This is a genomic window from Micromonospora sp. NPDC003944 (genome assembly GCF_053605225.1).
The window spans coordinates 1-53,055 of sequence record NZ_JBSGIV010000050.1 but is presented as its reverse complement, the minus strand read 5'-3'; the positions used below and the strand labels follow the sequence as shown (position 1 = coordinate 53,055).

The following is a 53,055-nucleotide window of genomic DNA, read 5'->3' as shown; positions in this document are numbered from 1 at the left end:
GGGTGGGGCGGGGTGGGGTGGGGCGGGGCGGGGCGGGGCGGGGCGGGGCGCCGCCGGGCGGCGGGGTGGCGCGGGTTAGGCGACGTTGATGGGGCGGAACTGGACGCTTACCCGGGGGCCTATCGGGCGGGTGGTCTTGGGGATGGCGTGTTCCCAGGTGCGTTGGCAGGAGCCGCCCATGACGATCAGGTCGCCGTGGCCCACCGGGAAGCGCAGGCTCTCGCCGCCGCCGCGGGGGCGGAGCAGCAGCGGGCGGGGTGCTCCGAAGGAGACGATCGCGACGACCGTGTCGGTGTGTGCCGATCGGCCGATGGTGTCGCCGTGCCAGGCGACGCTGTCGCGCCCGGAGCGGTAGAGGCACATGCCGGCGGTCACGAAGGGCTCGCCCAGCTCGGGTGCGTAGTGCCCGGTCAGCGCGGCCCGCGCCTCGGTGAGCACCGGGTGCGGGAGCCGAGCCTCGCCGTCGTACCAGCAGAGCAGGCGGGGCACGTCGACCTCGTTGTCGAACATGGTGCGGCGTTCGGCGCGCCAGGGCACCTCGGTGAGCAGGGTGTCGAGGATCGCGTCGGAGCCGCGCACCCAACCGGGGAGGTGGTCGACCCAGGCGCCCCGGCTGAGCTGGTGTCGGCGGATCTGGCCGGGCAACGGGCCCAGGGTCGGCCCGGCGTCGGCCAGGTCGAGCATCGACGGCTGGTAGGCGGCCTGCGTCATACGGCCACCCTAGCAGCACTTTCGTACACCCGTGCTAGTGGCGGCTGGCGTTAACCCCGGCCACGATCGTGCTCGACCCCTGATGTAGTGGCCTCGTGAGTGCGACCGTGACCGTCGGCGGCGGTCAGCCGGTGATCGGAAGGGTCACGGCCTCGAAGACCGCGTCCACCACCCGGGCGCGGCCCTTGCCGTCGACGCTGGACCAGGCACGCGCGGCGAGCGCCGCGCGTCGCGGCGGCGAGCTGAGCAGCCCGTGCAGGGTCCGCGCCGCCGTGGCGCGGGCGGCTCGTCCGGCGACACCACCGGCGGTCAATTCCGGCAGGTCGCCGAGGCCGGCGACCAGGCCGTGCCGCACCACCCGGGTGTACGACTCACGTTGGTTGTCGACGACGCAGACGAGTGCGCTGGGCGCGCCGAGGCAGCAGAGTTCCCAGGTGGAGGTGCCGGCGGCGCTGACCACCAGGTCGGCTCCGGTGATCAGGTCCGGTAGCGAGGTGGTGGGTGGGACCGGTCGGATGATCTGCCCCCGGCCGGGGGCGACGTCCTCGACCTCGGCCTCGATCTCGGGTCGCCCGACGATGACGGTGAGGTCCATCGGGTGGCCGGTGGCCACCAGCACCCGGGTCAGGACCGGGGCGGCGCCGACCGCATCGGTGCCGCCGAAGAAGGCCAACACCCGGGGCCGACCGGCCACCGTGGCGGGCGGGGCGACCGGCGGCCGGGCGCTGGTCACGGTGTCGCGCAGCAGGGCGTACCCGCTCCCGGCGAGCAGCCGACCGGGCAGCCCCGCCCGAAGACCCGACCCCGACCCCGCCCCCGGCATCTCCGCTCCGAAGTTCTGGTCGAGGTAGAGGTCCGCGACCTGCCCCCGGCTGTCGCCGTCGATGATGGCGAGGGTGTACACGCCGGCGTCGCGCAGGGCGCCGGCGCCGGCCGGGTCCAGGTCGTAGGAGTCGAGGACGAATACGTCCAGCTCGTGTCGGCGGGCCGCCTCGACCAGGTCGGCCGGCGAGTCCGGGCCGGGGAGCAGGGAGATGCCCCGCGCGGTCAGCTCCGCGGTGGCCCAGTCGAGCCGTTCCACGGTGCCGAACACGGCGACGTGGGCGCCCCGGGCGAGGAACTCCTCGGCGAGCGCCAGGCAGCGGACGAGGTGCCCGACGCCGCGCTGGGGTCCGGCGTCGCAGCGCAACCCGACCCTGAGGGTGCTCAGGACTCCTCCAGCTGCTTCTGGCGGACGTCGGCGTTGAGCGTACGCAGCCGGGGCTGGCCGTCGAGCCAGTCGGCGAGCTTGGCCAGCGGCACGCTGACGTCACCGAAGTGGTCGATGATGGCGCTGACGAGCGCCCAGTCCTGCTCGGTGTCGAGGGTGAGCCGCAGTGCGGAGCGGTCCGGGGTGAGCGTCACCCCGAGCACCCGGAACAGCTCCGGGTGGGTGTACGCGTACGAGGTGACGTGCACCCGGTGGTGGTCGGTGGCGAGCCGGCCCAGGGTACGGAGTGTCTCCGCTCGGATGATCTCGACGTCCAGCCCTCGGGGCAGGGTCCGGGCGATCGACGTGCTCGCGTAGTCCAGCCCGGGGACCGCCCGGTACACCGACGCGACCAGGGCGATGATCTCCGGGTCGAGCAGCGGGCAGTCGGCGGTGAACCGCATGACGGCGTCGCCCGGGTGCGCGTCGAGGGCGCCCACGAACCGGTCCAGCACGTCGTCGACGGGCCCGCGGTGGCACGGCACGTCCAGTCGGGCGCACTCGACGGCGACGGCGTCGTCGACCGTGTCGGTGCTGGTGGCGACCACGAGGTCCGCCAGGACGCCGCTGTCCCGGGCGGCCCGGACGACCCGGCCCAGCACGGAGCGTCCGGCGAGCGGGCGGAGCACCTTGCCGGGCAGCCGGGACGACCCCATGCGGGCCTGCACGATGCCGACGATCCGTGGCGTCGCGTCGCCGGTCACTGCTGCTCCTCCTGCTGCTTGGGGGCGAGCACCGCGGTGGCCCGGCGTTTGGCGGCGCGGGCGCCCCGCTTGGCCAGCCGGGCCGGGGTGATGGCGAGTCGGCCCACGCGGTAGCTGATCGACCCGCTGAGCAGGCTGATCGTCGTCTCGGCCCGGCGCAGCGCCCGTTCCCGGGAGGTGAGCAGCTCCTCGGTCCACGCGGTCAGCGCGGCCAGCCGGGTGAGTTCCTCGCGCTGGCGCAGCCACGCCTCGCGCAGCTGCTGGTAGCTGTGCCCGCCGACAGGCGGGTCGGTCGGCGCGACCGCGTGCAACTCGCTGGCGAGGTCGACGGTGCCGTCGGCGTCCAGCCCGTGCAGCGCGGCGGCGATGGCCGCCTCGGCCTCGACCGCCTCGCTGACGGTCGCGCGGTCGAGGTCGTGGCCGGCGAGGCCGCCGAGCACCACGGTCAGGCCCGCGACGTCGAGAGTGGACGACCACGGGTGGGCGTACCCGCCGGTGAGCAGGCCCGCCGCGAAGCGCCACAACGCGCGGGCGAGCACCACGTCGGCGGGCAGCGCGGCGGTGACCCGCCAGCTCGGGTCGAGCACCGCGTACCGTTCGCCGTCGACCACCACGTTGTCGGTGCCGGCAAGCGCCGCCGCGCCGGCGATCCGGCCGTCGGCGTCGGCCTGGCCGGTGAGCCAGCCCGCGTACCCGTGCAACAGCGCACGCAGGGTGGCCAGGTCGCGGCGCAGGGCCGCGTCGAGCAACAGAGTACGCAGCAGCCGGCCGGACGGCACCGGCCCGGACAGCGCGTCCGCGTCCCGGTACGCGGCCGCACGGCTGGCGAACGGCGCGGCGGCCGGCCTCTTCTCGTCGGTCGCCGGGATGAGGCCCCAGCGCCAGCCGGACGGGCCGTGCAGCACCTCGAGCACCCCGATCCCGGGGCGGCCGGTCTGCACGAGAGCCACCGGCAGGTGCCGGTCGACGGTCGGCGCGGTGGGGTCGGTGGGCCGGCGGGCGAGCGTCAGCCAGGCCGGTGCGAGGTCGGCGGCGCGCCCGGCGTGCAGCGCGTCCACCGCCAGCCGTGCCGGGTCCTGGAGCACCGTGGCGCTTGTGAAACCGCCGGCGCAGGCACCGTGCAGCACCGCGTCGAACAGGCCGGAGCCCGCGTCCCGGTCGAGGTGGTCGGCGTCCAGCAGCGCCGTCGGGGCGGTGACATCGGGGTACGCGGCCCAGCACGCGACCGGCCGCAGCCCTGCCGCGCCGAGTCGCTCGCGTAGCTGGTCCCGGTTGGCCGGGTGGGCGCGGTCCAGCACCCCGCCGATCGTCCAGGCGGAGTCGTCCCGGCGGGCGTACCAGGGGGTGGTGTCGACGAGCCGGTGCAGGCCCAGCGGGTTGTCCAGGCGCACCAGCAACGCGCCACCCGGTCGTACCGCGGCGACGAGTCGTGCCAGCACGCCGTCCCAGCCGAGCCGGGTGCCCTCCACCGACTCCACCGGGTCCAGCCCGGCGGCCGCGATCACCACGTCGTACGTCTCGTCGTCGGGCAGCCCGGCCGGACCGCCCACCACCACGCGGGTGGCCCGGTGCGCCAGCGCCACCGCGTCGGGGTGGCTGCGCAGCAGGCAGGTCACCTCGGCGTGGGTGAGCTGGTCGAGCAGCGCCGGGTCGTGTGGACCGGCGACCAGGACCCGGGCGCCGGGCGGCACCAGCCGGGCGGCGAGCGCGGCGAGGGGACCACCGTTGGCCAGCCGTTCCTGCGGCAGGTCCGACCAGGCCAGCATCTCGCCGCCCGGCAGGGTGATCCGGTCGGCGGGTGCCGTCTCAGTCGTCACGGTCTTCCTCTTCCTCCTGGAGGTTCGCCCAGCCGAGCAGCTCGCGGAGCTCGGCCGGCGTGCAGCGGTGGTCGGTGCCCAGTTCGGCGCGGGCGATCTCGACAGCGGTGGGCAGGTCGACAGTGGCGCCGTGCAGCTGTGGCCACTGCCGTCGGATCCGGGCGGTGCCGCCGAAGGTCGGGTCCTCGTTGGACAGGATCATCGGGTCGCCGTAGACCGCGGGCTCGCACCCCGCCGCGATTCCGTAGAAGATCGCGCTGGTCAGCCGGTTGGAGGCTACCCGGCGGTGCCGGCGCAGCTCGGTGAGCTGCCGGTCGAGGAACTCCGGGTCGGTGTCCTTCCACCAGTGCCCCCGGTAGCCGTGGCAGATCACCCGGAACCCGGCACGCTCGTAGAGCCGGCGGACGTTGCGCATCCGGTACTCGTGCCAGTAGAGGCAGACCGTGACCGGACCGGGCTCGGTGTCCTGGATGAGGGCGATCAGTTTGCGGTGGTCGCCCTTGACGTGCTGACCCTCCCAGCCGTGGAACGGGTACCAGATGGTGCCCTCCCGTTCCTCCGCCGGTGGCTCCTCGGGTCGCAGGGCCAGCAGGTAGCTGAACGGCGCGCCGATGACGACCACGTTGCGTCGCCCCACCGACCAGGCCCGGCGGCGGGTCTGCTCGGACCAGAGCAGGCTGGGGGTGTACTCGGCGTACGGGTGCCCGGGGGCGAGCCCGTCGCCGATGTTCCAGCCGTGTTGCACGTACCCGTTGATCCGTGGTGGGTGCCGGTCGCCGAGGCCGGCGTAGCGGGCCAGCACGTGCGCGTGGCCGTAGAAGTGGTTGGCGTGGTGCATCAGGTTCCCATCAGGCGGCGGAACGCACCGAGTTGCCCCGCACCGCGGCGGTCAGCGCGTCGATGACGCGGTCCTGGTCGGCGTCGCTGAGGCCCGGGTAGAGCGGCAGCGACAGCTGCTGGGAGTAGAACGACTCGGCCACCGGGCAGGATCCGCGTCGGTACCCCAGGTCGGCGAAGGCCGGGTGCCAGTGCACCGGGATGTAGTTGACCTGGACACCGATGCCGGCGGCCCGCATCCGGTCGTACACCTCGCGGCGACGCCCGTCGAGCACGCGGATCGGGTAGAGGTGCCAGGCCGGGTCGGCCCACGACCTGCGGGCCGGTGTGCGCACGCCGTCCAGGTCGGCCAGCGCCTCGTCGTAGCGGGCGACCAGGGCGGTCCGACGGGCCGTGAACTCGCCGAGCCGACGCAGTTGGCTGCGCCCCAGGGCACAGAGCACGTCCGGCAGCCGGTAGTTCAGCCCGAACTCGTGCACCTCCTGGTGCCAGCCACCCTCGTCCGGGAAGCGCAGGTCGTCGCGGTCGCGGACCACGCCGACGCCACGGAACCGACGGGCTCGCTTGAGGACCTCCGGGTCCAGCGCCGCGACGGCACCGCCCTCGGCGGTGGTCAGGTTCTTCGTCGGGAAGAACGAGAACGTGGTCAGGTCGGCGAGCGAACCGACCGGCCGACCGTGGTACGTCCCGCCGATCGAGTGCGCCGCGTCGGCGAGCAGCAGCGCGTCGCTGCCCTCGACCGACGTCCGCAGCGCGTCGTAGTCGGCCGGGTGGCCGGCGTAGTCGACAGCGGCGACGACCTTCGTCCGGGAGGTGACCGCAGCGGCCGCCGCCGCCGGGTCGAGGCAGAACGTCTCGTCGTCGACGTCGGCGAACACGATCGTCGCGCCGAGGGCCACCGCGCTGCTCGCGGTCGCCACGAACGTCATCGGGGGTACGACCACCTCGTCGCCCGGACCGACCCCGGCCGCCGCGTACGCCACGTGCAGCGCCGCGGTGCCGTTGGAGACGGCGGCGACACCGACGCCGCCGGTCCAGCGCGCGAGGTCGGCCTCGAAGGCGTCGACCTGCGGGCCGGTGGTGAGCCAGTCGCCGCGCAGCACGTCGGCGACTGCCGCGACGTCGTCCTCGCTGATCGACTGCCGGCCGTACGGGAGCATCCCCGTCACCCGTTGATACCGAGCATGTCGCGCAACTGCTCGACGGTGAGCCACTCGTCGTTGGTGTCCGACTGGTAGGCGAAGCCGTCCGGCACCGGGTCGCAGTCAGCCGGCGGCTGGTAGCCCCAGGTGGCGATGGTCGGTTGCACGATGAACCGGCCGTCGGCGCGCAGCGTCCGCCGGCTGTCGTCCGGCGCGATCATCTCCTCGTGCAGCTTCTCGCCCGGCCGGATCCCCACCTCGTGCGTGGTGGCGTCCGGGGCCACGGCCTCGACCAGATCGAGGATGCGCATGCTCGGGATACGCGGCACGAACAGCTCGCCGCCCTGCATCTGGTCGAACGAGTCCATGACGAACTGCACGGCCTGGTCGAGGGTGATCCAGAAGCGGGTCATCCGCTTGTCGGTGATCGGCAGGCTCTTGCCCTCGGCGGCCAGCCGGCGGAACAGCGGGACGACGGAGCCACGGCTGCCCACCACGTTGCCGTAGCGCACCACGGCGAACCGGGTGGGGTGCTGGGCGGCATAGTGGTTTGCCGACACGAACAGCTTGTCGCCGACGAGCTTCGTCGCGCCGTACAGGTTGATCGGGCTGGACGCCTTGTCGGTGGAGAGCGCGATGACCTTCTTGACACCGGCCTCGATCGCCGCGTCGACGACGTGCTGGGAGCCGGTGATGTTTGTGGCGATGTACTCGGAGGGGTTGTACTCCGCGGTGTCCACCTGCTTCAGCGCGGCGGCGTGCACCACGTGGTCGACGCCGTGCATGGCCCGGGTGAGGCGGTGCCGGTCCCGGATGTCGCCGATGAACCAGCGCAGCCGCGGGTCGTCGCCGAGCTGCTGGCGCAGCTCGTACTGCTTGAGCTCGTCGCGGGAGAACACCACCACGCGGGCGGGATCGGCCTCGTTGAGGATGTGCCGGAGGAACGTCCTGCCGAAGGAACCAGTTCCCCCGGTGATCAGAATGGACGATCCATTCAACTCACTCAATGTGGTGCTCCCGTGTTCGTGGATGAACGAGCGGCCCTGGGTCGGCCGACCGGGGTGAGACGCTAGCCATGGTGGGTTAACTCCTCGGCGCTCGTGGGTGAACCGCAACCCCTGCCCCCGTGAATGGCGGGCACCGCCCAGGCGAACACTTCCGACCGCGCGGGATGGGGGCTGACCAGGCCGGATCGGGCCGCTACAGTGACCGCGCGAACGACCCGGCGGCCCCGCGCGCAGCCGGCTTTCGTGTTCACCCGACATTCACACCAGCTTGGTGCGAGCGGGCCACCCCCAGCGTCACCACCGCCGGCCGACGGGCTCGTCGGATCCGCGCGGGCCCGGCCCGGCCGGCAGTTCTGGAGGCGTTGATGGCACCCGGTAGTGACGTGGCCGAACGGCCGGCGGTGGCGGTCGAGACGCCGAGTGACCGACCGGCCCGGCGCTGGCTGGTGCCGCTGCTGCTCGTCGTCGGTTGGGTGCTCAGTGTGGCCTGGCGGATGTGGTGGTCCCGACACGTCGTGCTGCCGATCGCCCACACCGACGAGGACAGCTACCTGAACACCGCCCGCGCGCTTGCCGGTGGCCCGGGGGGTTTCAGCAGCGAGAACGACCTGTTGCGCCGGGTCGGCTACCCGATGCTGATCTCGCCGGCGTTCCTCGGAGACCGGGACTTCACCGACAGCTACCGTCTGGTCCAGCTGATCAACGCGATGGTCAACTCGACACTGCTGCCGCTGGCGTACCTCTTCGGTCGCCGCCTGTTCCAGCTGCGCCGCTCGTACGCGCTGCTCGGCGCGGTCGCCGCGGCGACCCTGCCGGCCACCGCCTTCTACGCGGGCGTGGCCATGATCGACGCGGTGATGGCGCCGCTGGTGGTCGCCTGGCTGCTCGCCGTGCACCGCTGGATCTCCCGGCCCGGCCCGCTCGCCGCCGCCACCGTCGGTCTGCTCGTCGGCGGGTTCCACCTGCTGCACTCGCGCGGCCTCGTGATCGTGGCAGTGCACGCCGGTCTGGTGCTGGTGCTGTTCGTCCGTCGCCGGATCAGCCCGCCGGTGGTGCTCGCGGCGCTGCTGCCGGTGCTCGCCATGGCGCTCGTCAACGAGGCCGCCATCCGTCACCTCGGCGGCAAGGTCTACCTGCTCGGCAGCACCCCCGGCGGCGGCACGCTCGAGGCGGTCGCCTCCGCCCAGGGCGTGGTCCGGGTAGGCGCGGCGGTCACCACCCAGCTCTGGTACCTCGTGGTGATCACGTTCGGGATGGCGGGGGTGGCCTGGGCCGGCGCCGTGCGCGAGCTGTGGCGTCCACGCCACGGTGACGCCGCCCGCTGGACCATGGGCGTGGCGCTCGCGGTGACCGTCGGGGTGGCCGGCGGCGCGTCGGTGATCCTGTCCGGCATCACCGGCAAGCCGCTGGACGCGATCTACGGCCGCTACGTCCAGATGCTCGCGCCGTTCTGGCTGCTCGTCGGGCTGGGGGTGCTGTTCACCGCCGGGTGGCGGGTGGTGCTGCGCCGGGCGGCCGTCGCGGTCGCGCTGCTGGTCGGTGGCGGCGCGCTGATCGCGGCCCGACTCGCGTACGTGGCCAGCCAGGGTCACCAGCTGCGGTACGGCGGTTTCAGCGCGCCGGACCTGGTGGCGTTGACCGGGGGCCTGCGGGAGCTGCGACCGGTGGTCGGGTCGCTCGTCGGCATCGCCGGCTGCGTGCTGCTCGTCGCCGCGGTCCGGGTGCCCCGCCTGCGGCTGCCGATCCTCGGTGCCCTCGTCGTGGTCAACCTCGTCACCATGCAGGTGATCGACGAACGGATCGTGCGACCGACCGCCGAGAGCACCGCGCCGACGCCCCGGGTGGCCGACGTGGGCGTACGCCCCGGCGAGCGGGTGTGGGCCTCGACCGGCGTGCACTACGTCCTTCGGTTCAACCTCAGCCACCAGGTGACCTGGAGCGACGTCCGCTGGTTCGGCGTCGGGCAACCGCCGGCCGCCGCGCAGGTGGTGTTCGCCCGCTGGGCACCGGGGCAGGCCGACGACTGGGACGGCACCGCGTACGGCTTCGTCCGCCTCGGCGGCAACCCGGAGCAGCACTGGGCCGCCTGGCGACGGGCCTGACCTCCCACGCCCCGGCGGACACCGCTATTCGTGAACGGCGGATGTCCACCGGGAGCACGGTCGGTTAATGGTTGCGGTCCATTGCGGAAAAATGTCTGACAATCAGCGCGGACGGCGGTCCGCCCGAGCCAGGGAAATCGGGATGACGGTGATTTCCCGGCCGTCGGACAGCTCCTGTCGTGGGGTGCCCTCGACGAATCGGAAACGTCGGTTCATCTGTCGTACGACGGTATTGTGGCCGAGCACCTCGCCGTCGAGCCGGTCCAGCTGCAGCCCGTCGAAGGCGTACTCGACGGCCTCCCGCATGACCCCCAGCCAGGCGGGCAGCGTCTCGTCCCGCCCGGCCAACCCGTCGGCGTCGAGATAGAAGCCCCACGCGCCGGTGCGGGGGCCGTCCAACCGCAGGTCGAAGAAGGTGACCACGCCGCACGGACGGTCGTCGCGGACGTACACCAGCACCCGCCGGGACGGGTCGTCGCGGACCGCCGACCACCACCTGGCGTGCTCCTGGGCGGTGATCTCGTGACTGGTCTTGCTGACCTGTCGATTGGTTTCCTGATTACGCCAGGACAACATCAGATGAACGTCGTCCGCCGTCGCTTCGCGCAGCACGTGCGTCTCGCTTTCCTAGCCGTTCACGTCGGGTCCCGGCACCTTACCCGGGCCTACCGGGAAATCAGATATCCATTCGTTGGGTTGTAGACTGCGCCGCATGAACGAATTGAGTCGCGCGCAGATCCGCGACCTCATGGCTCAGGTGCTGAAGAACCAGGACAAGGAGCTGCCCGCAGACGACGCGGCGCAGTTGCGGGAGATCGGCTTCCGGTCGCTCGACTTCTCCGAGCTGGCCCTGCGGGTGGAGGACGAGACGGGGGAGGAGCTCAACTTCGACGCCCCCGGGCTGCGTCGCATCGCCACCGTCGGGGACGTCCTCGACTTCCTCGTCGAGCTTCAACACCAGTGACCGTCGCGACGTCGCGCCACCCCGCCGCCGGGCACACGGAGCCGGCCGGTGTCGACAACCGGCTCGTCGTCGGTGGCGCCACGCTGACCTGGCGCTCGCTGCCGACGCCCACACTGCCCGATCCGGGCGCGGTGCTGGCCCACGCCGCGGTGCACGCGCTCACCGCGGCGCGGCAGCACGCCGTGTACGGCACCGAGCTGCTGCTCAGCACCGTGAGCCGGGTCGACGCGGCGATGCGCGCCGAGCTGTCGGAGGCCGGGTTCACCGTCGGCGTCCTCGACGACGACGGCGTGCACCCGAGCGCGCCGGCCCAACCACGCGCCGCCGAGCCCGGCCGGCTCTGGCTGTTGACGTCGGGCTCCACCGGGCGTCCCAAGCGGGTCGGGCACACCCTCGACACGCTGACCACGGTGCGGGCCGACCAGCCGGACCGGACCTGGCTCTGCCCGTACGCTCCCGGCACGTACGCCTGGTGGCAGGTGGTCACCCTGTCGCTGACCCAGCCCGGCCAGCACCTGGTGGTGGTCGAGCCCGACGAGTTGGACGACTGGCCCTCGGTCGCGGCCGCACACGGGGTCGACGCGGCCTCCGGCACCCCGACCTTCTGGCGTCGTACCCTCTACCGCGACGCCGAGGCGCTGGCCCGGGTGCCGCTGCGCCAGATCACCCTCGGTGGAGAGCCGGTGGACCAGGCGATCCTGGACCAGCTACGCGAGGTCTTCCCGACGGCCCGGATCTCCTGGATCTACGCGTCCTCCGAGGTGGGGGCGTCCATTGTGGTGCACGACGGGCGAGCCGGGTTCCCGGTCGACTGGCTGGAGCGGGAGACCCCGGGCCGGCCGACGCTCTCCGTCCGCGACGACGAGCTGGTGGTCACCTCCCCGTACCACGGTGCCGGTCTCACCGGCCCGGTCCGCACCGGCGACCGGGTGCAGGTGCACGACGGCCGGGTGCTGATCACCGGCCGACTCGACTCCGACGAGATCAACGTCGGTGGCAGCAAGGTCTCCGCAGGCGTGGTCCGCGGCGTGTTGGCCGAGCACCCGGCGGTGGCCTGGGCCCGGGTGACCGGCCGCCGTGCCCCGGTGCTCGGGCGGATGGTGGTCGCCGAGGTGGTCCTCGCCCCGGGCTCGGCGTCCACCATGGACATCGACGAGACCGCGCTGGTCCGCTGGTGCGCCGACCGGCTTCCCGAGCACGCGGTGCCGCGCCGCATCCGCGTCCTGACCGACATTCCCGTCAAGGAGACCCTGAAGAGCGATGTCTGAGCCCGCCGACACCCAGCTCGTCCCGCCCAGCTCCGTGGTCCTCGTCTCCGGTGGTTCGCGTGGCCTGGGTCTGGCCATCGTCACCGACCTGCTCGACGCGGGCGTACGCGTGGCCGCCTTCGCCCGCACCATCACCCCGGAGTTGGAGAAGCTCGCCGCCGAGCACCCCGACCGCGTGCACGTCGGTTCGGTGGACGTCACCGACCTGCGCGCCGCGCAGAGCTTCGTCCGGGAGGTGGAGCAGCGCCTCGGCCCGATCGACGGCATCGTCAACAACGCCGCCATGGGGCAGGACTCCCTGCACGCCCACACCGCCACCGACGACATCGCCCGGATCATCGAGACCAACCTGACGGCCCCGCTGCAGCTGACCCGGCTGGTCATCCGCCGGATGCTGGCCAAGGGGCTGCGCGGGCGGATCGTCAACATCACCTCGATCTGCGGGCAGCGCGGTTTCCCCGGTCTCGTCGCGTACTCGGCCACCAAGGGCGGCATGGACGCCGCCACCCGATCGCTCGCCCGCGAGCTGGGCGGCCGGATGCTCGTCAACTCGGTCGCGCCCGGCTTCTTCGCCTCGGAGATGTCCGCCGTGCTCGGCCCGACCCAGCTCGACCAGATCGTGCGCCGCACCCCGACCGGTCACCTGACCGAGCCGGAGGAGGTCACGCCTGTGGTGCGGATGCTGCTGCGGGAGCACACCAACATCAACGGCCAGGTCATCGTGGTGGACGGTGCCGCCGCCATCTGACCTGCGGCCAGTTCCCTTCGCGGTGCAACCGGTGCGGCCGGTCGGCGGTGCTCGGCCGGCCGTGTCGCCGGGGGCGGGCAGCACCGCCGTGCCCCGCCCGGTGCCGGCACCGGGGGTGGGCAACGCCGCCGTGCCCCGCCCGGTGCCGGCGTTGCTTGCCGCCGCCGAGCAGCACCTGCGCATCGGGTCACCGTCCGCGATGGCCGCCGCGGTGACCCGCAGTCACCTCGACGACGGACGCTGCGTCGGCTGGTACGGCCCGTCGGTGCCCGGCTGGCGGGTGGCGATCGACGCGGAGCGCGTTGCCGCCCCGGTGCCCCCGGCGTTGGCCCGCCGGTTCGGCACGGGTGACTTCTGGGCCCGGTGGACCCGCACCGAGTGCCACTGCAAGCTGGCCGACGTGCCGATCGCGATCTGGTGGCGCCGCCACGGCCTGGGCACGCCGGCCGACAACTCGGCGGTCTGGCGAACTCTACGGCTGGCCGACCTGATAATCACCGTCGGCCTCGCCCCACCCCTCCCGCCCCAGCCCTTCCCGCCCCGCGATCTTGCACTTTCGGACGTCGAATTACGGCTTTCACGCCTGAAGTCGGGACAGTAAGTGCAAGATCGGCGGGCCGGCCGGGGCAGGCCCCTGCCCTTGCGCTCGATCATGGAGTTGTGGTGCCTCCCAGAAGGGGCACCGATGGGCGAAACGCCCACCACAACTCCATGATCGACGGGGCGGGGGCGGGGCGAGGCGGGGCACGGCACGGCGGGGCGGGGCGGGGGTTCTAGATCAGGTTCCAGGTTAGGGGGGTTCCTCGGGGAACGTCGGTGGTGAAGGTGCGGCCCAGGACCCTGTCGATCTCGACCGGGGCCAGCCCGCCGGCCGGTCGGATCGAGCGGACGTTCTGCGCGGTCACCGGGTCGCCGGCCCGGACGTCCTCGACCACGAAGAGCGACCGGCGGAAGCGCAGCCCTTCCCGCTCGGCGGGGGTCGGGCCGATCGCGGTACCGCCCAGCGCGGCGTACGCCCGGCCGGACTCGGCGACCAGGGCCGTGAGTTCCGCCGGGTTCAGGGAGAAGTCGGAGTCCACCCCGCCGTCGGCCCGGTCCAGCGTGACGTGCTTCTCGATGAAGCAGGCGCCGAGCGCCACCGAGGCGACCGCCACTCCGATGCCTGGCGTGTGGTCGGAGAGCCCGACCGCCACGTCGAACGCCCCGGCCAGCACCGGCAGTCGGCGCAGGTTGCTGTCGGCCGGGGGCGCCGGGTAGGACGCGGTGCAGGCCAGCAGGATGATGCCCGCCGCACCACCGTCGCGGGCGGTGCGTACGGCGGCGTCGATCTCGGCGACCGTCGCCATTCCGGTGGAGATCACCATCGGCTTGCCGGTGCTGGCCACGAGCTGGATCAGTGGCAGGTCGACAAGCTCCGACGACGCGATCTTGTACGCGGGCGCGTCCAACGACTCCAGTAGCTCCACGGCTGTCGCGTCGAACGGCGACGAGAAGACGGTCAGGCCACGCTCGCGGGCCCGCTCGAAGATCGGGGCGTGCCACTCGTACGGGGTGTGCGCGCGCTCGTAGAGGCGGTACAGGTTCTCCCCGCCCCACAGCTCGTGCCCGCTGGAGATCCGGAACGCCGGGGTGTCGACGTCGATGGTGATCGTGTCCGGCCGGTACGTCTGGAGCTTGAGCGCGTGCGCCCCGCTCTCGGCCACCGCGTCGACGATGGCCAGCGCCCGGTTCAGATCGCCGTTGTGGTTGCCGGACATCTCGGCGACCACGAACGGTCGCTCCCCGGCACCGACCGCGTGCGGTCCGATCTTGATTGTCGCCGTCATTCCGACCTCTGCTCAGGTACGTCCGCACCGGGGTGCGGTGGTGCTGTCGTCGCCCACCCGGCGGGTGGGCGACCTGGAAAACGAGGGCGCCGGGAGCCGCCCCGGCTCCCGGCGTGCTGTGCGGTGGGGGCGGTCACGGCAGGCGGTTGCCGGCCAGCGCGTCGTGTCGCTCCGGCGGGCGCCCACCATCGCGCGTCGGCGTCGCGCCCGCCCCTCGGCCCGGCTCCTCGTCGGCAGCGGGGGAACCGCTGTCGGCGCCACCCACCGGGGCGGGCCGACGCAGGCGGCCAGCGACCCGGTGGGCCTGGCGCAGCGCCGAGTACGCCAACCAGTCGCCCCGCCCGACGAGGCGGTGCTTGAGCCCGGTCACGCCCGGGGGCAGCGGGTAGCCGCCGGTGGGCAGATACCGACGGTAGTGCGCGGCGGCCCGGTGGAAGAAGGCGCGGCGCAGGTGCGGGTGCAGGCGACCGTCGTTGCCCACCACCACCAGGTAGTGGCTGATCATCAGCTCGAACAGCTCGGCCTGCAACCGCTCGTCCGGGTGCTTCCGGGCGACCCAGTCCATCAGCCGCTCGTACTGGGCGAAGGCGTCGAAGTGCCGGCCGCTGCGGGTGGAGGTGATCGCGCCCTGGCGGCCCTGGCGGTACAGGTAGCAGACCCGGTCCAGCACGGAGATCTTCTCGGCCCCGATCAGCAGGGGGTGGCTGAACGGGATGTCCTCGTACCAGCCGGGGAAGAACCGCAGCTCCAGCTCGTCCATGAAGTCCCGGCGGACCACCTTGTTCCAGGCGGTGTGCTGCACCCGCAGCAGTTGCGGCTGGTCGGCCAGCCGGGTCACGTCGGGAATTCCGCGCAGTAGCGGGCTGCTCGCGTCGACCTCGCGGCGGCCGTCCTCGTGCACCCGCAGGTGGTCGAGCATCAGCACGTCGGGCTGGTGCTGGCGCAGCCGGTCCAGCACCGCGGCGATCGTGCCCGGCGGCAACCAGTCGTCGCTGTCGACGAACCAGACGTACCGGCCGGTGGCCACGTCGAGCCCGGCGTTGCGGGCCAGCCCCAGCCCCACGTTGGTGCTCAGGTGCACGACGCGGACGCCGTCGTGGCCGGCGGCGTACGAGCGGAGCATGTCGCCGCAGCCGTCCGGGGAGGCGTCGTCGACGGCGACCAGCTCGACCGCGTGCGACTCGGCCGCCGGGATGTCGGCCCTGATCGACTCGAGGCACTGGTACAGGTACGCCTCGACGCCGTACACGGGCACGACGATGCTCAGCAGCGGTGCGTGCGTCGGCTCATTGACCACGTCCGCCACCTTCGACGACCCGGGTGGCCGGCCCCGGAACCTGACGTTGCCGCCGACTGTGGAATCTCTGAACTCCCGCCCAGCGGAAGGTTAACGGCGGTCGGCGGGCGTTCCCCGGTTCGGTGATCGCCGGCTGGTGGGGCGGGTGGGACACGTCCGGTTCACCCGGGAGTGACCCGGTAGGGTGCCTCGGTGCGGCTCTGCCGGGCCGCCGCGGGCGTCGCCGTCGTGCCGTCCGACGCCGCGCCGAGGAGGATACGACAGTGCTGGTGACCCTGCCGAGCGTCGGGATCCCGGCATGACGAGCGCCGCCGCGGTGTCGGCCACGCGGTCCGTGTCCGCCCCGCCGCGGCTGCCGTCGCTGACCGGGCTGCGGTGGATCGCCGCCCTGCTGGTCTTCGGCTTCCACGCCGGGACGATGCGGATCATCGCCGAGCCGGACTACAAGGCGGTGGTCGACGGGCTGTTCACCCTCGGCCTCTCCGGGGTGCAGTTCTTCTTCATCCTCAGCGGTTTCGTGCTGGTCTGGTCGGCCCGCCCGGGGGACTCCCGGCGTACCTTCTGGCGGCGGCGGGTCGCCAAGATCTACCCGAACCACCTGGTGCTGTGGGCGGCGACGCTCGTGGTGGCCTGGTGGTTCGCCGACCCGGTCCTCCCGGCCGCCGCGCTGGAGAACCTGCTGCTCCTACAGGCGTGGGACCCCCGGCCGGGCTGGTTCTACAGCATCAACACCGTCAGCTGGTCGCTCTCCTGCGAGTTCTTCTTCTACCTCTGTCTGCCGCTCGCGCTGCCGCTGCTGCGCCGGGCCCGACCGAAGCTGCTCTGGGCGCTCGTCGTCGCACTGCCGTTGCTGATCCTCGCGCTCTGGCCGGCGCAGGAGCTGGTGCCCGAGGTGAGCCGGTGGTGGTTCACCCAGATCTTCCCGCCGGTGCGGTCGCTCGAGTTCTGGTTGGGCGCGGTGGCGGCCGAGTTGATGCGCCGAGGTCTCTGGCGCGGTCCCGGTCTGGGCGTGGCCAGCGGGATCTTCGTGGTCACCTGGGTGGCGGCCGCGCAGTGGATCCGCGCCGAGCTGTGGACCACGCTGCTCGCGGTCGCGTACCTGTTGGTGATCACCGCCGCCGCGGACGCGGACGTGCGCGGTCGGCGCTCGCCGTGGCGGTCCCGGCCGTTGGTCTGGCTCGGTGAGGTCTCGTTCGCCTTCTACCTGGTGCACGTGCTGGTGATGACGAGCGTGCTGCGCTGGAGCGGCACCTGGGGGGTCGGCTTCGAGGGCTGGCACGGCCCGGCCGTGGTGCTCGGTTTCCTGGCGGCGAACCTGGTCCTCGCCGGCCTGCTGCACCGCTTCGTCGAGACCCCGATGATGCGCCGCCTGGCGCCGCGCCGTCCGGCCCGTCCGGCGCCCGTGCCCCGGCAACGCGCGGCCGGCACCCAGGCCGCCGGCAACGACACCGCGAGCTTGGCCCGGAGCGAGGCCGCAGACGAGGTCGACCCGGCCGACGGTCGATCACCGTACGTCGACAAGCGCTGACAGCGTCCACCCTGGTCAGCGGGTCGGCGCGGCGTCGTCCGACACGCCCGTGGTCGGTGCGCCCGGGTCGGTGCGACGGTAGCGTGGGTGCGTGCTCCCGGTCGCGTTCACCTGTCCGCTGTGGTGGGTGGCGCGCTGGGCGACGCGGGTGCTGACCAGCCTCGCCGTCGTCGCGGCCCTGGCGCTCGGCGCAGGCCCGGCCACGGCCGCCGGGTCGATGCCCAGCCCGCTGTCGACCCCCGGCGCGGTGCCGGCCGCCGCCGTCGCCGGGCCGCTGGAGGCCTCCTGCCGCCACGTCGAGGCGCAGGGGGTGGCGCGGTCCGCCCCGGCGATACCGCCGGAGGTCACCGAGGAGTCGGTGCTGGCATGGTCGGTCGGCACGCCGGTGGCGCTCCCCGGCGATGTGGGCGCTCTCGTGGCCGGGGTGCTGCCGGTTCGCGCGGCCGGGTCCGAGCGGCTGCCGCTCCTCGACCGGGCGAGCGGTCCGGCTCCCCGAGCCCCGCCCGGGCGCTGAGCCACCGGGACGACCGTCCCGTCACCGCGCCCTGTCGATCCACCAGCTTCGTACCCCGCTGACCCGTGGTCCCGCCGTGGCCCGCTTGTCGGCGTGGGTCCCCATCGCACTGCTTTCTCCCCGAGGTGCCGACCATGGAGACCGCTGTCTTCTACCAGTTCGTGACCGAGGTGCCGCAGGCCGCCGCCATCTGGTCGACGCTGTTCCTGCTGACCCTGGGCCTGCTCACCGTGCTTGCCGCCCGCCCCGACCGGGACGGGCCCACTGACGATCCGCTGCCGGCCGTGCCCACCGCACGGGAGGTGGCCGCCGCCGAGGCCGTCGACCGGCGCCGCTACGCCGAGGAGGTGGCCGTCGCCGCCGCCGGCGCGGCCACCACCGCCAGGCGGCGACGCGCCGACTGGCTGACCGCCCAGGAGCAGCTGGAGGTGGCCTGGACCGGGTACGACGAGGCGGACACCGCCGCGCGTCGCTTCGCCGGCGCCGAGATGCTGCCCACCCCGCAGACACCGCACACTCCCGCCGAGTACGCGGCCCGGGAGCGCTACCTGCACCGGGCGGCGATGGCGGCCTACTGGCGGGGCGACCTCAGCATCGCGCAGCTCGGCGACGTGTTCGGCCACCGGCACGGGTGGGATCCCCGGCGACACCCGGTCGAGCAGGAGGCGCTGATCAGCCGGGTGGTCCGGGACGCGCGGCGTGTCGACTACCAGGCTGCCGCAGGCCGGGAGCGGGTCGCCTGGCGTGACGCGGAGTTGGCCGCCGAGTCGGCTCGTGTCCTCGCCGAGGAGGCGTACGCGGCGGCGGCCCGAGTGCACCCGGCCCCGGCGTCCGCGCCTCGGACGGTGGCCAGGGTGTTGCGTCCCGCCGTCGTGGCACGGTGGCGCCCGGCCCGGGCGGGTTGAGCCCGATCCGTGATGTGAGGCCGGTCACCAGATTGGGAAATCGGACGTCCAGCGCGGTTGGTGGGATTGTTCCGGCGAATGTGGTGCCGTTGTTTGCGGCCTGTCCGGTTGTCGCCCGTCGGCGTCACCGTAGCCGGTTGTCCCATCGAGTCACGTCATCGGCAATACGCGCAGAAATTGTTCCGCCGATTGGGGTTTACACAGGTGAACCTGGCTTGGCACGGTGCGGAGCGGCCAGTAGTGTCGTCACGTCCGATGCGGTAATCGATCGCAGGAAGCGACGCCGCATCGACCCGCTTAATCGTGATCTACGAACCGGGGACCCATCAGTAAGTCCGGGGTGAATCCGCGAGCCACGGCCCGCGGTAGGGCGATCTTCCCGCCCGAATCCGTCAGCTAACCCGGTAGGCGGTGTCGGAAGGAGTCACTCCTCGTGCAGCACCTTTCCACCCCTCGGTTGTTCCCTCGCCTCCACGGCGCGGCGGTGCACCCGCTCATCCGTCACGTGACGGTGAGCTGACCCCCGGGTCATCGCCTCTCCCGCCCGGCCGCGCCGGGCGTTCCCCTGAGCGGTTCACCATCCGCGGACCACCGTCCGCGTGCTGACGCCTGCCCGGATACCGGTCCGGCCCCGGTGTGCCGCTCTCCCCCTGATCCGTGGAGGACCCCGTGAAGCACACCCTGAAGCGTCAGCTCCGCCGCCTCGCCAGCGAGCGCCCGTACCAGATCGTTGCCGCCTCCGCCGCGGCCCTCGCGATCGCCACCACCACCGGCGCCCTGCTCACCAACGCCGACCACGCCCCGGCCAGCCAGCGCACCGCGACCACCGTCGCCGAGATGCGCAGCGACGTCGCCGCCTCCCGCAGCGAGGTGCGGGACGCGTCCCCCTCGGCCAGCGCCGCGCCGACCACGGCCGCCCCGACCACAGGTGCCGCGTCGCCGGCCGCCAAGGCCAAGAGCAACCCGGACCTCACCCGTAAGCCGACGCCGCCGAAGCCCCCCGCGACCAAGGTGCTCGACTACGACTACGAGGCGCAGAACACCTACTACAACTGCGGCCCGGCAGCCACCCGGAACGCGCTCAGCGCCGCCGGCATCGACCGCACCCAGGAGGAGCTCGGCGCCGAGCTGGGCACCACCGAGATGGGCACCAACTCGGCCGAGGACACCACCCGGGTGCTCAACGCCGAGGTGAAGGGCTCCCCGTACCGGACCCGGATGTTCGCCGGCGCGCCAAGCCCGGCGCAGATGGACCGGCTCCAGGCCGACGTCGTGAAGGCCATCACCGACGGCCGCGGCGTGGTGGCAAACGTCGTCGGGGACGCCACCGACACCGACGGCGGCTGGCACTCCTACGGCGGCGGGCACTACATCGCCGTCGTCGGCTACAAGGACAACGGCCGCACCGTACGCATCGCCGACTCGGCGAACCCGGCCGACCCGTCGTACTGGATCACCACGATCGACCTGGCCAACTGGATCGCCAGCCGGGGCTACTCCGCCTGACCCGGGCACGCTTACCGCCGCGGGCGCCGTCCCCCACGAGGGGTCGGCGCCCGCGGCGTCGTCGGCTGTGCGGTCAGTAGGTGACGAAGCCGTACAGCGCCTTGTGGTTCGACTTCGTCCCGACGACCGTGTGGTCGACGGCGGACGACTGCACGCTGCCCCTGACGAACAAATAGTCGATCTTGCTGGAGCCGCTGGTGGCCGCCGACCCGTACCCGGTCATGCCATAGCCGGCAAGCGTGCCGGGGGCGATGCCGGTGCGGTTCGCGTCGATCCCCACCACGCGGATGGTGGACGCGTTCAGCAGCGCGGTCGCGTCCGCACCGAGGTGGATGCCGCTGTCGGCGATGCCCCGGTCGCCGTCGCCGGCGCAGGCGTTCTGCCGGTTCTCCTGCGGCAGGTGCATGGTCGCGGCGAACACACTCGTGCCGGTCGCCTTGATGGTGAACCGGGCCGCGATGGCGCTGGTCCGCTTCCACTTGTAGTAGTCGGTGCTGTCCGGGTCGCTGTTCGGCGGCTTGTACAACGTGCACCCGGCGCCGTTGGCGTACGCCGTGCCCGGCTTGAGCCAGCCCGCGCTCCAGTACTTCGAGATGTCGCCACTGGCGAGGTTGAGCGTCCGCTTGTTCCAGACGATGGCGTTGGTCTGCTTCTTCTTGAGGTCTCCGAGCGACGCCGAGCTGCACCGGTGCGTGCTTCCCCACGGCTCCGGGTCGTCCCACGCCACGATCGCCCCGTAGCTGCCCGCCGGGTAGCCGAACTTCGCCGACAGTTGGTCGGCGTACGCCTCGGCCTGGCCGGTGCCGCGCACCTGCTGCACGATCAGGATGTCGGGCGCCAGCACGCCGCTGGTGCCGGTGCGACCGGCGTCGTCGACGAGGATCGAGCTCAGGTGGTCCGGTCCGGAGATGCGGGTGCAGCTTCCGTCGGAGTTGTTCACCACCAGGTTCTCGATGTTGTTGTTGTAGACCCGCAGGACCCGGTCGGCCGCCGCGACCGACGCGCCACCCGAGACGGCGGTCGACGGCGCGACGGGCGCGGGGGGTGTCTGCGGCGCGCCGAGCGTGGCGGCCGTCAGGGCCGCCACCAGCACTGGTCCGACAATTCTGAGCACGGTGGGCTCCTCTCCTGGGCGGGATCGACGGACGGCGCTCCCGGTCCGAGGGCGAAGACTACAGTGGATCTTCGTGGTGCGGGTGACACCTCTCGAACCTGGCGGTGAACCGTGGGAGACTGCGGCCGTGGTGGAGAAATCGGGTGGTAGAAGGCCGGTTCTGCTGCTGCTGCACGGCATGGGGGCGACCGGAGACGTGTGGTTGCCCTGGGCGCCGTACCTCGAGCAGCACTGGCCCGGGCGATGGCTGGCACCGGACCTCGCCGGCCACGGCTGGGCGCCGCCGCTGCCCTCGTACTCCTTCGCGGGTCTCGCGGAGCGGATCGGGCAGGCCCTCGCTCCCGACGACCGGCTCGTCGTGCTGGGGCACTCGCTGGGTGGGGTGGTCGGTCTGGCGCTTGCCGCCCGCGACGCCGGGATGCCTGTCGACGCGGTCGTCGGCCTCGGCATCAAGGCACAGTGGTCACCCGAGGAGCTGACCCGCGCCGCCGACCTCGCCGCCCGCCCGGTCAGTTGGTTCGCCACCCGCGCCGAGGCGGCGCGCCGCTACCTGCGTGTCTCCGGGCTTGTCGGCCTGGTCCCACCGGACCACCCGGTGGTGGACGCGGGGCTGCGTCAGGTCGACGGCCGGTGGCGTCTCGCCATGGACCCGACCGCCTTCGCCGTCGGCGAGCCCGACCTGGCCGGGCTGCTGGCGGCGACCGACGTGCCGGTGGTGCTGGCGCGCGGGGAGACCGACCCGATGGTCACCGACCAACAGCTCAAGGAGTACGGCGTACCTGTCGCCACGCTGCCCGGCCTCGGCCACAACGCGCACGTGGAGGACCCGGCCGCGGTGTTGGCGCTGCTCGACCCGTACCGCTGACCGGCTAGGCCGGTGCGGGCGCGGCAAGTGTCTCGGCGGGTGCCAGCTCCCGGCGGGCGGCGCTCAGGAACGCCTCGGCGTACGACTCGGCCGGGAAGTCTCCCAGGTAGCGGCGGCGGGTGGCCCACCGGGCCTCGGCCAACGGGTCGGTGTCCAGCAGCGCGGTCAGCACCTCGTCCACGTTGGACATGTCCCGGTGCAGCACGTAACCCGACCCGGCCAGCGGGAACCGCTCCACGAACCGGTCGCCCTCGCCACCCATGTCGGTGACGGCGTACGGCTTGCCGGAGTAGAGGAAGTCCGAGATCACGCCGGAGACGTCGGAGACCAGCGCGTCGGCGGCGTTGACGCACTCGGTCAGGCTCAGCTCCCGAGCCGCCGCCCCGACCACGTGCTGGCGGCCGGTGCGGGCCCGGTCGGCGACGAGCAGCTCGGTCAGGCGGCCCAGCTGACGGGCCGACGCCGGGTTCTGCGCGGTGTACGGGTGGGCCCGCAGGATCACCGTCGCGCCGCGCTCCAGCAGCCCGCGCAGCAGCTTCTCGGCCACCGGCAGCGAGCAGTAGTCGGCGTCGGCGTGGTGCCCGGTCCAGGTGGGGGTGTAGAGCACCGTCGGGTGCGCCAACCCGCGCGCGGGCTCCGGGCGTACCTCGATCGACTCGACCTGTGGGCGGCCCACCACCACGAACTTGTCCGCAGGGATCTGCACCCCGGCGCGGGCGTACCTGTCGATCGCCGCCTGCCCGGCCACGAAGATCCGGTCGAAGATCCCCGACACCGGGTTGGCGCTCGGTGCCTTGTCGCTGTCGCCGTGGTGCAACTGCACGTGGGTCAGCTGGGTGAAGCGGACGCAGTGGCTGTTCTTCGCCCCGTGGTTGACGTAGAACGCCGCCCGCAGGCTCGGCACCAACGCCTCGTCCATCGCCCGCAGGGTGGGGCAGTAGACCACCGGGGCGTCGGTGGCCGCCGCGATCGGGGCCAGGAACTCCGGTTCACGAACCATGACCAGGAACGGCCGGCCGATCCGCTCCAGGTACGGCAGCCACATGGTGACCTGGTACTCCGACCCGGGGGGCGCGGAGAAGTAGAGCAGGAACTCCGGTTGGTGCCGACGCAGCGCAGCGGCCACCGTGCCGCCACCGGCCCCCGGCCGGAACCGCCGCCGGGCCAGGTCCAGTGCGACCGCTCCGGCGCCCACCCCGACCAGCAGGCTCGCGGCGAGCGCCACACCGGCTGGCAGGGCGAGCGCGGCGGCGAGCGCCAGGACGGCGAGCAGCCCGAGCAGAGCCGTGTCGAGCCGGTCGGCGATCAGCGGCGTCCAGGCGCGTACCGGCAGGTTGGCCGCCCGGATCTCCAGACCTCCGGCGGTGCGCAGCGGCCCCACCAGCAGCACCAGCCCCAGCAGGACCAGCCCGGTGGCGACGAGCGCGAGGTCGAGCCCGTCGTCGAGCCGCCGGGAGTAGCCGACCAGGACTGCGGCGGCGACCAACGTGGTCTCCGCCACGAGGTCGGCGCCGGGTCGGATCCGCTGCTCGGCGGCCGAGGCGGCAAGCGCGGCGACGGCGAGCGCCAGCCCCCAGCCGGTGGCGCCGGTGAGCGCCAGCACGACGAAGGCCAGCACGGCCAACCCGGTGGTCAGGCACCGGGCGGCCAGCTTTCGGACCAGGTCGCCGCGCATGTCGCTCCGTTCGTGGTTCCGCAGCCGTCGGCGTCAGTTCGGGGACGAGGCGCCGGCCGGCGTCTCGGCCCGGTCCGACCCGGCCTGCGCCGGCACGGTCGGCGTGGGCCCGTCGCCGGGTGCCCGGCGTACGTCGATCACCTGACCGGTCAGGTCGGAGATCAGCACGTCGAGCGACGACTGGGCGACGGCCTCCGCGGCGAGCAGGGTGTGCTCCGGCTCCTCGCCGAAGGCCCGCGTCCGCATCGGGGTGGCGGTGCGCTCCGGGTTGATGCAGTTGACGCGGACGCCGACGTCGGCCCACTCGTCGGCGAGCGCCTGGGTGAGGTTGACCAGGGCGGCCTTGGTGGCCGAGTAGAGCGCGTAGCGGGCCCGGCCCCGGGTGTAGGAGCTGGAGGTGTAGAGCAGCAACTGGCCCTTGGTCTGTTGCAGGTAGGGCAGGGCCTGGCGGGCGATGGTCACCGGGCCGACGAAGTTGACCTGGAGCACCCGGGCCATGGTCTCCTCGTCCATCTCGGCGAGGGCGCCCCGCTCCAGGACGCCGGCGGTGACCACCACGTGGTCGATCCGGCCGGTGGCCTCGAACGCGGTCGTCAGCGCCGCCTCGACGTCCTCGGCCCGCTCCACGTGGGTGCCCGTGCTGGAACGGCTGAACGGGAAGACCTGCGCGCCGTAGCGGCGAGCCAGCTCGGTCAACTCGTGGCCGATGCCGTAGCTGCCGCCGAACACCACGATGGTGCGGCCGGTCAGCTCCTCGCTGTAGCTGCGGTGGTCGGTCAGCCGGGGGGCCTGCGCCGCGGCGAGCTGGAAGAGCTTGTCCGCCAGGTGCACGTCGACCGGGTGGGTGACCTTGATGTTCTCGTCCGACCCGTCGATCACCTTGATCGGGGTGCCGGGCAGGTAGCGCAGCACCACGCCGCAGTCGTCGGTGGCGGCGAAGTCCGGGTCGTCCTCGGCGATCCGGTACGCCGCCCGGATCGTGGGGGAGCGGAACGCCTGCGGGGTCTGGCCCCGGCGCAGCCGGGAGCGCACCGGGATGTCGGTGATGCAGTCGTTCTCGTCGACCTGGATGATCGTGTCGGCGGAGGGGATGGCCACGTCCACGGCGTCGTAGCTCCAGAGCGCGTTGACGCACTCGCGCACGATCCGGCCGCTGAGCAGCGGGCGCACCGCGTCGTGGAAGAGGATGTTGCAGTCCTGCGGGCCCACCGCGTCGAGCGCGATCCGGGTGGTGGCGTTGCGGGTGTCGCCGCCCTCGATCACCTTGGTGACCTTGCGCAGGCCGGCCTTCTCGACGATCTGCCGGGCGTCCTCGACGTGGCCGGTGGCCATCAGCACGATGATCTCGTCGATCTCCGGCGCCGCCTCGAAGACCGCCAGGGTGTGCTCGATGATCGGCTTACCGGCGATCTTGAGCAACTGCTTCGGGATGCCGAGACCCAGCCGGGTCCCGGTGCCTCCGGCCAGAACCACCGCCACTGTCCGCGAGGGCCGCCACGGCGTCTGGGTCTCCGCTTCGGCGTCCGGGCCAGTGGTCTGGTCCTGCGTCATTGCCGGATCCTCACTCTCAGGGATGCGTTAACGGAAGGTTCCGCCCGAGCGGCGACGGAATGAACCTTAACGCGCGGACCGCGCCGCCCCAACGCGGGCGACGCGGTCCTCAGGTGCCGTGTCGATGCCGGACGTTCGCCGGAACTCTACTTGCTGTTCGCGTACGCCTCATAAGCCCGGATGACCTCGTCGGTCGGGCCGTCCATCCGGATGAGGCCCGATTCCAGCCAGATCGTCCGTTCGCAGGTGTCCCGTACGGAGGAGAGCTGGTGGCTGACCAGGAACACCGTGCCGGCGCCCTCGCGCAGCTCCCGTACCCGCTGCTCGCTGCGCTTGCGGAAGCCCTTGTCGCCGGTGGCGAGCGCCTCGTCGATGAGCAGCACGTCGTGCTTCTTGGCGGCGGCGATGGAGAAGCGCAGCCGGGCGGCCATGCCGGACGAGTACGTGCGCATCGGCAGGCTGGCGAAGTCACCCCGCTCGTTGATCCCGGAGAAGTCGATGATGCCCGCGGCCTGCTTGGCCACGTCATCGGGGTGCATGCCCATGGCCAGGCACCCGAGCACGACGTTGCGCTCCCCGGAGAGGTCGTTGAGCAGGGCGGCGTTGACGCCCAGCAGCGACGGCTGCCCCTGGGTGTGGATGGCACCCCGGTTGACCGGGAGCAGGCCGGCGATGGCCCGCAGGATCGTGGACTTGCCCGAACCGTTGCTGCCGATCAGCCCGATCGCCTCGCCCCGGTACGCGGTGAAGGAGACACCCTTGACCGCGTGCACCTCCCGGACGTTCGGCGCGTGGGTGCGCTTGACCAGCCGGCGCAGCGCCGCCACCGGCGTGGTGCCACCCGAGGCGCCCTGGTGGACCCGGTAGATGATGTGCGCGTCGTCCACGACCACGGTCGGGATGCGCTCCTGCGTCCGGGTCATCGTCGCGCTCGCCTCGATGGGGGCGTCGAAGTGCTCAACCACGGCCGTACTCCTGTTCGCCGCGCCAGAAGTAGATGAAACCGCCGATGCCGGCCACCAGCGCCCAACCGGCGCCGACCAGCCAGAGCTGGGTCAGCGACTCGTTGAGCAGCGGTGCCTCCTCGAGCAGCGCGTACCGCGCCAACTCGATGTAGACCAGCAGGGGGTTGAACTGCACGAGGGTCGTCGCCCAGCCGGGCAGCCGCTCGAAGAGGCTGACGCTGTAGAGCACACCGGAGCCGTACATCCAGGTGCGCATGATGAACGGCATGACCTGCTTCAGGTCGCTCGACTTGGAGCCCAGCCGGGCCACCAGCAGCACCACGCCGGCGTTGAACACCGCCTGCAGCAGCAGGGCCGGCACCAGCAGCAGCCACTCCCAGGTGAGCGGCTCGCCGGTGACCAGCACGATGCCGACGAGCACCACCATCGAGGCCAGTAGTTGCTGGAACTGGGTGATCGTGGTGGACAGCGGCAGGCTGGCCCGGGGGAAGTGCAGCGCCCGGATCAGCCCCAGGTTGCTGCTTATCGACTGGGTGCCGGCCAGGACCGCGCTCTGGGTGAAGTTGAAGATGAACAGCCCGGTGGTCAGGTAGGCGATGAAGTTCGGGATCTCGTTCTGCGCCAGCACCACCCCGAAGATCAGGTAGTAGACGGCCGCGTTGGTCAGCGGGGTGAGCACCTGCCAGAGCTGACCCAGCTTGGCGTTGCTGTACGAGGCGACGAGCTTGGCGTTGGCGTACGCGGCGATGAAGTGCCGGTAGGCCCATAGTCGGCGGCTGTACTCGACGAGGCTGGGGCGCTCACCGGCGACCCGGAGCCCGTGCCGAGCGGCCAGCTGCGCCTGGGTCAGGCCCGTGTCGGGGTCGACCAGCGCGGTGGTGGCCATGGAAATGGCGCTCCGATCTTTCGTGCAGACGGGGGTTGCTCGCGACGATCGAATCCTAGTGGGACGTGTGCGCGGGGCGCCGCCTCGTCGCTGCGAGGACAGTAGTCCGAAACACGTCGGGACGCAACCGTACCGTCGTTGCGCTACGCTGTCCGGCGTGACCTGCGATAAGAGCCCTCGATGACCACCGAGAAGAGGCGGGCGCCAGCCGGCGCGGCGGTGCTTCGCGACGAGATCACCACGGCGATCCGCCGCGCGCTGATGCAGGAGCTCGCCGCGGTCGGCTACGGCCGGCTCTCCATCGAGGCGGTGGCCCGGCGGGCCGGCGTCAGCAAGACGGCGATCTACCGCCGGTGGAGCTCGAAGCTCGACCTGGTGCTGGAGATCGTCGCCGCCACCGCGCACCGCAAGCTCCCCGCCCTGGACACCGGCACCCTGCGCGGTGACCTCGCGCTGCTGTTCCAGGCGGTGGCCCACGCGCTCCGGCACCCACTGGCGTCGCAGATCATCCCGGACCTGCTTGCCGAAGCCGCCCGCAACCCGAGCATCGACACGACCCTGCGTCAGGTGCTGCACGTCCGGCAGCAGGAGATCGGCGGTCGCCTGGTCACCCGTGCCGTGCAGCGCGGCGAGCTGCCCGCCGACACCGAGGTGGACGCGGCAGTCGACCTCATCGTGGGTCCGCTCTACTGGCGGTTGGCCATCGCCCGGCTTCCGCTCACCGACGGTTACCTCGACAACCTGGTCGAATCCGTGGCGGCCGGGCTGGGCGCCGACAGCGTGCTGCCCCGTCCCCGGACCGCCCCGGTGTCGGGTTGACCGGCACCCGGACACACGACCGTCGGTAGCAGCGGCTACCCCGCCCGACTCCGCTACGCTGCCCCCTTGACACCCGGCCGTCACCGTGCCGACGCCCCTCATCCGCCTGACGAGTAAGGACGCCCGTGGCCAACGTCGACAGCATCGCCGTAGCGCCCGCCGAACCGGACCCGACGGCGCGGACCGGGCCGGCACCCCGACCCGCTGACCCTCGCGCGGGGCTGTCCCGGGTGCGCGCGCTCGTGGCCGTCGCTCCGGCGCTGCTCACCGATGGCGCCGTGATCGCGTTCGCGCTCTTCACCGTGCTCTACCACCTGGCCTTCCTCGGTGACCTGCGTCCGTCGGTGACCTTCCGGATCTGGCTGGTGGCCTGTGTGGTGCTCGCGGTCGTGGCCGTGCTGCGCGCCCGCCGCCGCGCCGGCACCGACAGCACCCCGGTCGACAGCGCGCCGACGGTTCCCGAGGAGCCGGTCGACGCACGGCCGGCCGCCGACCGCCGCCTGCTGGTCGGGGTCCTGGTCGCCGCCGCCGTGGCCGCCGTCTCCGCGGGTGTGGCCGGCACCAGCGACAGCGTCCCCTGGTGGATCCCGGCCGTGTCCGGCCTGGTCGCGGCCGTCGGTGGGCTCCTGCTGGTACGCCAGGCCTGGTTGAGCGGCCCGGCGCCCAGCCCGGCCGTCCCGGCGCCCACCGCGGCGCAGTCGGCGTACGCGCTTGTCGTCTCGGTCCTGGTCGGCATCTCCTCGTTGTTCCTGGCCCGCAACACCCCGGACGACGTCTACTACGTCGGCAAGTCGGTGTGGATCGCCGAGCGTGACCTCATCCCGCTCAACGACTTCCTGTTCTCCGAGAACGTGCTGCCGGCCATGGGCTCCCAGCCGCCGATCCCGTCGATCGAGGTCTTCGACGGCGCGTTCGCGAACGTCGTCGGCATCCACGCCAGCTCGGCCCTCTGGTACGTGCTGCTGCCGATCATGGCGGTGCTCGCGGTGCTGGCGCTGTGGCGGCTGACGCACCGGTGGGCCCCGCGGCGTCAGGTGCTGGCCTTCACCGTGGCGGTCGCGTACCTCTACCTCGTGGCCGGCGGTGACGCCGCGCTGGGCACGTTCCACCTGCCCCGGATGCACGAGGGCAAGGGCATGTTCGTCTCGGCGGTCATCCCGCTGATGTGGCTCTACCTGACCGAGTGGTTCGACAACCGGTCGCGGCGCAGCCTGCTGCTCATCGTGGCGCTCTCCATCACCGCGATCGGGCTCACCAACACCGCGGCGATCATCCTGCCGATGCTCGTCGGCGCGGCCGGCTTCGCCATGCTGCTGGTCGGCAGGTGGAAGGCGGCGGTCGTCGCGGCGGTCGCCGCCCTCGCGTACCCGATCGGCTCGCTCGTGGTCTCCCGCCTGCTGCTCGGCGGGATGGCCGCGACCGGCGCGGACGACGCCTTCTTCGACGCGGCGTACACCTACAAGCGGACCCTGCTGTTCGGTGTGGTCGGTGTGATCAGCGGCCTGGCGCTGTGGTGCGGGGCGTTGCTCGCCCGTCGGCGCACGCCCGCGCTGCTCGCCGCCGGCGCCACCCTGGCGTTGAGTGTGTTGTTCGTGCCCGGCGTGCTCGAGGTGCTCAGCGCGTTGAGCGGCATCTCGGTGGTGCTCTGGCGCGTGCCGTGGCTGCTCGCCCTGCCGACGCTCATCGGCCTGCTCTGCACCGTGCGCGTACCGGCGCCGACCCCGGCCCTGCGCCGGGCGGCGTCCGGCGGGATCGCGGTGCTGTTGGTCGCCGCGTTCGCGCTGTTCGCCACCCCGATGTGGTCGGCGAAGAGCTGGGTCGAGGTGCACGACCGGCCCACCTGGAAGCTCCCGCAGCAGCGTCAGGCGATCGCCTTCTGGATCAAGGGTCTGGACCGCCCGGAGGGCCTGCTGCTCGCCCCGAAGACGATCATGCGCACCACGCCGATCGTCACCAGCGAGGTCCGGGTTGTCCTACCTCGCGACTTCTACCTCGTCGAGTACGACCTCAACTCCCAGTTCGCCAAGGACAGGTTGCTGCTCGCCGGCTTCGCCGACGGCGCCGAGAGCCCGGCACCGGCCGAGTTGACTGCGGCACTGGACCGCCTGGACGTGGGCACCATCTGCGTCTACAACGGCAACACGTACGCCCGCGACACCGCGCCCCAGCTGGGCTACCAGGAGTTCGCCAAGCGCAAGGCGCCCGGGGCGGTGACCTGCTTCCGGCGGGCCGGCTGAGTGTTGCGCCAGCACCGCGCGCCCGACCCCGTACCGGGGTCGGGCGCACCCCACTGCGGAACTTTGCCCGAAATGGTGCCGGATACCCGAGCGACACCGAGCTGTCCCCTCGCGTTAAGGTCGCAGTCACACGCAGCCGGCCGCTCCTGAGCCGCTGCGCGACGGGGGAGTGACGTCGGTCCATCACGGGCACCGCCCGCAACGAAATCTCGTAGGGAGCGAACTCGTTTGTTCGGCACGTTGACAGGACGCCTCGGAGTGGCCGCCCAGAGTGCGCTACTGGTACTGGCCTATCTGGTCATGCTCGTCGGCGGCGCATTCGGTTGGATCGGCCTGTTCGCCGTCGCCGGGTTGGCCGCCATCATCGGCGAGTTCGTCGTCGCCCGCTGGTCACCGCCGTCGCTGCTGCTGTTGGAGAAGGTGGGCCTGCACTGGTCGTACCGACAGCTGACCCGGGACCTCGCCGCCGTCCTGCTAGTCGCCGCCGAGGTGCGGCTCAGCGGCGGCGAGCTGACCCTGCTGCTCGTGCTGCCGGCCGTGGTGTGGGTCGTGTCGGTCTTCGCCGGTGCGCTGTCCACCATGATCGATCGTCGTAACCCGATCTCCGCCATGGTGCGCAACATCGAGCTGGGTCCACTGTCCAGCGCCCCCCAGCCGCCCGCCTGGGCGGCCGCGGTCGCCGGCGACCGGATGCCCCTGCTCAACCTGCTGCTGGTGCCGGCCGCCGTGGCCGCCGCCGTGCAGCACGACCCGACGCCGTTCTTCGCGTCCGGCGCGGTGGCGGCCGTCGCGACAGGTCTGGTGGGCGCCATCATCGCGCTGACCTGGCTCCGCGGTCGCGGCTCCGGGCAGGGCCCGCTGCTGCCGGCGGTCCAGCGGTGGCTCGACACCTACCGGCCGGAGGTGGCGCTCTACTTCGCCGGCCCGGCCAAGGACGTCTACCAGGCGAACATGTGGCTCGCCCCGACCGAGGCGCTGAACCAGCGCGCGGTGGTGCTGATGCGCAGCCGCGAGGCGTTCCTGGAGTTGGCCGACACCCGGCTGCCGGTGATCTGCGTACCGGCCGGGGTCGACTTCATGAACCTCGACCTCGGCGGCATTCGCGCGGCGCTCTACTCCGCGAACGTCGGCGCGAACATCCACATGCTCCGCGAGCCGGGTACGACGCACGTCTTCGTCGGGCACGGCGACAGCGACAAGCAGGCAAGCGTCAACCCCTACAGCAAGGTGTACGACGAGGTCTGGGTCGCCGGCCTGGCCGGTCGGGAGCGCTACGCGCGGGCCGGCGTGGGGGTGCTCGACTCGGACATCGTCGAGATCGGTCGGCCGCAGCTCGCCGGGGTGCACACCTTCGGCGCCGAGTCGGTGGACCGGCCGTTCACCGTGCTCTACGCGCCCACCTGGGAGGGCTGGCTCGACGACGACCCGTACCACACGTCGCTGGTGCTGATGGGTGAGCGGATCGTCAAGGGGCTGCTCGCCACCACCCCCCGGCTCCGCCTCATCTACAAGCCGCACCCGCTGACCGGGTCGCGGTCCAAGGCGGCGAAGGCCGTGCACGAGCGGATCGTCGCGGCGATCCGGGCTGCCGGGGGCGACCCGGACGCGTCCTCGCTCGACGGCACCGCGCATGTGGTGGTGACCGGCCGTACGCCCGGGTTGTTCGACTGTTTCAACCAGACCGACCTGCTGATCAGCGACGTGTCCAGTGTGGTGTCCGACTTCGTGCAGAGCCAGCGGCCGTACGTGGTGGCCAACCCGGCCGGCCTCTCCGAGGACGACTTCCGCCGCGAGTACCCGACGGCGCGGGCCGCGTACCTGCTCTCCAAGGACTGCGGCGAGCTGGAGAAGGTCGTGGCTGTCACCCGGGCCGGTGACGATCCGATGACCGAGGCCCGTCGGGAGCTGAAGACCTACCTGCTCGGCCCCGCCGAGTCGAACCCGATGGACCGGTTCCAGGAGGAGATCAGCCGCCTCTGCCGCTGAGCCCGCGTACACCCGGCGCGCCCGGTCCGAGACATCTCGGGCCGGGCGCGTCCGTGTCAGCCCAGCAGGGCGGCGACCGCGTCGGCGGCCGGGATGTCCGCCGGCAACGCCCGCGCCGCCACCACCGCCGCGACCGGCAGCGGGCCGTACACGTGCGGGAAGAGCTGCCCACCGCGCGACGGCTCCCACCGCAGCGCGTCACCCAGTCGTTCCTCCTCGACGCTGAGCAGGGTCAACCCGGTCATCCCGGTGAAGTGTCGCCGGGCCGTCTCCACCACCTGGTCGCCGCCGGAGAGGTGGATGAAGCCGTCCTGTCGGTCCACCGCGGAACCGGCGAAGGCACCGGCGGCGAGAGCGTCGTCCCATTCCGCGCTCGACAGCAGTTTGTAGATCACCACAGCAGCGTACGGGCCTGCCGCCGGCACACTCGCCCGGTTTCGCCGGTACCGCCGCGCCCGTCGCCTCCCGCCGGGCATGCTCAGGTCAAGGGCCGCGGAGGGATGGGCGATGCAGAGCTACGACGATGACTGGACCGACAGCCAGCGCGCGCTGTACGACGAGTGCTACCGGGCCGGCGGCGAGTGGGCCGAGGACCCGGACACTCCGTCCGACGACGTACAGCACGTGATCAACCTGGCCGAGGCGGACGACGACGCCTTCCAGGATGCCGAGATCGACTTTCCGCCCCTTGTCGACGCGGTCACCCAGGCCGGCGGGGTCACCGTCACCAGCGTGCCGGCAAGCCACGAGGACCCCGGTTTCCGGGGGTTCACCGACGGCGTCCGGGACGCCACCGCCGACGACGTCTTCGGCCTCTAGGGCGTGTAACCCGCCCGTCGCGGGCGGGCGGCCTCCCGGTCCGCGCGCGCTTCTGCCACCATTCGCAGAACAGCGCTGCGACGGACGGGGGCACGGGTGCGGATCCTGCTGGTGGAGGACGACCGCCGGGTCGCCGCTGCGCTGTCCTCCGCCCTCACCCGCCGGGGGTACGAGGTCGAGCACGCGGCCACCGTCGCCGCCGCGCTCTCCGCCGCCCCGTGCGACCTGGTGCTGCTCGACCTGACCCTGCCCGACGGGGACGGCACCGACCTGTGCCGGGAGCTGCGACGACGCAGCAGCCAACTCGGCATCATCGCGGTGACCGCCCGGGGTGAGGAACGCGACCGGGTGCTGGGCCTGCGCCTCGGCGCGGACGACTACGTGGTCAAGCCGTTCTCGATGGTGGAGTTGCAGGCCCGGATCGAGGCGGTGCTGCGCCGCGCCGCGAACGCCGCGCCCGAGCGGCACCTCATCGAGGCCGGGTCGGTCCGCATCGACGTGGCCGCGCGAACGGTGACCGTGGACGGCCGCCCCGTCACGTTGACCCGCAAGGAGTTCGACGTGCTCCTCTCGCTGGCCCGCCAGCCCGGGGTGGCGGTGCCCCGCGACCGGATCCTGCTCGACGCCTGGGGCACCACCTGGGCCGACCGGCACACGGTCGAGGTGCACGTCGGGTCGCTGCGCGGCAAGCTCGGCGACGCCAGCCTGGTGGAGACCGTACGCGGCGTCGGCTACCGGCTCCGCGACGCGTGAGGAGCTGACGTGCGCCGCCGCCTGGTGATCAGCTATCTGCTGCTGATGGTCCTCGTCCTCATCGCGTTGGAGACCCCGCTGGCCGCCACCATGGCCAGCCGCGAGACCGAACGGGTCCGCGCCGACCGGCTCGCCGACGCCACGCGATTCGCCTCGCTTGCCGGGCCGGCGCTTCGCGACGGTGGGCCGGGCCCGATCGAGTCGGAGCTGAGCAGCTACGACGACCTGTACGCGATCGGCGCCGCGATCGTCGACCGGGACCGGAACACCCCGGTCTCGTCGCCGAGGTGGCGGCCCAGCCCGGGGACCGCGGCGGTGTTGGACGTCGCGCTGTCCGGGCAGCAGACAAGTGCCCCCGAGTCGGTCTGGCCCTGGACGACCGACCCGGTGGTGGTGGCGGTGCCGATCAACGACGGAGGTGAGGTACTCGGCGCGGTGGTGATCGTGACCCCGGCCGGCCCGATCCGCCGAGCTGTCGTCTCGTGGTGGTTGCTGCTCGCCCTTGCCGGCATGCTCGCCGTGCTGGCCTGCGTGCTCACCGCGTTCGGGCTGGCCGGGTGGGTGCTGCGGCCGGTCACCGAACTGGACGCGGTCACCCACGAGATCGCCGAGGGCGACCGGGGCGCCCGGGTGCTGCACCGGCTGGGGCCGCCGGAGCTGCGCCGCCTCGCGGCCAGCTTCAACCACATGGCCGACGTGGTGTCCGACGTGATGGACCGGCAGCGCGCCTTCGTCGCGCACGCCAGCCACCAACTGCGCAACCCGCTCACCGCGCTGCGACTGCGGGTGGAGGAGTTGGGGCCCAGCCTCACCGACCCGGACGGCCGGTCCGAGCACCGGTTGGCCCTGGAGGAGACCGACCGGCTCGCGCTGGTGCTCGACGCGCTGCTCACCCTCGCCCGCGCCGAACGGGAGGAGAACGAGCGCGTCACCGTGGACGCCGCCGCGGTGGCCGCCTCCCGGGTGGCCGCGTGGGCGCCGTTGGCCCGACACCGGTCGGTCGCGTTGCGGCTGGCCACGACCGACGCCCCGGCGTACGCCCAAACCGTGCCGACCGCCGTCGACCAGGCGCTGGATGCGCTCATCGACAACGCGGTGAAGTTCAGCGGGGCGGGTGGCGCGGTGACGGTGACGGTGGCCCGCCGCGACGGCGGGGTGGCGCTGGAGGTGCGCGACTCCGGCCCCGGCATGACCGAGAGTCAGCTCGGCCAGGCGACCGAGCGGTTCTGGCGGGCCCCGGACGCGCAGAACGTGGACGGCGCGGGGCTGGGCCTGACCATCGCCGCCGTGCTTGTCGACGCGTCGGACGGGCGGCTCACCATGCGTCCGGGGGAGTCGCGGGGGCTGGTCGCCGCCCTGTGGTTCCCGACGCCACCCCTCCCGACGGAGTCGGCGGAGGAGGAACCGGCCGCCGAGCTACGGCCCTCCCCGGCGCGGTGAGGCCCGGCCGTCAGGGTTTGGTGTCGCGGTACCAGGCGGCGGCGCCCGGGTGCAGCGACAGCGGCGCGGTGACGATCGCCGAGCGGGGGCTCATCCGTCCCGCCGCCGGGTGGGCGGCGGCCAACTCCGCCCGGCGCTCCATCAGCAGCCGGGTCACCTCACGGACCAGCGGCTCCGGCAGGTCGGCCCGGACGATCAGGTAGTTCGGGTCGGCCACCGTGGTCACCGCGTCCACCCCGTAGACCGAGCGGGGAATGTCCCGGGAGACGTAGACCTGGCCGAACCGCGAGCGCAGCGGCTCGGTCCACTCGCTGAGGTCCACGATCCGGATGGCGCTGGCTCTGGCCAACTCCTCGATGCCCCGGACCGGTAACCCGCCGGAGAAGAAGAACGCGTCGATCCGCCCCGAGCGCAGCGCCGTCACCGAGTCGTCCAGGCCGAGGCGTTCCCGGCGCACCCCGTCGCCACCGAGGCGGGCCACCTCCAGCAGCCGGGTCGCGGTGATCTCGGTGCCCGAGCCGGCCGCGCCGACGGAGACCCGCCGGCCACGCAGGTCGGCGACCGTGCGGACCGGGCCGCCGCTTGTGGTGACCAGGTGCAGTTGGTCGTCGTACACCCGGGCGACGGCATCGACAGTGGGGCTCCCCGCCGCGCTTGTGGGCAGCACGTCGGCCTGGGTGAAACCCAGCTCCGCCCCGCCGGAGCCGACGAGTTGGACGTTCTCCGCGGAGGCGGCGGTGATCACCACGCTCGCCCGGACGTCGGGGAGTTCCCGGTTGAGGATGGTCGCCAGGGACTGCCCGAAGGCGTAGTAGACGGCGGTGGGGCTGCCGGTGGCGATCCGGATCGACGTCGGCTCCGTCGGGGCGTCCCGGCAGCTGGCGATGGCCAGATTCGCGATCAGCAGCACCGTCGACAGGGCGGCCAGGCCGGCGCGGCTGGACGAGGTACGACTCACGCGCTGCACTGTGCGCCGTCGGGCGGGTGCGCGCAAGCCCGTAACGTGCCGGACGGTCGGGACCCGATCAGCAGGCCGCGCGGCCTGCGGGCAGCACGTCCGCGCCCCGCGCCGACGCCGGGGTCGTCCCGCGCGCCGGCTCCAACGCCGCGCTGCGCAGGATCCGCTGCCGGTCCGGGCCGTCGGCCACGCTGACCAGGAAGCAGCCGGTGCCCGGGTGGAGCCGGGCCGGCACGTCGAGCACGGCCGCGCCCCGGATCAGCACCGCGGCCAACTCGCGGTCGGTGAGCCGTACTCCGAGGATGTGCCGGCGGACGTGTCGCCCGGCGGCCAGCAGCGCCGAGCGCCAGGCCGCCTCCGCCAGCCGGGTCACCAACCGCCGGCGGGCCGGCGACGCGCCGGGCAGCGGCCCGCCGAGCAGCTCGCGCCGCCCCTGCCGCCAGCCCGCGTCCACCATCCGGGTGTACGCGCCCTGGTGCTCCCATGGCACCCACAGTCGGTGCAGCTCGTAGCGGCGGCGCAGACCACCGACGGCCACCTCGTGGGTGACCGGGATGTCCAGCCGGGCCAACAGTTGCCGCATCCGCTGCGCGGCGTCCTCCCGGTTGAACTCCACCGCGGGGGTGTGCTCGGCGCGGACCGCGCTCGGGCGGGCGGTGGTCGGCGGCGGGGTGCACCGCAGCAGGCAGGCAGCCTCGAACGCGTCGCCAAGCGTCAACCAGCCCAGCGGGGACGGGGGCGTCGGGGAGTGGGGCCGGTCGAGCAGGGCGGGTTCGCGGGTCAACGGAGGCTCCCTTGTCGGAGTCTGGGTTGCCTTACCGTGGCCCCTGCCACGCCGTTACGGAACGGCTCCGGCCCAGCCTTGAGCAAATCTTGCGGCTGGCGGCCCCGTCACAGCTCGGTGACCACCAGATCCACCTGCCGCGCCCGGCCCGCAGCGGTGGCCTGCTCCAGCACGGTGTGCTTCAACTCCCGCAGGGTGCCGACCAACTCCGCGGCGGTGCGCGGCCGGGCGCCGGCGACGAGCAGGTCACGGACCAGCCGCCCCTTGGTCGCCTTGTTGAAGTGGCTGACCACCGACCGGACCGGCACGCCGTCCACCTCCCGCTCGTGCAGCACCCGGACGGTCACGGTCCGCTCGGCCACCTCGCCGCGCGGCGTCCAGGTGGCGGCGTACGCGCCGGAGCGCAGGTCCAGCACCGGGCCGCGCCCGGCGGCGGCGTCCACCGCCGGCGTCAGCTCCCTGCGCCAGTACGTCGACAGCGCCCCGACGTCGGGCAGGCGCGCGGCGATCGGGCAGCGGTACGGCGGGATCCGGTCGGCCAGCCGGACGGCGCCCCACAGCCCGGAGCTGATCAGGATCGACCGGCGGGCCGCCCGTTGCGCCGTGGCCGGCAACGAGGCCAGGTCCAGCGCCTCGTAGAGCACCCCGGTGTAGAGCCGCTCCGCCGGCGCGGTGGCGGCCTCCCGTAGTCGGGCGTTGCGCCGCAGCTCGCCGCGCTGACCCTCGCTGAGGCCGAGCGCCGCCCGGGCGGCCTCCTGATCCGGCCCGGCGCTCACCGCCACCAGGGCGTCCAGCACCCGTTCCCGGGCCGGGTTCAGCTCAGGCAGCGAGAGCCGGTCCGGGGCCCACCGCCGTCCGGTGCCGGCGTCGGCCTTCCCCTCCGAGGGCGGCAGCAGGATGAGCATGGTTCTCCTCGACGGGCGTAACGGCGGCACCCCACGCGCCGGCCCGGCCAGCGTACGACCAACCACTACCGCCAGGGCCGCACCGGGGTGTCGGGGTGGTACACGCGATAGCCGCCGACCTCCCGCACCAGCGCCGCGTCGGCCCGGTCGGCGAGCAACCCGCGCAGCCGCCGGTCCATCGGCGAGTCGACCTCCACCACGTAGCCCGGCCGCTCGGCCCGCCCCACCTGTCGCCAGTACGGCCGGTAGCGGTTCTGCCCCGGGGTCAGCGCGTTGTCGAGCACCCCGCAGACCACGTCCTCGTCCGTGTTGAAGATCAACCGGTTGCAGGTCCAGTAGTCCCCGTACACCTCGTGGGGTCCGTCGGCGCGTAGCGCGGCGGCCAGCTCCCGGGCCTGGCGTTCCTCGGTCCGCGACGCCGCCGTGCCGGTGGCCGCGAAGAGCACGGTGGTCACCAGCGTGGTCACCGTCAACGCGGCCAGCACGGCGGTGGAGAGCGCGCCGGTGAACCGCCCGAGCACGCTGCTGGTGCCCCGCCAGGCGGTAAGCGCCGCCACCCAGAGCGGCCAGAGCACCGCCGGCAGCGACAGTTGCAGCACCGACAGGTAGCGGGCGTTGTCCAGCGGGCTTGTCGCGGCGAGCGGGCTGCGCACGTACGACAGCAGGGTCAACGCCGCACCGGCGACGAGCGCGAGCTGCACGACCGGCCCGACCCGCTCCCCGCGCGACGCCCCGGCGTGCCGGTAGGCGAGCACCGCGAGCGCCGCGCCGGCCAGCAGCAGCACCGGGTAGAGCACACCGAACCACTGTTGCAAACGTCCGCAGCCGTCCACCGGGCAGAGCCCGTGCGCCAGCGGCACCCCCTCCAGCAGACCGCCCCGGATCCGGTCGGACCACGGCGGCTGTGGCCCGGCCTTCGTGCTGACCTCCCGGAACACCGACAGCGAGTCCTCACCGGGCCCGGCCCGCAGGTTGTCCACGATCATCGGGGCCACGCCGACGACGACCCCCGCCGCCAGCAGCAGCCCGGACCAGCCGAACAGCTCCCGCCGTACCGCCCAGACCAGAGCCAGCCCGGCCACCGCGAGGTACGGCAGGATCAGCCAGTCCGACCAGACGGACACCCCGACGAGCAGCCCGAACAGGCCGATCGCGAGCGCGCGGCGGTGGATCGTGCCGACCGCCAACCCCACGGTGATCAGCAGCATCAGCAGCACCGCCGGCTTCACCTCCGGCCGCCCGCCGACGACGGTGAGCTGGTCACGCACCACCCGCTCCGGCCCGAGCGCGAGCAGACCCACCACGAAGGTGGCGAACCACGGGGTGCCGAGCCGGCGGGTCAACCTGTGGATCAGATAGAGGAAGAGCGCGTAGAGCGCGAGCATCGGCAGCCGCAGCACCGGCCAGCTCGGCCCGAACACCGCCACCAGGGGAGCGGCCAGGTACGACTCCAACGTCCCCATGTAGTGCTGGCCGTAGAGGAAGACCGGGTGTTCCCGACCCTGCCCGATGTGCAGCGCGGCGAGGCCGAAGGTCGCCTCGTCGCTGTTCGACACCGGCACCGTGAAGAGCGTGAGGATCAGCCGGTAGACGACACCGGCGAGCCCGAACAGCAGCGCGACGAGCGCCGGCCGGTCGAGTCGCGGACGCCATCGCCCGCGGTGCTGCTGTGCATGCGACACGACCAACGCCCCCGTCGTCGTCCCGAGGGGAGTGTTTCACGTTCGGCCGGGCCGCCGGGGTGGATCGGCGCAGCCGGGGTCGGCTCGCATGGCCGCGGCTGTCGACGTGTGGCAGGGTTGGCCCGTGCCACCCACTCCCGCCGGCCAGCTGGCCGTTCCGAACCTGCACCGGGCAGCGCGGATCGAGGACGCCGTGCACCAGCTCGTCGAGCGTCGACTGCGGCGCACCGGCTGGCGGATCAACATCGTCGCGTACACCGGCTACGGCGCGCCGGGTTGGGTGCGGGTGATGTGCCGGGTGCTGCTGGGCCGTCCGGACACCCGCCAGCGGGGCCGGCTGGACAAGGTCCGCGGCTGGCGCAGCTTCACCACCCTGCCCGCCAAGCACGTCACCGTGACCATCGAGGCCGGCGGGGTCCGCCACGAGACGCGGGCCGACCGCAGCGGCTTCGTCGACACGCTCGTCGAGGCCGACCTGCCGCCCGGTTGGGGCACGGTCCGGCTCAGCGTCCCCGACGCCGAGCCGGTCGACGCGCCGGTGCGCATTCTCGACCCGGCCGTCACGTTCGGCATCCTCTCCGACATCGACGACACGGTGATGGTGACCGCGCTGCCCCGACCGCTGCTCGCCGCCTGGAACACGTTCGTGCTCGACGAGCACGCCCGCGCGGCCGTGCCCGGCATGGCGGTGCTCTACGAGCGCCTGGTCACCGCGCACCCCGGCGCGCCGGTCTTCTACCTCTCCACCGGCGCGTGGAACGTGGCGCCCACGTTGACCCGCTTCCTGTCCCGGCACCTCTACCCGGCCGGGCCGCTGCTGCTCACCGACTGGGGCCCGACCGCCGACCGCTGGTTCCGCAGCGGCATGGAACACAAGCGGTCCACCCTGGCCCGGCTGGCGAAGGAGTTCCCCGACGTGCGCTGGCTGCTCGTCGGCGACGACGGCCAGCACGACCAGGAGATCTACCGGGAGTTCGCCGCCGCCCACCCGGAGAACGTCGCCGGGGTGGCGATCCGCCGGCTCTCCCCGACCCAGTCGGTGCTGGCCGGCACCCTGCCCGCCCCGGCCGGCCGGCCGTCCTCGGGGCCGGTGGGGCAGAAGTGGCTCTCCGCTCCGGACGGCGCCGGCCTGTGGCAGTTGCTCCGCGACGCCGGCCTGGTCTGACCGCACCGCACACGCGAAACCCCGGGCACCGCGACTCGCGGTACCCGGGGTTCAGGTGTGCGTCGACTACATCAACGAGGGTGCGCCCCAGGTGACGGTGCCGGTGGCGCCGTTGCCCGGGTAGAGCGTCATGGTGCCGTTGCTCCTGCGACGGACCACCAGATCGACCTTTCCGTCGTTGGTGACGTCGCCGAGGCCGCTGATGTCGAAGTCGCGGCACAGACCGCAGACCAGGACGCGGGTCCCCCAGACCGGGGTGCCGCTTGCGGCGGTGTTGGGGTAGACCCACATGTCGCCGGTGCCGGCGTTGCGCATGACCAGATCCGGCTTGCCGTCGTTGTTGGCGTCCTCGATGTTGACGTTGTCGTACCCACCGCAGGAGGTGCAGAGCAGGATGCGGGTACCCCAGGTGACCGCACCGCCCGACGTGCCGTTACCCGGGTAGTAGTACATGTTCCCGGTGCTGGTCTCCCGGATGAACAGGTCGGTCTTGCCGTCCCGGTTCACGTCGGCGAGGTCGGACGTGGCGAAGTTGACGCAGCCACCGCAGACCAGCTGCCGGGTGCCCCAGATCGGATCTCCGCTGGCCACCGTGTTCGGGTAGACGTACATGTCACCGGTGCTGATCTGGCGCATGAAGAGGTCCAGCTTGCCGTCGTTGTTGGCGTCGGCGATGTTGAACGAGTCGTAGCCGCCGCACCGGCCGCACACCACCACGCCGGCGTCGAACGTCAACGTGCCGTCCAGGTTGGTGCCGCGACGCAGGAGCACGTCGCCGTTGCCCTGCTTGATCAGCATGTCGGTCCGGCCGTCACCGGTGACGTCGCGGATGTTCGGTGCGATCACCTGCTGGGCGTAGTTGCCCGGCGCGGTGGCCTCGGCCGGGTTCAGGGCCCGGTCCCAGTGCTGCACGTTGCTGACCTGGCCCGAGTAGTACGAACTCGGTGCGCCCTTGTAGCGGTAGTGACCGATGACGAACCGGCCGGTGCTGGGCCAGGACACGGCGGCGGGGTGCTGTGCCGTGCCGGCGAGGTTGTTGTTGACGTACAGGGCCATCGTGCTCGTGGTGGCGTTGTAGGTGGCCACCAGGTGCGTCCATACCCCGAGCTGCGCGTTCGGTGCGCTGATGGCCTGGTCGTACGACCAGGCGTCGCTGTCGGAGCGGGCCATCCCGAACCGCCAGGTGTTGTCGCTCTGCTCCTGCCAGAGGATGAACCGGGCCGAGCGCGACCCCTCCTCGGAGAGGATGATCTTGCCGGCGGTGGTCGGCTTCACCCAGACGGCGACGCTGAACGACTTCGTGGTGTCGATCAGAACGGGACTGGCGGCGCTGACCAGGCTGCCGGTGCCGTTGGCGTCCACGCCCGTGCCGGTGCTGTCGCTGTTGAGCCGCAGGTCCGGGCTGAAGAGGTCACCCTCGTGCCAGTAGGCGTTGCCGCTGCCGGTGAGGGTGCTGCCACCGGAGATGTCGGCCGCGGTCGCCGCCGTGGCACCCGCCCCGCCGTCGTCGAGCGGCCAGGTGTGCTTGGCGGTGACCAGACCCTGCGCCTGCTGGTTGGCGATGGTGGGAGTGCCGCCGAGGCCGCTCACCAGGTACGCCGTGGTCAGGCCGTTGGCGCCCACCGTCCACAGGTCGGGGGTGTCGTCGGAGTTGACGTCGGCGGCCCGCAGGCTGAGCGTGGCGCCGCGGTTCCAGTTGGTCGAGAGCGTGTACGGCGTGTAGGTGAGCTGGTTGGTGTCCTGGTTGTAGGCCAGGTTGGTCCAGAGGTGCAGCGCCCCGGTGCTGCTGTTCCACAGGAACATCGCGGTGCTGCCGTTGACCTGGGCGGTGGCGATGGTCCAGTTGTTCCAGTCCACACCGCCGGTCGGCGTCAGGTTCTGGGTGCTCGCGCTGTAGTAGTAGAGGCCGGGTGCGAAGGCCATCGGGTAGTAGTTGAGGAAGTAGCCGTTCGTGGCGTCACCGCTGGTGCCGATCAGGTCCGGCAGGGTGGACCCGGTGCCACGGCCGTCGCCGGCGTTCACCAACTGCAGTGGCGCGTTGCCGTTGCCGTCGAGCAACAGCTCGCCGGAGACGCTCACCTGGTTGTTGTACGGCTGGATGACCGAGCCGTCGCCACTGCCCCGCAGGATGGTGCCGTTGCCGGCGTTGGCGCCCGCCGTGTAGTAGACGAGCACGTCCTGCAGACCCGACCCGAAGAAGTGACCGGAGATGGCCTGGCCGCCGTTGAAGTCGGACGGGTCCTCGTTGCCGGTGACCCCGTTGCCCCGGGCTCCGATGTCGTTCACCGTGGTGCGTACCGCGCCGCTGTTCATACCCGTGCCGAGCCAGAGGCCGGAGGGCATCCCGTTGCGGGCGCCCACGGTCAGCAGGTCGGCGACGCCGTCACCGGTGAGGTCCGCGTCGGCAGCGATGTCGGCGGGGTCCGCGTTGAACGTGACGGTGGCGGTCTCGCCGAAGTTGCCACCCGCCGACAGGCTGGTCACCGCGAGCGTGTTGGTGAACCGGGTCGGCGTCGCGACGACGGTGGCAGCGCCGGCCGAGGCGGAGATGGTCACCGGGGGCAGGCCGTTGAGCTGGTAGCTGTAGCTGGTCGGCTGGGTGCCGGTGCTCGGCGGCGTGATGGCGAAACTGACCTCATCACCGATCTTCGGCTGGCCCTGCGGCTGGCCGATGTCCGGCGCGCCGGTCCGGGTGGGGTCGAAGGTGAAGTTGCAGGTCGCGGACCAGTCACTTGCCACCTGGAAGTCGGTCGCCTGGACCTTCCAGGAGAAGTTGGTGATCGCGCCACCGGCGGCGGCGCGCAGCGTGGCGGACGGCACGATCAACACGCCGGTGCTGCCCGAGGAGTACGTGAGCAGGTTCGGGTTGGACGACGCCAGGGCGGTCTGCGAGGAGTCGGCGGTCTTCCAGAGCTTGAAGCTCACCCCGAGGGTGCCGCCGTTGGGGTCGGACACCGGAGCGTAGAGGTAGACCGGGTTGTCGCCGATCGTCGAGCCACCGGCGCAGGCGGTCCGTGGCGAGGTGGTCATGCCGGTCGGCTTGTTCGGCTTGTGGTTGTAGAGGATCTCCAGCGTGGGGCTGGTCTCGAGGAACTCCTTCCAGGTCTCGTCGTCACTGCCTTCGTTCTCGCCGACCATCCGCAGGGTCCGGGTGGCGGTCCGGTTGTTCGTGATGTCGGTCGTGATCTGGCTGGTGATGTCGAAGCTGACGCCGGCAGCGGCGCAGCCGCTGTAGCCGTAGGCGAAGCTCGCCGACGCCGCGAGCCGCGTGTTGCTCTGCGTCTCCCAGAAGTTCCAGGTGGCGTTGGACTTGGTGAGCACCGTGTCCGGGGCGTATACGTTCACCTGCTTCGCCCTGCAGGACCACGAGCGCGTGTTGGTGATCTTGAAGATGGCGGACTTGACCGTCGCGTTCTTCAGGGCGCTGTAGGGCACCGGGAAGTTGATCAGCGTGTTCGAGCGTTGGCTGCCGGAGTTACCCACCTGCATCCGACCGATCGGGTCGGGGGTGTTGTTCCAGTAGTTGGTGGACTGGTGCTGGTAGGAGATGCTGGCCCAGCCGGACATCCGTGGGCCGGTGACGCTCCAGTTGAAGCTGGGGTCGATGTAGACCGGGTAGACGGTCGCGGCATCGGTGAGCAGCTTGCGGTCCGGCTTGAGGCCGAGCTTGCCGGGGGCGATGGCCACCCCGATGGCGGCCGTGCGCGCCGCGCGACCAGGAGCCGCGCTCGTCGACGCGGCGCCGCTGCGCGCGGTCGGTCCGCTGGTGCCACCCGCCGAGGAATCCCACATGAGCGGCGCGGGTGCGGTGATGACCGCGTCGCCGGAGCGGTCCTGCCCACTGATGTTCCCGGCCGCGTCGGCACCGAGCGTGAAGCCCTTGGCGGCGGTGGCCAGTTCGAGCGTCGCCAGCTTCGGGTTCGCTGCGGCCTTCGCGTCCTTGACCACGAACACGTGCGAGAAGCCACCCTGGGCGTTGACTGTCGCCGTCAGGTCCACACCGGGCAGCACCTCGGCGTACGTCGCGGTCGGACCGGCGAGCGTGGGCTTGGGCAGGGCGACGGGTGCGGTCAGGGTGAGCGAGCGGTCCCCGCTGACCAGGTGTGCCATCGGTCCGCTGCCACCACCGGAGAGCGTGACGTCATGCGTGGTGGTGGTCGTGGTGATGGTGCCGTCGGCCCGTCGGACCAGGGTGGGGTCGAGCTGCTTCCAGCTGTCGCCGACGCGCTTACGGTTCGGTACGGCGCTCTGGCTGAGCAGGAGCTGCCCGTCCGGCCGTGCGGTCAGGGTCTCCGTCGAGGTGCCGGCGGCGGTCGCCTCGACCTGCTTGCCGGTCCGCTTGGCCCGGGCCAGCGCCGCGTCCACCCCGAGCGGCCCGGCCGGCTCAACTGCGGGCTTCGGCTTCGCGGGAGCCGCGGCGGCGGCCGGAAGGGCCAGCGGTACGGCGGTCGCGGCGATGGCGACAGCGGCGACCGCACCCGATGCGACGGCGCGTACGCGCAGTCGTCTCTTGATCATATGAAGTTCTCCCCGTTGGTGAGTCGGACGCGTAGCCGCGCCCGATCGAGCGGCCACAGTGAAGCAGTCACGCCGGCCTACGGGAAGCGTTCGTTGTCACTCGATGCTGTCCTTTTGGCACTCAGTGAGACGGATTTGATGGCATCGGGGGCTGATCATCGTTATGACCCCGTGACCTTCGGCCGGGTTGGACATGAAACATTGTTCGCGCCACGGGGGTGCGCCTTCTATCACTCTGCGTGGCCTCCATCCCATCTCGCAGAGCTGAGGTATGCATGGCCGTCCACGGGGGATTACGCCTGCTCACACGTCCCAGACGTCTGGTCGCGGTTGTCGCGGCCGCGTCGCTCGCCGCCAGCCTGCTGTCGGGTGCGCCGGCGGTGGCGAAGCCGAAGGGGCCGGAGTTGGCGAAGGCGCCGGCGACGTCGCCGGGGCAGTCGGTCAAGGGTGTGAAGCCGTTGCCGACGAGGTTCGTGACGCCGCCGGATGACGCGAAGTCGACGTTCCGGCCGACGCGCACGGTGTGGCCGAAGGCGGCTTCGGCTGACGTCGAGCTGCCGGCTGTCACGGCGGGTGCGCGTGCGGCGTCGCCGTCGCGGGTGCGTGCTGCGGGTACGCCGGTGTGGGCCGAGTCGGTGGCGGCGAAGGCCGGACCGCGCAGCCTGAAGGTGGCGGTGGCGGACCGTAGGGCTGCGGAGGCGGCCGGGGTCGACGGTGTGCTGCTGTCGGTGTCTCCGGACGTCAGCGCCGGTGCGGTGCGCGTTGGTGTGGACTACGCGGGGTTCGCTGAGGCGTTCGGCGGTAACTACGGGTCGCGGTTGCGGTTGGTGCGGTTGCCGGCGTGTGCGCTGACAACGCCGACGCGTAGTGAGTGTCGGGTGGCGTCGCCGTTGGCGTCGACCAACGACGCCGGTTCGCGGTCGGTGTCGGCTGAGGTGTCGATGGCGGCTTCGGACGCGCGGGTGCAGGCGGCCGGTGGTGTCACGGTGCTGGCGGCGGTGGCTGCGGCGGGTGAGGATGGTGGTAAGGGCGGCACGTACGCGGCGACGGACTTGAAGCCGTCCGGGTCGTGGACCGGTGGTGGGAGCACGGGTTCGTTCTCGTACTCGTACCCGGTCACGGTGCCGCCGGCGGCGTCGGATCTGGTGCCGACGGTGGCGTTGTCGTATGACTCGGGCAGTGTGGATGGGCAGACGGCGTCGACGAACGCGCAGTCGTCGTGGGTGGGTGATGGTTGGTCCACTCCGCGCTCGTATGTGGAGCAGTCGTTCGCGTCGTGTATGGATGAGCCGGGTGGTAGTGCGTCGCCGGTGAAGACGCCGGACCGGTGTTATGACGGGCCGTTGTTGACGTTGTCGTTGAATGGGTCGTCGACGGCGTTGGTGTGGGACGCGGCGAAGCAGGTGTGGAAGCCGGAGTCGGACAATGGTGAGGTCGTCACCCACGTCGAGAATGCCGGCAATGGGTCGGGGACGTACAACACCGACTACTGGCGGGTGACGTTGCGCGACGGCACGAGCTATGAGTTCGGTCGTAACCGGTTGCCGGGGTGGTCGTCGGGTAAGGCGGAGACGAAGTCGGTGGACCATTCGCCGGTGTATTCGCCGCATTCGGGGGACCCGTGTTACAACTCGGCGGGGTTCTCGTCGTCGGTGTGCACGATGGCCTACCGGTGGAACCTGGACTACGTCACCGACACCAACGGCAACGCGATGGCGTACTACTACGACCAGGCCACGAACTTCTACGGCCGTAACAAGGGCGCCACGGATGTGTCCTACGTCCGGGACAGTAACCTGGCGCGTATCGATTACGGGTTCACCGATGGTGGCGCGTACGGGACGGTGGCGAACCAGGTCGTCTTCAATACGGGTGACCGGTGTGTGTCGGGGACGTGTCAGCCGTTGAACTCGACGAACAAGGCGAACTGGCCGGATGTGCCGTTCGACCTTATCTGCGCGTCGGGGGCTGACTGTGATGACTGGAGCCCGTCGTTCTTCTCGACGGTCCGCCTGACGTCGATCGAGGCGCGGCAGTACAACACGGCGACCTCCCAGTACGAGAAGGTCGACTCGTACGCCCTGTCGCAGAGCATGCCGGCCACCGGTGACGGCACGTCACCGACGTTGTGGCTGACCGGGATCGCCCGGACGGGGCATGACACCAGCGCGGGTGGGTCGACGGCGGCGATCAGCTTGCCGTCGGTGTCGTTCACCGGTGTGAAGTTGCCCAACCGGGTCGACACCGCCGGCGGGTTGCCGTCGTTCTACCGGCAGCGCATCGCGACGATCACCACCGAGACCGGGTCGGTGATCAGCCCGTCGTATGAGTTGCCGGTGCCTTGCACCGCGCCGGTGAGCACCGACCCGGCGGCGAACACGAAGTCCTGCTACCCGGTGTACTGGACCCCGGACGGGTACACCGACCCGGTCAAGGACTGGTTCCACAAGTACGCCGTCACCCGGGTCACCTCCACCGACCCCACCGGCGGCGCGGCGGCCCTGTCGACCAGCTACAAGTACCTCAATGGTGCGGCGTGGCACTACGACGAGAACGAGGTCGTCAAGGCCAAGTACCGCAGCTACGGCCAGTTCCGCGGCTACGGCAAGGTGCAGACGTTCACCGGCGACGGTGTCAACGACCGCCGCACCCAGTCCGAGACCGCGTACTACCGCGGCATGTCGAAGAACAACAACAGCACGGTGGTGAACCTGACCGACTCCGTCGGCGGCAGCCACGAGGACATCGACGAACTCGCCGGTAAGGAGCTGGAGACCACCAAGTACCTCGGCGAAGGCGGCCGGGTCGACTCCTCCACCATCACCTCCTACTGGGTGTCCGGGGCCACCGCGACGCGTTCCCGCACCGGGTTGTCGGCGTTGAGCGCGCAGCGAGTCGAACCCGTCAAGACGTACACCCGTCAGGCAGTGACCAGCGGCGGCTCGGTGACCTGGCGTACCACCGCGAGCGACAACAGCTACGACGCGAACACCACCAGCGCCACGTTCGGTGAGCTGAAGAACACCTACACCTACACCGTGCCGATCGACGCGACGTACAACCAGTGCACCACCTACACCTACGCCCCGACCAACACTGCCAAGAACCTCGCCGGCCTGGTCAGCCAGACCGAAACCGTGGCCGTGGCCTGCGGCGGCTTCACCCAGGGCAGCCCCGCCTCCGAGCCGGGCAGCGTCAACACGTTGACCGCACCGGGCAGCGTCAACCGACCCGCCCAGGTGGTCAAGGCCGAACGCACCTTCTACGACGTCACCGACTTCTCCACCACGTTCCCGCAGGTGGCAGCGCCGTCAAAGGGCAACGCCACGATGACCCAGGTCGCCAAGGACTACACTAGCGGCGCGTACGTCTGGCAGACCACCGAGCGGTCGACCTACGACAGCTACGGCCGGGTCACCGACTCCTACGACGCCAAGGGCAACAAGACCACCAGCGGCTACACCATGAACGCCGCCAAACTGGTCACCGCCACGTCCACCACCAACCCCGCCGGGCACGGTAGCTCCGCGACGCTCGATACGAGGCGCGGGATTCCGCTGGTCAGCACGGATGCCAACGGCGTCACCACCAGTCAGCAGTACGACGCGCTCGGCCGTGCGACGTCGGTGTGGTTGAACTCCCGCGCCACGAGCGCCGCGGCGAACCACAAGTTCACCTACACCGTGTCCAAGACCGGGGTATCCGCCACCACCACACAAACCCTCAACAACTCCAACGGGTATCAGACGTCTGTCACCATCTATGACGCGCTGTTGCGGACCCGGCAGACACAGTCGATCACCCCTCGGGGCGGTCGGATGGTCACGGACACCTTCTTCGACACCCGCGGGTGGACCCGTGCGACCTACAACGGTTGGTGGGACGACGCCAACCTGCCGGCGGTGAGTACGCCGGTGTCGGCGGCGGACCTGGGCAAGCAGGTCCCGAACCAGACCCTCACCACCTACGACGGCCTGGGCCGGGCGGTCGTGGCCACCAGTGCCAAGAACGGCGTGACCGTCTCGACCACCACCACCGTCCACGGCGGTGATCGCACCACAGTCGTCCCTCCGTTGGGTGGGGTCGTCTCGGCCACCCTTACCGATCCGCTCGGTCGGAAGAAGGAACTGCACGAGTACAGCGCCCGTCCAACGGTGACCACTCCGACGGACACGTTCACCGGCATGTTCACTGTTGCCGGCGGCACGACGACGGTCAGCAAGTACGGCTACGACGAGCGAGGCAACCAGTCGACGCTCACCGACGCCAGCAACAACGTGTGGACCTCCACCTACAACCTGCTCGGGCAGGTCGTCGGCAAGGTCGACCCGGACGCCGGTAGCAGCAGCATGAGCTACGACGCCAACGGCAACCTCGAACAGTCCACCGACGGGCGCGGCAAGACCCTGTCGTTCACCTACGACGCCCTCGACCGCAAGACCGGCGAATACGCGTCCACGGTGGCGAACCAGTCAACGGCGAACCAACGCGCGTCGTGGGTCTACGACAACAGCAACGGCGTCGCGGGGGTCACCAACGCGCTCGGGAAGCTCACCACCACCACCGCCTACCGGGGTGGGCACGCGTACGTCACCCAGCAGAAGGCGTTCAACGTCTTCGGCAGCTCCCTCGGCGTCACCGTCACCATCCCCGACAATGAGGGTGCCCTCGCTGGGTCGTACGTCTTCGGGCACACCTACTCCTCGGTGCTGGGCCTGCCCCTGACCGACACCTACCCGGCCAAGGGCAGCCTGCCCTCGGAAACCGTCCTGCACGGTTACACCGGGGTGCTGGACCTGCCCACCACCCTCGGCGGGTTGAACGGCTATGCCAACGGTGTCAGCTACGACGCCTACGGCCGAGTCGACCAGCAGACCCTCGGCACCGGTACCAACCTGGCGTATGTCACCAACACCTACGACCCGCACACCTCGCGGCTGACCAACCAACTCGTCACTCGAAGCACCGCTACTCCGACGAACGTCGATGAGCAGGAGTACCGGTACGACCTGGTCGGCAACATCACCCACAAGATCAGCAAACGGCTCGGCGCCACCACTCCGGCGGAAACCCAGTGCTACGGCTACGACGGCCTGGCCCGCCTCACCGAAGCCTGGACCGGCACCGACGCCTGCGCCACCACACCGACCGACGCCAACAAGTCCATGGTCGGCAACACCATCGGCGCCGGCAGCGCCTACTGGACCAGCTGGCAGATCGACGTCATCGGCAACCGCACCCAGCAGGTCGAGCACAACCTCACCGGCGGCACCGACACCAAAACCGTCTACTCCTACAACGGCAACGCTCAGAACAAGCCCCACACCCTGACCTCCACCACCACGACCGGCGGAGCAACGGGCACCACGTCGTACTCATACGACAACGCCGGCAACACCACCGGCCGCAACGCCGCCCAGGGCAATCAAACCCTCACCTGGGACGACGCCGGCAAACTCACCGGAGTCACCGGCGGCACCAGCGGCACCAACACCTTCATCTACGACGCCGACGGCAACCTGCTGCTTCAGAAGGAGCCTGGTAAGAACACCCTCTACCTGCCGGGGCAGCAACTCACCCTCAACACCAGCACCAGCGCTGTCATCGGCAGCCGCTACTACGACCTCCCCGGTGGCGGCAGCTGCATCCGTACCGGCAGCGGCACGGCATACTCCTTCGCCATCGCCGACCACCAGGGCACCCCGTCCCTTTACCTCGACAGCACCGCCCAGAGCCCGACCTGGCGGCAGTACACCCCGTACGGCGGCCCGCGAGGTGCTGCCGTCACGGCACCCGACAACCACGGCTTTCTCGACAAGCCGATGAGCCCGACCGGACTCACGACCGTCGGTGCCCGTTCCTACGACCCGCTCGTGGGCCGATTCATCTCCGTCGACCCACTCCAGGACGTAACCCAACCACAGCAGTGGAACGGCTACTCCTACGCCAACAACACCCCGGTCACGTCCAGCGACCCCACCGGCATGATTCCGGATGACTGCAAGTACTTCGACTGCTACGGGTACGACGTCAAGAAAGGCTGCCCGGGCGGATGCGGCTCTACCGATAACGTGACCTATGGCAAGAAGAACAAGCTGACCAGCACCAAGATGAAGCGCGGGAAGTACGTGCCGCCGCCTAGTCAAAGTCCGAAGCCGAAAAAGAAGGAGTGCTCAGCTTGGTCTTGGCTGTGCGGGGCTGGCAAGGCGCTCGAAAAGACGTACCAAAACGTTGGTAATGGGTTCAATTCAGCTGGCAACTGGGTCGTTGAACACAAAAACGAGATCCTGACAGGCGCTGCCGTACTGGCAGCTGGTGTCTGCATCGTGGCTTCCGCAGGTGCCTGCCTCGTCGTGGCGGCCGGGGCCGCCACCGTCAGCACCGCTTACCGGGCGTATGATTTTTCCAAGAGCGACAAGACCAAAGCGGACTATGCGAAGTTTGTTGTCGGTGCGGCCACAGACGTTGGATCGGTGTTCATCCCGGGTGCGCGCGTAGCCACGGGTGCACCCGGACGGGCGGCAACTAGCATCCCCCTGGGTCGTCTGGGTCAATCCTTGACAGGAGCGAAGTGGATCAACTTCGGCACCGGCCGGTACGGAGTGGCAACTCGCATCGATCCGGGACGCGCCATGGGCGTCATGGGCGGATGGATTATGGCCAATCATGATCCGTTTACGGGCGCTGCAGGGTCTTTGATGGACTGACGGTTCGGAGGTGAACCATGTTGCTAAAATCCGTCATCACTGTGCTGATGATTATTGCAGGGTTAGCATTAGTTATCTGGGTCGCCAACTGGCCTTTCAATACACCATGGGGGAGGGATCTCGACGCTAAGCAGCGTCAGATAAACCTCGTGCATAATCGGCGTCATCACCGCCGCGCAGTACGCATACTCCTGCCCATGTTTGCCGTCGTGTTCGGAGTCACCTCGGTAAGTCTTCTGATCGGCGCGAACGCTGATCAGTTCGCGGCAGTCGTCATGGGTATATGTTCGGCAGTGTGCGCAGGTGTGTTCTATGCCTTGGTTAAGAACGGGCGAGGGCGGCGGCCTTCCGCGCGGCGATGATTGTTGAGGCGGACGCGTTGCTTGCCTAAGCGAATTGAGAGCAGGTGCCAGAGTTCTGGGTAGCCTGCCTTCAAGGCAGCGAAACGTTGGTAGCTTGCCCGACCCTTTACGGGGTCGGGCAAGCTACCCTTGTGTTTCCTCAGGAGGATTTCGTGGGTCAGTCATCTCGCCAGGGCGTGCTGAAAATAACGTTGCAATACCCGGCTACCGCTTTCCTCTACCGGACCACAAGACCGCGCCTTCGACTCGACGGTGTGGACGTGCCGGTGTCCGGCTGGGGCGTGCAGCGGATGCCGGTCACTCCGGGCGAACATCAAGTTGAGGTATGGATCCCTTACATCCTGCCCCGCCGTGCGGGTCGCGCGACGTGTGACATCGAGATCACCAAGGGAAAGACGTCGGCGCTGATCTACGTGGCTCCTGTCGTGACCTTCGCCCGAGGGTCGCTCGGTGTTTCCTCGCCCCAGACCTCGAGGGAGCGAACGAAGATAAAGGGGCTGAGACTGATTGTGGCGATCGCGGCGGTGGCGGCCCTTGTCGTGCTTGTGCTCACCTGACAGCACACTTCAACCAGATCGCCCCCAGTTGCGGCACCTGCAGGGCCGCCGAGTCCACCATCCCGTGCCACGGCACGTCCTCGGCCCGCACGTCACCCCTCAGGTTGCCCACCCGGATCCGCCGTAGTGGTGGGAGTGGATGACGACCGGATCGCCGACATCGTTGGCCAGTGGCGTCGCGA

40 protein-coding genes and 1 riboswitch are annotated in these 53,055 nt (G+C 71.3%); of the genes, 19 read left to right on the top strand and 21 right to left on the bottom strand.

All coding sequences use genetic code 11. The annotated features are described in order from the left end of the window. Nucleotides 1-75: 75 nt before the first annotated feature. The 7 genes from ACWER9_RS22995 to pseB form a co-directional block, all read right to left on the bottom strand. Nucleotides 76-711 (bottom strand): alpha-ketoglutarate-dependent dioxygenase AlkB, encoded by a 636-nt coding sequence (locus ACWER9_RS22995; protein WP_452303790.1) that lies wholly within the window; start codon nt 709-711, stop codon nt 76-78. A gap of 124 nt (nt 712-835) precedes the next feature. After that, entirely contained in the window at nt 836-1,921 is a 1,086-nt protein-coding gene (locus tag ACWER9_RS22990; RefSeq protein ID WP_452303793.1) for a PseG/SpsG family protein, read from the bottom strand. Further along, complete coding sequence (locus ACWER9_RS22985; RefSeq protein WP_452303789.1) at nt 1,918-2,664, bottom strand: cytidylyltransferase domain-containing protein; 747 nt, start codon at nt 2,662-2,664, stop codon at nt 1,918-1,920. The genes ACWER9_RS22990 and ACWER9_RS22985 overlap by 4 nt, the downstream gene beginning before the upstream one ends. Then, nucleotides 2,661-4,481, bottom strand: coding sequence for a class I SAM-dependent methyltransferase (locus ACWER9_RS22980; protein ID WP_452303788.1), 1,821 nt, complete (start codon nt 4,479-4,481; stop codon nt 2,661-2,663). Before ACWER9_RS22980 ends, ACWER9_RS22985 begins: the two co-directional genes overlap by 4 nt. Continuing rightward, nucleotides 4,471-5,319 (bottom strand): hypothetical protein, encoded by an 849-nt coding sequence (locus ACWER9_RS22975; RefSeq protein WP_452303787.1) that lies wholly within the window; start codon nt 5,317-5,319, stop codon nt 4,471-4,473. The genes ACWER9_RS22980 and ACWER9_RS22975 overlap by 11 nt, the downstream gene beginning before the upstream one ends. Before the next feature lie 10 nt (nt 5,320-5,329). Continuing rightward, complete coding sequence (locus tag ACWER9_RS22970; RefSeq protein ID WP_452303786.1) at nt 5,330-6,487, bottom strand: DegT/DnrJ/EryC1/StrS family aminotransferase; 1,158 nt, start codon at nt 6,485-6,487, stop codon at nt 5,330-5,332. Beyond that, nucleotides 6,484-7,467 carry a UDP-N-acetylglucosamine 4,6-dehydratase (inverting) gene (pseB, locus tag ACWER9_RS22965; RefSeq protein WP_354970645.1) on the bottom strand — a complete coding sequence of 328 codons (984 nt, stop codon included), beginning with the start codon at nt 7,465-7,467 and terminating at the stop codon, nt 6,484-6,486. The genes ACWER9_RS22970 and pseB overlap by 4 nt, the downstream gene beginning before the upstream one ends. Nucleotides 7,468-7,832: 365 nt before the next feature. On the opposite strand from pseB, the gene ACWER9_RS22960 reads away from it, so the two are divergent. Then, nucleotides 7,833-9,569 carry a hypothetical protein gene (locus ACWER9_RS22960; protein ID WP_452303785.1) on the top strand — a complete coding sequence of 579 codons (1,737 nt, stop codon included), beginning with the start codon at nt 7,833-7,835 and terminating at the stop codon, nt 9,567-9,569. Between the two features lie 102 nt (nt 9,570-9,671). On the opposite strand, the gene ACWER9_RS22955 is transcribed toward ACWER9_RS22960, so the two are convergent. After that, nucleotides 9,672-10,181 carry a GNAT family N-acetyltransferase gene (locus ACWER9_RS22955; RefSeq protein WP_452303784.1) on the bottom strand — a complete coding sequence of 170 codons (510 nt, stop codon included), beginning with the start codon at nt 10,179-10,181 and terminating at the stop codon, nt 9,672-9,674. Nucleotides 10,182-10,281: 100 nt separating this feature from the next. Between ACWER9_RS22955 and ACWER9_RS22950 the strand changes: the two genes are divergently transcribed. From ACWER9_RS22950 to ACWER9_RS22935, 4 genes are read left to right on the top strand one after another with little or no spacing between them, the layout of a single operon-like run. Then, nucleotides 10,282-10,533: an acyl carrier protein gene (locus ACWER9_RS22950; protein WP_091401397.1), complete on the top strand. Its 252-nt coding sequence runs from the start codon at nt 10,282-10,284 to the stop codon at nt 10,531-10,533. Next, nucleotides 10,530-11,801, top strand: coding sequence for an AMP-binding protein (locus tag ACWER9_RS22945; RefSeq protein ID WP_452303783.1), 1,272 nt, complete (start codon nt 10,530-10,532; stop codon nt 11,799-11,801). Before ACWER9_RS22950 ends, ACWER9_RS22945 begins: the two co-directional genes overlap by 4 nt. Continuing rightward, nucleotides 11,794-12,549: an SDR family NAD(P)-dependent oxidoreductase gene (locus ACWER9_RS22940; RefSeq protein WP_238677121.1), complete on the top strand. Its 756-nt coding sequence runs from the start codon at nt 11,794-11,796 to the stop codon at nt 12,547-12,549. Before ACWER9_RS22945 ends, ACWER9_RS22940 begins: the two co-directional genes overlap by 8 nt. A 31-nt stretch (nt 12,550-12,580) precedes the next feature. Beyond that, nucleotides 12,581-13,150 carry a hypothetical protein gene (locus ACWER9_RS22935; RefSeq protein WP_452303782.1) on the top strand — a complete coding sequence of 190 codons (570 nt, stop codon included), beginning with the start codon at nt 12,581-12,583 and terminating at the stop codon, nt 13,148-13,150. Nucleotides 13,151-13,322: 172 nt separating this feature from the next. Here the strand turns inward: ACWER9_RS22935 and pseI are convergent, their stop codons facing one another. Together pseI and ACWER9_RS22925 are read right to left on the bottom strand one after the other, a co-directional pair. After that, nucleotides 13,323-14,375, bottom strand: a complete 1,053-nt coding sequence (pseI, locus tag ACWER9_RS22930) for a pseudaminic acid synthase (protein ID WP_452303781.1) — start codon at nt 14,373-14,375, stop codon at nt 13,323-13,325. Nucleotides 14,376-14,508: 133 nt separating this feature from the next. Then, nucleotides 14,509-15,672, bottom strand: coding sequence for a glycosyltransferase family 2 protein (locus ACWER9_RS22925; protein WP_452303780.1), 1,164 nt, complete (start codon nt 15,670-15,672; stop codon nt 14,509-14,511). Nucleotides 15,673-15,970: 298 nt separating this feature from the next. Here ACWER9_RS22925 and ACWER9_RS22920 point away from each other — a divergent pair, with 298 nt between their 5' ends. From ACWER9_RS22920 to ACWER9_RS22905, 4 genes are all read left to right on the top strand, one after another. Then, nucleotides 15,971-17,200, top strand: a complete 1,230-nt coding sequence (locus ACWER9_RS22920; protein WP_452303779.1) for an acyltransferase family protein — start codon at nt 15,971-15,973, stop codon at nt 17,198-17,200. A gap of 91 nt (nt 17,201-17,291) precedes the next feature. Continuing rightward, nucleotides 17,292-17,714 (top strand): hypothetical protein, encoded by a 423-nt coding sequence (locus ACWER9_RS22915; protein ID WP_452303778.1) that lies wholly within the window; start codon nt 17,292-17,294, stop codon nt 17,712-17,714. Between the two features lie 134 nt (nt 17,715-17,848). After that, nucleotides 17,849-18,619: a hypothetical protein gene (locus ACWER9_RS22910; protein ID WP_452303777.1), complete on the top strand. Its 771-nt coding sequence runs from the start codon at nt 17,849-17,851 to the stop codon at nt 18,617-18,619. 284 nt (nt 18,620-18,903) lie between these two features. Further along, nucleotides 18,904-19,045: riboswitch (cyclic di-AMP (ydaO/yuaA leader) on the top strand. A gap of 231 nt (nt 19,046-19,276) precedes the next feature. Continuing rightward, nucleotides 19,277-20,125, top strand: coding sequence for a C39 family peptidase (locus ACWER9_RS22905; protein ID WP_452303776.1), 849 nt, complete (start codon nt 19,277-19,279; stop codon nt 20,123-20,125). A 73-nt stretch (nt 20,126-20,198) separates the two neighbouring features. Here the strand turns inward: ACWER9_RS22905 and ACWER9_RS22900 are convergent, their stop codons facing one another. Continuing rightward, entirely contained in the window at nt 20,199-21,239 is a 1,041-nt protein-coding gene (locus ACWER9_RS22900) for a hypothetical protein (protein ID WP_452303775.1), read from the bottom strand. A gap of 127 nt (nt 21,240-21,366) precedes the next feature. Between ACWER9_RS22900 and ACWER9_RS22895 the strand changes: the two genes are divergently transcribed. Next, on the top strand, nt 21,367-22,104 hold the full coding sequence (locus ACWER9_RS22895; protein WP_452303774.1) for an alpha/beta fold hydrolase: 738 nt from the start codon (nt 21,367-21,369) through the stop codon (nt 22,102-22,104). 4 nt (nt 22,105-22,108) lie between these two features. On the opposite strand, the gene ACWER9_RS22890 is transcribed toward ACWER9_RS22895, so the two are convergent. The 4 genes from ACWER9_RS22890 to ACWER9_RS22875 all read right to left on the bottom strand — a co-directional run bounded on the left by ACWER9_RS22890 (nt 22,109) and on the right by ACWER9_RS22875 (nt 27,181). Further along, the gene (locus tag ACWER9_RS22890; protein ID WP_452303773.1) at nt 22,109-23,779 is read right to left on the bottom strand and encodes a CDP-glycerol glycerophosphotransferase family protein; all 1,671 of its coding nucleotides are present in this window, start codon (nt 23,777-23,779) and stop codon (nt 22,109-22,111) included. Nucleotides 23,780-23,812: 33 nt separating this feature from the next. Continuing rightward, nucleotides 23,813-25,330, bottom strand: coding sequence for a D-ribitol-5-phosphate cytidylyltransferase (locus ACWER9_RS22885; protein WP_452303772.1), 1,518 nt, complete (start codon nt 25,328-25,330; stop codon nt 23,813-23,815). A gap of 146 nt (nt 25,331-25,476) precedes the next feature. Continuing rightward, entirely contained in the window at nt 25,477-26,253 is a 777-nt protein-coding gene (locus tag ACWER9_RS22880; RefSeq protein WP_452303792.1) for an ABC transporter ATP-binding protein, read from the bottom strand. Nucleotides 26,254-26,287: 34 nt separating this feature from the next. Beyond that, a complete protein-coding gene (locus tag ACWER9_RS22875; protein ID WP_452303771.1) occupies nt 26,288-27,181 on the bottom strand; it encodes an ABC transporter permease in 894 nt (297 codons plus the stop codon). A gap of 180 nt (nt 27,182-27,361) precedes the next feature. On the opposite strand from ACWER9_RS22875, the gene ACWER9_RS22870 reads away from it, so the two are divergent. From ACWER9_RS22870 to ACWER9_RS22860, 3 genes are all read left to right on the top strand, one after another. Then, the gene (locus ACWER9_RS22870; protein ID WP_452303770.1) at nt 27,362-28,000 is read left to right on the top strand and encodes a TetR/AcrR family transcriptional regulator; all 639 of its coding nucleotides are present in this window, start codon (nt 27,362-27,364) and stop codon (nt 27,998-28,000) included. A gap of 125 nt (nt 28,001-28,125) precedes the next feature. Continuing rightward, nucleotides 28,126-30,237: a DUF6077 domain-containing protein gene (locus ACWER9_RS22865; protein WP_452303769.1), complete on the top strand. Its 2,112-nt coding sequence runs from the start codon at nt 28,126-28,128 to the stop codon at nt 30,235-30,237. A 228-nt stretch (nt 30,238-30,465) separates the two neighbouring features. Next, entirely contained in the window at nt 30,466-32,223 is a 1,758-nt protein-coding gene (locus ACWER9_RS22860; protein WP_452303768.1) for a CDP-glycerol glycerophosphotransferase family protein, read from the top strand. A gap of 56 nt (nt 32,224-32,279) precedes the next feature. Here the strand turns inward: ACWER9_RS22860 and ACWER9_RS22855 are convergent, their stop codons facing one another. After that, entirely contained in the window at nt 32,280-32,618 is a 339-nt protein-coding gene (locus tag ACWER9_RS22855; protein ID WP_452303767.1) for a DUF952 domain-containing protein, read from the bottom strand. Between the two features lie 112 nt (nt 32,619-32,730). Between ACWER9_RS22855 and ACWER9_RS22850 the strand changes: the two genes are divergently transcribed. The 3 genes from ACWER9_RS22850 (at nt 32,731) to ACWER9_RS22840 (ending at nt 35,235) form a co-directional block, all read left to right on the top strand. Next, nucleotides 32,731-33,042 (top strand): hypothetical protein, encoded by a 312-nt coding sequence (locus tag ACWER9_RS22850; RefSeq protein WP_357349714.1) that lies wholly within the window; start codon nt 32,731-32,733, stop codon nt 33,040-33,042. A gap of 96 nt (nt 33,043-33,138) precedes the next feature. Continuing rightward, nucleotides 33,139-33,795 (top strand): response regulator transcription factor, encoded by a 657-nt coding sequence (locus ACWER9_RS22845; protein WP_452303766.1) that lies wholly within the window; start codon nt 33,139-33,141, stop codon nt 33,793-33,795. 9 nt (nt 33,796-33,804) lie between these two features. Further along, on the top strand, nt 33,805-35,235 hold the full coding sequence (locus ACWER9_RS22840) for a sensor histidine kinase (protein WP_452303765.1): 1,431 nt from the start codon (nt 33,805-33,807) through the stop codon (nt 35,233-35,235). A 10-nt stretch (nt 35,236-35,245) separates the two neighbouring features. On the opposite strand, the gene ACWER9_RS22835 is transcribed toward ACWER9_RS22840, so the two are convergent. The 4 genes from ACWER9_RS22835 to ACWER9_RS22820 form a co-directional block, all read right to left on the bottom strand. Further along, nucleotides 35,246-36,202 carry a TAXI family TRAP transporter solute-binding subunit gene (locus ACWER9_RS22835; RefSeq protein ID WP_452303791.1) on the bottom strand — a complete coding sequence of 319 codons (957 nt, stop codon included), beginning with the start codon at nt 36,200-36,202 and terminating at the stop codon, nt 35,246-35,248. 58 nt (nt 36,203-36,260) lie between these two features. Next, the gene (locus ACWER9_RS22830) at nt 36,261-36,977 is read right to left on the bottom strand and encodes a hypothetical protein (protein ID WP_452303764.1); all 717 of its coding nucleotides are present in this window, start codon (nt 36,975-36,977) and stop codon (nt 36,261-36,263) included. A 107-nt stretch (nt 36,978-37,084) separates the two neighbouring features. After that, nucleotides 37,085-37,882, bottom strand: coding sequence for a peroxide stress protein YaaA (gene yaaA / locus ACWER9_RS22825; RefSeq protein ID WP_452303763.1), 798 nt, complete (start codon nt 37,880-37,882; stop codon nt 37,085-37,087). 65 nt (nt 37,883-37,947) lie between these two features. Then, nucleotides 37,948-39,564, bottom strand: a complete 1,617-nt coding sequence (locus ACWER9_RS22820) for an ArnT family glycosyltransferase (RefSeq protein WP_452303762.1) — start codon at nt 39,562-39,564, stop codon at nt 37,948-37,950. An 88-nt stretch (nt 39,565-39,652) separates the two neighbouring features. Here ACWER9_RS22820 and ACWER9_RS22815 point away from each other — a divergent pair, with 88 nt between their 5' ends. Next, complete coding sequence (locus tag ACWER9_RS22815) at nt 39,653-40,729, top strand: App1 family protein (RefSeq protein ID WP_452303761.1); 1,077 nt, start codon at nt 39,653-39,655, stop codon at nt 40,727-40,729. A gap of 66 nt (nt 40,730-40,795) precedes the next feature. Here ACWER9_RS22815 and ACWER9_RS22810 read toward each other — a convergent pair whose 3' ends face one another. Continuing rightward, nucleotides 40,796-45,247: a LamG-like jellyroll fold domain-containing protein gene (locus tag ACWER9_RS22810; RefSeq protein WP_452303760.1), complete on the bottom strand. Its 4,452-nt coding sequence runs from the start codon at nt 45,245-45,247 to the stop codon at nt 40,796-40,798. A 275-nt stretch (nt 45,248-45,522) separates the two neighbouring features. Between ACWER9_RS22810 and ACWER9_RS22805 the strand changes: the two genes are divergently transcribed. Beyond that, on the top strand, nt 45,523-51,954 hold the full coding sequence (locus ACWER9_RS22805) for an RHS repeat-associated core domain-containing protein (RefSeq protein WP_452303759.1): 6,432 nt from the start codon (nt 45,523-45,525) through the stop codon (nt 51,952-51,954). A 493-nt stretch (nt 51,955-52,447) separates the two neighbouring features. Beyond that, a complete protein-coding gene (locus tag ACWER9_RS22800) occupies nt 52,448-52,873 on the top strand; it encodes a hypothetical protein (protein ID WP_452303758.1) in 426 nt (141 codons plus the stop codon). The last annotated feature ends 182 nt before the right edge of the window (nt 52,874-53,055 follow it).

What these genes read in the sequence shown, in the direction of transcription:
- ACWER9_RS22995 (WP_452303790.1), bottom strand. Translation starts at nt 711, where the DNA reads ATGACGCAGGCCGCCTACCAGCCGTCGATGCTCGACCTGGCCGACGCC.
- ACWER9_RS22975 (WP_452303787.1), bottom strand. Translation starts at nt 5,319, where the DNA reads ATGCACCACGCCAACCACTTCTACGGCCACGCGCACGTGCTGGCCCGC.
- ACWER9_RS22960 (WP_452303785.1), top strand. Translation starts at nt 7,833, where the DNA reads ATGGCACCCGGTAGTGACGTGGCCGAACGGCCGGCGGTGGCGGTCGAG.
- ACWER9_RS22950 (WP_091401397.1), top strand. Translation starts at nt 10,282, where the DNA reads ATGAACGAATTGAGTCGCGCGCAGATCCGCGACCTCATGGCTCAGGTG.
- ACWER9_RS22940 (WP_238677121.1), top strand. Translation starts at nt 11,794, where the DNA reads ATGTCTGAGCCCGCCGACACCCAGCTCGTCCCGCCCAGCTCCGTGGTC.
- pseI (WP_452303781.1), bottom strand. Translation starts at nt 14,375, where the DNA reads ATGACGGCGACAATCAAGATCGGACCGCACGCGGTCGGTGCCGGGGAG.
- ACWER9_RS22920 (WP_452303779.1), top strand. Translation starts at nt 15,971, where the DNA reads ATGACGAGCGCCGCCGCGGTGTCGGCCACGCGGTCCGTGTCCGCCCCG.
- ACWER9_RS22910 (WP_452303777.1), top strand. Translation starts at nt 17,849, where the DNA reads ATGGAGACCGCTGTCTTCTACCAGTTCGTGACCGAGGTGCCGCAGGCC.
- ACWER9_RS22890 (WP_452303773.1), bottom strand. Translation starts at nt 23,779, where the DNA reads ATGCGCGGCGACCTGGTCCGAAAGCTGGCCGCCCGGTGCCTGACCACC.
- ACWER9_RS22885 (WP_452303772.1), bottom strand. Translation starts at nt 25,330, where the DNA reads ATGACGCAGGACCAGACCACTGGCCCGGACGCCGAAGCGGAGACCCAG.
- ACWER9_RS22880 (WP_452303792.1), bottom strand. Translation starts at nt 26,253, where the DNA reads ATGACCCGGACGCAGGAGCGCATCCCGACCGTGGTCGTGGACGACGCG.
- ACWER9_RS22875 (WP_452303771.1), bottom strand. Translation starts at nt 27,181, where the DNA reads ATGGCCACCACCGCGCTGGTCGACCCCGACACGGGCCTGACCCAGGCG.
- ACWER9_RS22870 (WP_452303770.1), top strand. Translation starts at nt 27,362, where the DNA reads ATGACCACCGAGAAGAGGCGGGCGCCAGCCGGCGCGGCGGTGCTTCGC.
- ACWER9_RS22850 (WP_357349714.1), top strand. Translation starts at nt 32,731, where the DNA reads ATGCAGAGCTACGACGATGACTGGACCGACAGCCAGCGCGCGCTGTAC.
- yaaA (WP_452303763.1), bottom strand. Translation starts at nt 37,882, where the DNA reads ATGCTCATCCTGCTGCCGCCCTCGGAGGGGAAGGCCGACGCCGGCACC.
- ACWER9_RS22815 (WP_452303761.1), top strand. Translation starts at nt 39,653, where the DNA reads ATGGCCGCGGCTGTCGACGTGTGGCAGGGTTGGCCCGTGCCACCCACT.
- ACWER9_RS22810 (WP_452303760.1), bottom strand. Translation starts at nt 45,247, where the DNA reads ATGATCAAGAGACGACTGCGCGTACGCGCCGTCGCATCGGGTGCGGTC.
- ACWER9_RS22805 (WP_452303759.1), top strand. Translation starts at nt 45,523, where the DNA reads ATGGCCGTCCACGGGGGATTACGCCTGCTCACACGTCCCAGACGTCTG.